General features: G+C 31.9%; 54 protein-coding genes (2 of these 54 running past the window's edge). 8 read left to right on the top strand and 46 right to left on the bottom strand.

Annotated features, from left to right (window positions below; genetic code table 11):
* The 4 genes from JM80_RS03365 to JM80_RS03380 all read left to right on the top strand — a co-directional run.
* Nucleotides 1–276: the end of a RimK family alpha-L-glutamate ligase gene (locus tag JM80_RS03365; protein WP_013620977.1), read on the top strand. Its footprint begins 615 nt before the window's first position; 276 of the gene's 891 nt are visible here — the last part of the coding sequence; the start codon falls outside the window, past its left edge; it ends in the stop codon at nt 274–276.
* Nucleotides 254–1228, top strand: a complete 975-nt coding sequence (locus JM80_RS03370) for a succinylglutamate desuccinylase/aspartoacylase family protein (protein ID WP_144709219.1) — start codon at nt 254–256, stop codon at nt 1226–1228. Before JM80_RS03365 ends, JM80_RS03370 begins: the two co-directional genes overlap by 23 nt.
* A 361-nt stretch (nt 1229–1589) precedes the next feature.
* Entirely contained in the window at nt 1590–3164 is a 1575-nt protein-coding gene (locus tag JM80_RS03375) for a hypothetical protein (RefSeq protein ID WP_144709220.1), read from the top strand.
* A 77-nt stretch (nt 3165–3241) separates the two neighbouring features.
* Entirely contained in the window at nt 3242–5068 is a 1827-nt protein-coding gene (locus JM80_RS03380; protein WP_144709221.1) for a cytochrome-c peroxidase, read from the top strand.
* A gap of 16 nt (nt 5069–5084) precedes the next feature.
* Here JM80_RS03380 and JM80_RS03385 read toward each other — a convergent pair whose 3' ends face one another.
* Nucleotides 5085–5939 (bottom strand): hypothetical protein, encoded by an 855-nt coding sequence (locus JM80_RS03385; protein ID WP_144709222.1) that lies wholly within the window; start codon nt 5937–5939, stop codon nt 5085–5087.
* Between the two features lie 142 nt (nt 5940–6081).
* Nucleotides 6082–8934, bottom strand: coding sequence for a sialidase family protein (locus JM80_RS03390; RefSeq protein WP_186439750.1), 2853 nt, complete (start codon nt 8932–8934; stop codon nt 6082–6084).
* 278 nt (nt 8935–9212) lie between these two features.
* Between JM80_RS03390 and JM80_RS03395 the strand changes: the two genes are divergently transcribed.
* On the top strand, nt 9213–10508 hold the full coding sequence (locus JM80_RS03395) for an aminopeptidase P family protein (protein WP_144709223.1): 1296 nt from the start codon (nt 9213–9215) through the stop codon (nt 10506–10508).
* Nucleotides 10509–10582: 74 nt separating this feature from the next.
* On the opposite strand, the gene JM80_RS03400 is transcribed toward JM80_RS03395, so the two are convergent.
* The 22 genes from JM80_RS03400 to JM80_RS03505 form a co-directional block, all read right to left on the bottom strand.
* On the bottom strand, nt 10583–11701 hold the full coding sequence (locus tag JM80_RS03400; RefSeq protein WP_013620970.1) for an OmpA family protein: 1119 nt from the start codon (nt 11699–11701) through the stop codon (nt 10583–10585).
* 195 nt (nt 11702–11896) lie between these two features.
* Nucleotides 11897–12913 carry a sugar phosphate nucleotidyltransferase gene (locus JM80_RS03405; RefSeq protein ID WP_144709224.1) on the bottom strand — a complete coding sequence of 339 codons (1017 nt, stop codon included), beginning with the start codon at nt 12911–12913 and terminating at the stop codon, nt 11897–11899.
* Nucleotides 12914–12985: 72 nt separating this feature from the next.
* Complete coding sequence (gene dut, locus JM80_RS03410; protein WP_013620968.1) at nt 12986–13420, bottom strand: dUTP diphosphatase; 435 nt, start codon at nt 13418–13420, stop codon at nt 12986–12988.
* On the bottom strand, nt 13417–14877 hold the full coding sequence (locus tag JM80_RS03415; protein ID WP_089119162.1) for an oligosaccharide flippase family protein: 1461 nt from the start codon (nt 14875–14877) through the stop codon (nt 13417–13419). The genes dut and JM80_RS03415 overlap by 4 nt, the downstream gene beginning before the upstream one ends.
* A 53-nt stretch (nt 14878–14930) precedes the next feature.
* Nucleotides 14931–15434 carry a hypothetical protein gene (locus JM80_RS03420; RefSeq protein ID WP_013620966.1) on the bottom strand — a complete coding sequence of 168 codons (504 nt, stop codon included), beginning with the start codon at nt 15432–15434 and terminating at the stop codon, nt 14931–14933.
* Between the two features lie 190 nt (nt 15435–15624).
* On the bottom strand, nt 15625–16497 hold the full coding sequence (gene atpG, locus JM80_RS03425; RefSeq protein WP_144711143.1) for an ATP synthase F1 subunit gamma: 873 nt from the start codon (nt 16495–16497) through the stop codon (nt 15625–15627).
* Between the two features lie 97 nt (nt 16498–16594).
* Nucleotides 16595–18175, bottom strand: coding sequence for a F0F1 ATP synthase subunit alpha (atpA, locus tag JM80_RS03430; RefSeq protein ID WP_034644161.1), 1581 nt, complete (start codon nt 18173–18175; stop codon nt 16595–16597).
* 45 nt (nt 18176–18220) lie between these two features.
* Nucleotides 18221–18760 (bottom strand): ATP synthase F1 subunit delta, encoded by a 540-nt coding sequence (atpH, locus tag JM80_RS03435; RefSeq protein ID WP_013620963.1) that lies wholly within the window; start codon nt 18758–18760, stop codon nt 18221–18223.
* 9 nt (nt 18761–18769) lie between these two features.
* Nucleotides 18770–19270 (bottom strand): F0F1 ATP synthase subunit B, encoded by a 501-nt coding sequence (locus JM80_RS03440; RefSeq protein WP_013620962.1) that lies wholly within the window; start codon nt 19268–19270, stop codon nt 18770–18772.
* Nucleotides 19271–19364: 94 nt separating this feature from the next.
* Nucleotides 19365–19556: an ATP synthase F0 subunit C gene (gene atpE / locus JM80_RS03445; protein ID WP_013620961.1), complete on the bottom strand. Its 192-nt coding sequence runs from the start codon at nt 19554–19556 to the stop codon at nt 19365–19367.
* Nucleotides 19557–19604: 48 nt separating this feature from the next.
* Nucleotides 19605–20720 carry a F0F1 ATP synthase subunit A gene (gene atpB, locus JM80_RS03450; protein ID WP_075694840.1) on the bottom strand — a complete coding sequence of 372 codons (1116 nt, stop codon included), beginning with the start codon at nt 20718–20720 and terminating at the stop codon, nt 19605–19607.
* Between the two features lie 119 nt (nt 20721–20839).
* Nucleotides 20840–21232, bottom strand: coding sequence for a DUF6168 family protein (locus tag JM80_RS03455; protein WP_013620959.1), 393 nt, complete (start codon nt 21230–21232; stop codon nt 20840–20842).
* Nucleotides 21232–21468 carry an AtpZ/AtpI family protein gene (locus JM80_RS03460; RefSeq protein WP_246864786.1) on the bottom strand — a complete coding sequence of 79 codons (237 nt, stop codon included), beginning with the start codon at nt 21466–21468 and terminating at the stop codon, nt 21232–21234. Before JM80_RS03460 ends, JM80_RS03455 begins: the two co-directional genes overlap by 1 nt.
* Complete coding sequence (locus tag JM80_RS03465) at nt 21446–21865, bottom strand: polymer-forming cytoskeletal protein (RefSeq protein WP_013620957.1); 420 nt, start codon at nt 21863–21865, stop codon at nt 21446–21448. The genes JM80_RS03460 and JM80_RS03465 overlap by 23 nt, the downstream gene beginning before the upstream one ends.
* Before the next feature lie 7 nt (nt 21866–21872).
* Nucleotides 21873–24422, bottom strand: coding sequence for a hypothetical protein (locus JM80_RS03470; protein ID WP_144709225.1), 2550 nt, complete (start codon nt 24420–24422; stop codon nt 21873–21875).
* Between the two features lie 189 nt (nt 24423–24611).
* Nucleotides 24612–25352, bottom strand: coding sequence for an ABC transporter ATP-binding protein (locus JM80_RS03475; protein ID WP_013620955.1), 741 nt, complete (start codon nt 25350–25352; stop codon nt 24612–24614).
* A 44-nt stretch (nt 25353–25396) separates the two neighbouring features.
* Nucleotides 25397–26869, bottom strand: a complete 1473-nt coding sequence (locus JM80_RS03480; RefSeq protein ID WP_144709226.1) for a DUF5687 family protein — start codon at nt 26867–26869, stop codon at nt 25397–25399.
* A gap of 61 nt (nt 26870–26930) precedes the next feature.
* A complete protein-coding gene (locus JM80_RS03485) occupies nt 26931–27629 on the bottom strand; it encodes a hypothetical protein (protein ID WP_144709227.1) in 699 nt (232 codons plus the stop codon).
* Nucleotides 27626–28357 (bottom strand): hypothetical protein, encoded by a 732-nt coding sequence (locus JM80_RS03490; protein ID WP_144709228.1) that lies wholly within the window; start codon nt 28355–28357, stop codon nt 27626–27628. Before JM80_RS03490 ends, JM80_RS03485 begins: the two co-directional genes overlap by 4 nt.
* Before the next feature lie 2 nt (nt 28358–28359).
* The gene (locus tag JM80_RS03495; protein WP_144709229.1) at nt 28360–28992 is read right to left on the bottom strand and encodes a hypothetical protein; all 633 of its coding nucleotides are present in this window, start codon (nt 28990–28992) and stop codon (nt 28360–28362) included.
* Nucleotides 28989–29636, bottom strand: a complete 648-nt coding sequence (locus JM80_RS03500; protein WP_144709230.1) for a hypothetical protein — start codon at nt 29634–29636, stop codon at nt 28989–28991. The genes JM80_RS03495 and JM80_RS03500 overlap by 4 nt, the downstream gene beginning before the upstream one ends.
* Nucleotides 29637–29640: 4 nt before the next feature.
* Nucleotides 29641–29979: a PadR family transcriptional regulator gene (locus tag JM80_RS03505; RefSeq protein ID WP_013620949.1), complete on the bottom strand. Its 339-nt coding sequence runs from the start codon at nt 29977–29979 to the stop codon at nt 29641–29643.
* Between the two features lie 188 nt (nt 29980–30167).
* On the opposite strand from JM80_RS03505, the gene JM80_RS03510 reads away from it, so the two are divergent.
* Nucleotides 30168–31217 (top strand): ferredoxin--NADP reductase, encoded by a 1050-nt coding sequence (locus JM80_RS03510; RefSeq protein ID WP_013620948.1) that lies wholly within the window; start codon nt 30168–30170, stop codon nt 31215–31217.
* Nucleotides 31218–31267: 50 nt separating this feature from the next.
* Here JM80_RS03510 and JM80_RS03515 read toward each other — a convergent pair whose 3' ends face one another.
* The 6 genes from JM80_RS03515 to JM80_RS03540 all read right to left on the bottom strand — a co-directional run bounded on the left by JM80_RS03515 (nt 31268) and on the right by JM80_RS03540 (nt 39828).
* Nucleotides 31268–32050 carry a patatin-like phospholipase family protein gene (locus JM80_RS03515; protein WP_034644185.1) on the bottom strand — a complete coding sequence of 261 codons (783 nt, stop codon included), beginning with the start codon at nt 32048–32050 and terminating at the stop codon, nt 31268–31270.
* A gap of 232 nt (nt 32051–32282) precedes the next feature.
* A complete protein-coding gene (locus JM80_RS03520; protein ID WP_089119153.1) occupies nt 32283–33269 on the bottom strand; it encodes a phosphotransferase in 987 nt (328 codons plus the stop codon).
* Between the two features lie 4 nt (nt 33270–33273).
* Nucleotides 33274–34341, bottom strand: a complete 1068-nt coding sequence (locus tag JM80_RS03525; RefSeq protein ID WP_255436613.1) for a nucleoside hydrolase — start codon at nt 34339–34341, stop codon at nt 33274–33276.
* Nucleotides 34342–34351: 10 nt separating this feature from the next.
* Nucleotides 34352–35800: a SusD/RagB family nutrient-binding outer membrane lipoprotein gene (locus JM80_RS03530; protein WP_144709231.1), complete on the bottom strand. Its 1449-nt coding sequence runs from the start codon at nt 35798–35800 to the stop codon at nt 34352–34354.
* Between the two features lie 12 nt (nt 35801–35812).
* Nucleotides 35813–39031 carry a SusC/RagA family TonB-linked outer membrane protein gene (locus JM80_RS03535; protein ID WP_144709232.1) on the bottom strand — a complete coding sequence of 1073 codons (3219 nt, stop codon included), beginning with the start codon at nt 39029–39031 and terminating at the stop codon, nt 35813–35815.
* A 98-nt stretch (nt 39032–39129) separates the two neighbouring features.
* Nucleotides 39130–39828 carry a DUF2064 domain-containing protein gene (locus tag JM80_RS03540; protein WP_144709233.1) on the bottom strand — a complete coding sequence of 233 codons (699 nt, stop codon included), beginning with the start codon at nt 39826–39828 and terminating at the stop codon, nt 39130–39132.
* Nucleotides 39829–40150: 322 nt separating this feature from the next.
* Between JM80_RS03540 and JM80_RS03545 the strand changes: the two genes are divergently transcribed.
* Complete coding sequence (locus JM80_RS03545) at nt 40151–40759, top strand: TetR/AcrR family transcriptional regulator (RefSeq protein WP_144709234.1); 609 nt, start codon at nt 40151–40153, stop codon at nt 40757–40759.
* 73 nt (nt 40760–40832) lie between these two features.
* On the opposite strand, the gene JM80_RS03550 is transcribed toward JM80_RS03545, so the two are convergent.
* The 3 genes from JM80_RS03550 to JM80_RS03560 are packed head-to-tail and all read right to left on the bottom strand — an operon-like array spanning nt 40833 to nt 43434.
* Nucleotides 40833–41828, bottom strand: a complete 996-nt coding sequence (locus JM80_RS03550; protein WP_144711147.1) for a glycosyltransferase family 9 protein — start codon at nt 41826–41828, stop codon at nt 40833–40835.
* Between the two features lie 37 nt (nt 41829–41865).
* Nucleotides 41866–42465: a DUF4254 domain-containing protein gene (locus JM80_RS03555; protein WP_144709235.1), complete on the bottom strand. Its 600-nt coding sequence runs from the start codon at nt 42463–42465 to the stop codon at nt 41866–41868.
* Between the two features lie 30 nt (nt 42466–42495).
* A complete protein-coding gene (locus JM80_RS03560) occupies nt 42496–43434 on the bottom strand; it encodes a DUF6427 family protein (protein ID WP_144709236.1) in 939 nt (312 codons plus the stop codon).
* Nucleotides 43435–43475: 41 nt separating this feature from the next.
* Between JM80_RS03560 and JM80_RS03565 the strand changes: the two genes are divergently transcribed.
* Nucleotides 43476–43709, top strand: a complete 234-nt coding sequence (locus JM80_RS03565) for a hypothetical protein (protein ID WP_013620937.1) — start codon at nt 43476–43478, stop codon at nt 43707–43709.
* A gap of 114 nt (nt 43710–43823) precedes the next feature.
* On the opposite strand, the gene purD is transcribed toward JM80_RS03565, so the two are convergent.
* The 13 genes from purD to JM80_RS03630 form a co-directional block, all read right to left on the bottom strand.
* On the bottom strand, nt 43824–45095 hold the full coding sequence (gene purD / locus JM80_RS03570; protein WP_144709237.1) for a phosphoribosylamine--glycine ligase: 1272 nt from the start codon (nt 45093–45095) through the stop codon (nt 43824–43826).
* 222 nt (nt 45096–45317) lie between these two features.
* The gene (locus JM80_RS03575; RefSeq protein ID WP_144709238.1) at nt 45318–46292 is read right to left on the bottom strand and encodes a UDP-glucuronic acid decarboxylase family protein; all 975 of its coding nucleotides are present in this window, start codon (nt 46290–46292) and stop codon (nt 45318–45320) included.
* 8 nt (nt 46293–46300) lie between these two features.
* Nucleotides 46301–47653 carry an undecaprenyl-phosphate glucose phosphotransferase gene (locus JM80_RS03580; protein ID WP_144709239.1) on the bottom strand — a complete coding sequence of 451 codons (1353 nt, stop codon included), beginning with the start codon at nt 47651–47653 and terminating at the stop codon, nt 46301–46303.
* Nucleotides 47654–47665: 12 nt separating this feature from the next.
* Nucleotides 47666–48361, bottom strand: coding sequence for a WecB/TagA/CpsF family glycosyltransferase (locus tag JM80_RS03585; RefSeq protein WP_186439751.1), 696 nt, complete (start codon nt 48359–48361; stop codon nt 47666–47668).
* Nucleotides 48351–49535, bottom strand: coding sequence for an O-antigen ligase (locus JM80_RS03590; RefSeq protein ID WP_144709241.1), 1185 nt, complete (start codon nt 49533–49535; stop codon nt 48351–48353). The genes JM80_RS03585 and JM80_RS03590 overlap by 11 nt, the downstream gene beginning before the upstream one ends.
* Nucleotides 49522–50652: a hypothetical protein gene (locus JM80_RS03595; protein WP_144709242.1), complete on the bottom strand. Its 1131-nt coding sequence runs from the start codon at nt 50650–50652 to the stop codon at nt 49522–49524. Before JM80_RS03595 ends, JM80_RS03590 begins: the two co-directional genes overlap by 14 nt.
* A 10-nt stretch (nt 50653–50662) precedes the next feature.
* Nucleotides 50663–51796 carry a glycosyltransferase gene (locus JM80_RS03600; RefSeq protein WP_144709243.1) on the bottom strand — a complete coding sequence of 378 codons (1134 nt, stop codon included), beginning with the start codon at nt 51794–51796 and terminating at the stop codon, nt 50663–50665.
* Nucleotides 51797–51836: 40 nt separating this feature from the next.
* On the bottom strand, nt 51837–53222 hold the full coding sequence (locus JM80_RS03605; RefSeq protein WP_144709244.1) for a polysaccharide deacetylase family protein: 1386 nt from the start codon (nt 53220–53222) through the stop codon (nt 51837–51839).
* Complete coding sequence (locus JM80_RS16645) at nt 53219–53593, bottom strand: DapH/DapD/GlmU-related protein (RefSeq protein WP_304487040.1); 375 nt, start codon at nt 53591–53593, stop codon at nt 53219–53221. Before JM80_RS16645 ends, JM80_RS03605 begins: the two co-directional genes overlap by 4 nt.
* Nucleotides 53594–53715: 122 nt before the next feature.
* Nucleotides 53716–54894 carry a hypothetical protein gene (locus JM80_RS03615; RefSeq protein ID WP_144709246.1) on the bottom strand — a complete coding sequence of 393 codons (1179 nt, stop codon included), beginning with the start codon at nt 54892–54894 and terminating at the stop codon, nt 53716–53718.
* Nucleotides 54884–56005, bottom strand: coding sequence for a CapA family protein (locus tag JM80_RS03620; RefSeq protein WP_144709247.1), 1122 nt, complete (start codon nt 56003–56005; stop codon nt 54884–54886). Before JM80_RS03620 ends, JM80_RS03615 begins: the two co-directional genes overlap by 11 nt.
* Nucleotides 56005–56526 carry an acyltransferase gene (locus JM80_RS03625; RefSeq protein WP_144709248.1) on the bottom strand — a complete coding sequence of 174 codons (522 nt, stop codon included), beginning with the start codon at nt 56524–56526 and terminating at the stop codon, nt 56005–56007. Before JM80_RS03625 ends, JM80_RS03620 begins: the two co-directional genes overlap by 1 nt.
* A protein-coding gene (locus JM80_RS03630; RefSeq protein ID WP_144709249.1) for a lipopolysaccharide biosynthesis protein crosses the window boundary here: on the bottom strand, nt 56526–57671 show its 3' portion. The gene runs 144 nt beyond the window's last position; only the last 1146 of its 1290 coding nucleotides appear in the window; its start codon lies off the right edge, out of view; it ends in the stop codon at nt 56526–56528. Before JM80_RS03630 ends, JM80_RS03625 begins: the two co-directional genes overlap by 1 nt.

The following is a 57671-nucleotide window of genomic DNA, read 5'->3' on the forward strand; positions in this document are numbered from 1 at the left end:
AGTGAAGCGGGCGAATTTAGGTCTAATGTTCACAGAGGTGCCACTGTACAAGCAATAGAACCAACCGCATATGAATGTAAAATAGCACTTAGAGCAGTAAAACAACTAGACCTTGGTGTTGCTGGTGTAGATTTAATACGATCTAAAAACGGCCCTTTACTTATTGAGGTTAATGCATCTCCAGGGTTAGAAGGCATAGAAAGTGCAACAGGCGTTAATGTTGCCAAAAAAATTATTGAATACGTAGAAAAAAATGCTTTTAAAAGACGAAAATAAAACCATAACCATTGGTACTGAAAGTGTAAAACCAGGACAAGAAAAACTGGTAAGCATAAAAATAGACAGGTTACCAACAGGTACTATTATAGATATTCCTATTTATGTATTTAACGCCAAAAAACCTGGCCCTACCTTACTAGTGCAAGCAGGGCTACATGGCGATGAAATAAATGGCATAGAAATAGTGCGCAGAATGTTAGATAAAAAATATTTTAATGTTAATAAAGGATGCATAATAGCAGTTCCTATTTTAAATATTTTTGGATTTATTCATTTTTCTAGAGAATTACCAGATGGTAAAGATGTTAATAGAAGTTTTCCTGGATCAAAATCTGGCTCATTAGCAAGTAGAATAGCATATCACTTTACAAAAGAAATATTTCCTCAAATAGATTTTGGAGTTGATTTACACACTGGTGGCGGCAGCAGATCTAATTATCCTCAAACACGTTATACGGCAGCAGATAAAAATAGTGAAGAGCTTGCGGCTATTTTTAATGCTCCATTTACTTTTTCATCAGACCTTATACCTAAATCTTTTAGAAAAACAGCTTTTACAAAAGGAATACCCACTATTGTTTATGAAGCTGGCGAAAGCATGCGTTTTGATGAATATTCTATTGAACAAGGTGTACAAGGCATTTTAAACATTCTACATCATTTTAAAATGATTAATAAAACTGAAGCCTTACTTCTTGAAAAAGAAGAAACAGTATATTTAACCAACAGAAAATGGTTACGCGCTCCTACTGCTGGTATGTTTTTACCTAAAATTAAAAATGGAAGCGATATTAAAAAAGGCGCTGTTATTGGTATTGTAACTGATGCCTTTTCTAAACGAAATAAAGAAATTAAAGCTCCTTTTAATGGCTGTGTTTTTTGTATCAATCATCAGGCTGTAGTTAATCAGGGAGAAGCACTTTTTCACATTGGAGAATTGGCCAAATAAGAGTTAATTTTTCAAATTAAAATACAAAACACTAAAAATTTAAACTTCAATTTACAAACTAACCAGTTTGTAGGTACTCATTATTCTTTGCTACAAATAAACAAGTATGCATTTTATCGGTAATTATTAGTGTACACCTTAGTTTAAGCTAAACATACACTTTTTTTTAACAACTAAAACAAACCGCTTAGTATGTTATTTGCATTTGCTATTAAGAACAATTACAATTAATAACCTTAAATTAAACTAGTAACATAAACACAAAGCTTACTTAATACAAACACCATAATGAGTTAACAATATTGGCGATGTTGAAAATTATTTTTGCTGTGCGAGAAATAATAACCAACAACACTAAAAAATGAATAAAAAATTATTAGCCAAGGCTTTAGTATTCTCCTTATTAGGAGCAAGTATTATAGGTTGTAATCCTGAAGACGGAATGGATGGCACAGACGGAAAAGACGGTATTGACGGAATTAATGGTCAAGACGGAGAAGACGGTGAAGACTACACACCACCAGCTTCTATTTTTGAAAATAAATCTAATATGAAACCTTTAGTTGCTATAGATGGGCAGTTTAACTTTGTAGAGGCTTACTCTTTAGTTAGCTCTAGCGATGTACTAAACTTTGGCGGTAGCGACTTTAGAATTGGTGGTGGTGCAGATGGTGCCGGACTAATTAAAAACGGAGAAGGTTATGAATATGTAGTAAATTTTGAAGATCATTTTGCTGTAGCAAGGTTATCATTAGACAATGAATTTAATATAACAGATGCAACATATTTATTAAACTCTAGTGTTGCAGACTATGCACGCCAATGTTCTGGAACTATGTGGGAAAAGGAAATTCACGGTGGTGATAAAGATTTATTTTTATCTGCATCTGAAGCATTTAATTTTGATGTAAAAGGAATAGATCCCTTAGTAGAAACACCAACACCAACGGCAGATTTTGGTTTAGATGCATTGGGTGAGTTTGCTTGGGAAAACGCTACTCCGTTACCACAAGGAACTTATGCAGGACAAACAGTAATACTTGGTGGTGATGATGATTCTTCTGGTTCTGAAGGACAAGTTATTATGTACCACTCTACAGCTGGCAATGCTGATTTAACTGGCGGAAAAATTTACGTATTACGCCTAAAGCAAGTATCTGACGGTGCTGGTGCAGTAATGGCAGTAGCTGCAGACACACAATACAACGAAGGAAACTTAGATTTTCAGACAACTTACGATGTAGAATTTGTTGAAATTGTAAATGGATCTAGCTTAACCGTAGATGAAATGGAAACAGCTTGTAATGACGTTTTTGCATCTCAATTTATGAGAGTAGAAGACGTAGATTACCAAAAAGGTGGAGATGCAAACGCTAGAAATGTTTACTTTGCAGTTACAGGTCGTGGCCCAGGAAGAGGTACTTATAACGACTGGGGAACAGTTTATAAATTAGAACTAGACGCTACAAACCCTTTAGAAGGAAAGCTAACACAGGTTATTAGTGGAAATACAGATACAAATAATATGGATGGTAACCTTGCAATGTTACAGAGTCCAGATAACATTTGTGTAACCGAAAACTACATATACACACAAGAAGATCCTAACTCTTTTAATAGAGGTCATGCAGCATACATTTATCAGTCTGACCTAGAAGGTAACAACTCTAGAAAAGTTTTAGAACTTGTTGTTAGAAACGATTTAGCCTTAGACAAAACTACTGGCTTAAGCGGAGAGTTTGGTTCATTAATAGATATATCTGACAAAATTGGAGAGCCAGATACTTTTATGTTGGCTTTACAACCACACTACTGGAAAAGTAATGAGTTTGCCGGTGTAGATGGTGGTACACAATCTTTACAACACCCTTGGTTAGGAGACTCTCCTTACCTAGAAGGATCTCAAATTGTAATAATCAAAGGTTTACCTAGATAAAAACAACACATATTTTATTAAAAAGATCCCTGTATCATATGGTGCAGGGACTTTTTACTATATAAAAACTACAACAAATGCTTAAACACAGTTTTAAAATTTTATTTTTTTTGGTATTACTTGCTTCTGCCTGCAAAGAAAAACAAGACTATACCAAAACCACCACTTCACAAGAAGTCAACTGGAAAGCTGCTCAAGATTATTACGCAAAACACATAACGCAAGCAGCAGAATTAATAGACACGCTAAACACAGTTAAGTATAATGACAGTTTAGCTAAAACTCTTTTTTTTAAATTACGTATTGCTTTTAAAAAAGCAGAACCTTTTGCAGGCGCTTTAAACCCTTCTGTAACCCATAAAGCAAACGGCCCCGCTTTACCCACATATAATGATGATAGCGGCAGAATAGTTTCGCCTGTTGGCTTACAAAAAATAGAAGAAACATTATTTACTGAAGACGGAAACCAAAAAGACTTTTTAAGAGAACTTTACTACCAAAAAGGATTTGTAAACAACTTAAAAGAAAATATAAAAAAAAGAGAATTAACACCTAAACGCTTTTTTATTGGAACACACCAACAATTAATACGTATTGCAAGTTTAGCAATGGCTGGTTTTGACACTCCTGTAACAGGCAAAAGTATAGAAGAAACAGCGATATCACTAAGCAGTTTACACCAAGTTTATAAATTAACTTTACAACCATTAATTGTAGAAAAAAACAAGAAGCTAGACACTGATTTTAGTAAAAATATAAGTGAAGCAATTAGCTACATTAAAAAGAATACCGACTTTATTTTATTTGATAGATATACTTTTATAAGAGATTACCTAAACCCAATTACAAAAAACTGGGTAGAAATAAGACAAACATCTCAACTTTGGGATGGAAAAACCAATGCATATCCTTTTAATTTTAATGCTCCTACTTTTTTTGAAGAAGATAGTTTTAATGCAAATTACTTTTTAGATGTAAACGATAGAAACCCTTCTGAAGAGAAAATTGCTTTAGGGAAAAAGTTATTTTTTGATAAAAAACTATCTAGTGATGGCGCAATGTCATGTGCTACCTGCCATTTACCAAATAAAGGATATACAGATGGACTAAGACTTGGCAAAGACAATAACAAAGCTCTACTACAAAGAAACACACCCACACTACTAAATAGCATTTACCAAAAAGCATTTTTTTGGGACGGAAGAGCAAATACTATAGACGACCAAATAAGTGCTGTTTTTAAAAACGATAAAGAGTTTAATACAGATGTACATCGTTTTTCAGGAAATATTTTAAAAGACACCACCTATATAACATTATTTAAAAATGCTTTTGGCGTTGTACCTAATAGCAATAGAGAAACCGTTAGAGCTATATCTGTTTATGTATCTACATTAATTGGATTTAATTCTAAATTTGATAAGGACTTGCGAGGTGAAACCAGCAATTTTACCGCTGAAGAAAAAAACGGTTTTAATTTATTTATGGGCAAAGCACTTTGTGCAACCTGCCATTTTATACCCTTAACAAACGGCACAGTACCGCCTTTTTATAAAGAAACAGAGAAAGAGGTTATTGGCGTACCAAAAACAAGTAAAAACAAAGTTTTAGACAACGACAGAGGTTTTTATTGGGTTTTTGAAGAAGATATACATAATAAAATGTTTAAAACACCCACAGTTAGAAATAGCACACTAACAGCTCCTTATATGCACAATGGCATTTACAACACTTTAGAAGAAGTTGTTAATTTTTACAACCTAGGAGGTGGAGCTGGTTTAGGCTTTAATTTAGACCACCAAACACTACCTTTTGATGAGCTTAAGCTAACAGATAAAGAACAAAAAAACCTAGTAGCTTTTATGCATACGCTTACAGATAATACTGTTGCTGGTGAAAAATAAGCAATAAAGCCAAAAACTATCTTTTGTTTTTGGCTTTATGTTTTTTATTAAGGTTTATGTAACCCCCAAAGACTACATTCCATTGAGAGAACAGAAAATCTTGTTTTCCTCTATCTGTATCTACAAGTGTTGTAATAATACTTGGCAAATTTATATAACCACTTTTCAATTCGGTCTGAATAAAAAAGACCTTAAATAGCGTTAAGTTTAAGCCTCCTGTAGCACCTACACCATAACCTGCTAAATGAAACTCATCATTTTTACCTTTATTAAGTAAATCTGAGTTTGTTTTAGGAATTAACACGCCTGCATTTACACCAACCAACAAATTAAGTTCTGCAAAACTAGTTAAGCTAGCTAGTTTATCATTTCTTCTAAGACCTACATTTACATAGTTTAATCCATCTGTATGTTCAAACTCTAAAAAGCTTTCTTGATCAATTACAATATCATCATTATCATAAACACCATCATAAACAGTACCTGTACCCTCTATATAACCAGAAATTTTTACCGTTTGCAAATCATTTACTACATATTTCATATGGTCTGTACCAATAGAAATATCCCAGTGATCATTTAAAAAATAACCCACTCTAAAATTAAATTGAGGTATAGTTAAACGGCCAGGATTTAAATGCTCACTAACCTTCCATCTTAAATCATGGTCATGAGATTTTACATTCTTTAATACAAAATTATGGTCCTCCCCTTTAAATTCAATATCAGATGAAGAGTACTGAGCGGTATTCCAACCCCAATAAAAGTATAATTTGCCTTTTTTAGAATCTGTACTTAAAGTTAAATTCTCTTGTCCGTAAGCAGATGCTGCTGCGCTTAAAATAAAGAGCAGTATATAAAATATACGCATTTAGTATTATAAAAAATTAATAAAAATAAAGAGAATGCAAAACTAAGGCTTTAAAAAATTAGACTTTAGTATTTATAGGTTTTTTAACATAAAAAAGCCAAGAAACTAATCTTGGCTTTTAAAAATATAACAATAGGTATATTTATTTTATTTCAAATTTTGTAGCTGTTTTAGCCCCATTACCAAACAATTCTATTTTATACACTCCCTTAGGCAAATATGTTTTGCCATCTTTAGCTTGCTGTAACTTTACTTTATTCTTTTTTAGAAAGTTAGATTTTCCTGTTTTAGAAAAAGCAACATCATAAGACAACACATTAAACCCTTTTTCACCATCTACAACAACAGAGCTAACCTCTGTATTATTCATAGTTAAAATACGAGCAGTAAAACTCCCTTTTTTATCTGCATAAAAATTGATGTCTACTCCTGGTGTATTTGGTCTAAACCTTGTTGATTGAGCATTACCCCACCTGCTAGAATGTTTAATGTTTTCTGGTTTAAACAAGTGTAATTTTTTAGCCAACATTTTAGGTGTCATTTCCTGAAGCTTGGCAATATTAGTTTTATAAATGCTTCTACCATGCGTACCAACCAATAAATCTTTTGCCGTAGGTTGTATTACCAAGTCATGTACAGCTACAGCAGGTATACCGTTAGTAAATAAATTCCAGGTATTTCCCATATTAAAAGACACATACAAACCATTATCTGTACCAACAAATAATAAATTTTCATTTTCAGGATCTTCAATAATAACATTTACTGGAGAAGCAGGTATGTTACCACCAATATTTTTCCAGCTTTTACCATAATCATCACTTACATATACGTATGGCGTATAATCATCCCATCTGTAACCATTTAAAGTTACATAAACACGTTCTTTTTTATGCGCAGACGCAACAACTCTAGACACCCAAAGCTCATCGTTTTTAAGGTTATCACTTATTTTTTCCCATGAAGCACCACCATTTTTAGTAAGTTGTATGGCTCCGTCATCACTACCTGTGTACAGCAATCCAAATGCAAAAGGAGATTCTGATATTGTAGTTAATGTACCGTAAGCCACATTTCCTTTTTTACCTCCATTTGTTAAATCGCCAGAAATAGTTTCCCAATTATCTCCTTTATTAAAAGAACGGTGCAATTTATTACCTCCTAAGTATAAAATATCTTGGTTATGAGGAGACAATAAAATTGGTGTTTGCCAATTAAAGCGATAAGGACTCTCCCCTAAATTATGTTTAGGCTGAATGTATTTTTGAGAATCGTTTTCCCTGTCTATTCTAAAATAGTTTCCAAACTGAAAACCTGTATAAACAATGTTAGCATTTCTACTATCTATCTGCACTTGCATACCATCACCACCCATTAAGCTTTCCCAAGGATACTGTCCTGTTTGGTGCCACCTTACACTTTCTCTAGCATTATTGGCACCAACCCAAACTCCGTTATCTTGCAAACCACCATACACATTATATGGTTTTTCATCATCTACATTAATAGCATAAAACTGACCAACAGCTGGTGAATTATTTTTTATCCAATTTTTACCATCATCATATGATATATTAATTCCGCCATCATTACCATTAATTAAATGTCCTTTTAAATCCGGATTAATCCATAGTGCGTGATGGTCTGAGTGTACATTTGGACCATCTATATTATCAAAAGTTTTACCGCCATCATTAGATTTTATTAGCGGCACACCAGCTAAGTAAATTTCATCTTTATTTTTAGGGTGTACTCTTATTTGCGCAAAGTAATAGCCATAACTATAAAACAAATTATCTATATGTTCTTGGTTTGTTTTTTTCCAAGTCTTCCCTGCATCATCACTCCTATATACTTCTGCTCCAACAACAGGCGTATCAAACAACATAGAGTTGGCATCTTCTAAATACTTAGCAATATCTATTGGTTTAACAGTACCAACACGTACCATTTGCTTAACATTTGGCGCTCTATGCTTTTCATGAAAACCGTTTGTTTTTAAAAAATTATTAAGCTTAGAGTCAGACAAAGCCAAAAACTCTTTAGTAGACATTGTTTTAAAATCATCTTTAACCAAATCATTAGATGCTTTTTTCTTTTTAGCTTCTGCAGGTCTTCTAAACTGACTATCATGAACAGCGTAAACAGTGTTTTCATCAAAAACGGCTAAACCAATTCTACCAACACCTTCTCCAGTAGGAAAACCACTTTCCTTAGTTGTAATTTTTGTCCAGTTACTACCACCATCAATACTTTTATATATAGCAGAGTTAGATCCGTTACCAGAAAAATTCCAAGCTTTACGGTCTTTTTCCCAAGCAGCTGCATATTGTACATTAAAGTTAGTTGGCACCATAGCAACGTCTATAATACCAGTAACATCATTTACAAAAAGTGTTTTTTTCCAAGTTTTACCACCATCTGTAGTTTTATAAATACCACGCTCCTCATTAGCAGAGTATAAATGCCCTGTTGCACCTACAACAACCTCATTAGTATTTTCTGGATTAATTAAAATACGGCCAATATGGTGCGCATCTACCAAACCCATATTCTGCCAGGTTTCTCCTTTATCTGTAGATTTTAATAATCCCACACCAGCATAAGAAGATCTAGACGAATTATTTTCTCCTGTACCAACCCATATAGTTCCAGATTGCCAGTCTACAGCAATATCTCCTATATTTTGCGTGCTTGCATTGTCCATCACCGGAGTAAAAGTTGTGCCATTATTATTTGTATACCACAATCCTCCAGATGCATAAGCAGCATAAAACTCCGTAGGTTGCTTAGGGTTAACAGCAACATCTACAATACGGCCACTCATTACTGTTGGCCCAATATTAGTGAATACTATATTTTTTACAACAGAAGATTCTTCCATTTGTTTTTTTTGTACAAGTGCATTTTGCACAACGTTTTTGGGGGTTGCTGCTGGCTGAGCAAAGCTTAATGTACCAGAAAACATAAGGCACATGAATAAAAATTTTTTCATTTTTTAGGTTTTAGTTCGTTAGGTTTTGTTCTCTTAATTAGTCTGTTAATTTAACTTACGGAAGTTATAAATAAAGGGTGTTATGCCAAAATAATTTTTTACCACATATATAAACACATTTATTTGTTTGTTATTTGATGCCCCAAATACGTTAAAAAGAGACTAAAAGATATGTTTTCTTATGCATCAAAATAGATATTCATTACTTTTGGATACATCTTGAAATTTTATGCGATTTTGCCTCTGAAATTTCATTATAACAACTGAAAAATTAAGAAATGAAGTACAATCAAATCGATTCTAAATTATTCGTAAAAAACCGCAAAAAGTTTATGGCTCAAATGAAGCCTAAGAGTGTTGCTGTTTTTAATTCTAATGACATATACCCTATTGGCGCAGATAGCACAATGCCTTTTGAGCAAAATAGAAATATTTTTTACCTATCGGGTGCAGACCAAGAAGAAACTATTTTGATTCTTTTTCCTGATGCACTAGATCCTAAACACAAAGAAATTTTATTTGTACGCGAAACCAATGAACATATTGCTGTTTGGGAAGGGGAAAAACTTACCAAAGAGCGCGCCACAGAAGTTTCTGGAATAGAAACTGTATATTGGTTAACAGATTTTGACAAAGTTTTCTTTGATGTAATGACCGAGGCAGAAACTGTTTACTTTGACACTAACGAGCACTATAGACAAGCTGTAGAAACAGAAACAAGGGAAGACCGATTTATAAAAAAATGCAAAGCAGATTACCCTGCACACCAATGGGCAAAAAGCTTTACCATAATGCAAAATATTAGAGGCGTAAAAGAGCCTGAAGAATTGGCATTGATGCAAGAAGCTTGTAATATCACAGAAAAAGGCTTTAGACGTTTATTAAGCTTTGTTAAACCTGGTGTTTGGGAGTATGAAATTGAAGCAGAATTACTGCACGAGTTTATACGTAACCGCTCTAAAGGTTTTGCTTATACACCAATTATTGCTTCTGGCGCCAATGCAAACGTATTACACTACATAGAAAACAACCAACAATGTAAAGATGGTGATGTTATACTTATGGATGTTGCTGCAGAATACGCAAACTACTCTAGTGACTTAAGTAGAAGTATACCTGTAAGCGGTAAGTTTACAAAAAGACAAAAAGAGGTTTATAACGCGGTTTTACGTGTTAAAAATGAAGCTACAAAAATGCTTGTTCCTGGAACACTTTGGGCAGAATACCATAAGGAAGTTGGTAAATTAATGACCAGTGAGTTATTAGGCCTTGGTTTATTAGACAAAGCAGATGTACAAAATGAAGATAAAAACTGGCCTGCATACAAAAAATACTTTATGCACGGTACTAGCCACCACATTGGTTTAAATACACATGATTACGGAGAATTAAAAACTCCAATGAAAGCAAATATGGTATTTACAGTAGAGCCTGGTATTTACATACCTAATGAAAACTTAGGTATTAGGTTAGAGGATGATGTTGTAATACAAGAAAATGGAGAGCCGTTTAACTTAATGGCCAACATTCCTATAGAAGCAGATGAAATTGAAGAATTAATGCAAGAAAAATAGCATTACAATTTGTTTTAATAGCAAAAACCTCTTCTTGTTAAGAAGAGGTTTTTTTATAGTATAATTAGCATTTTTTACTCTTTATCTTCTTCAAAACCATTGTTTGCGTAAGTATTGTACTTACTTTCTGAAACCACAAACTCAACCCTTCTGTTTTTTAATCTTCCTGTTTCACTGTTATTAGTTGCCAAAGGAATTTCATCTCCATATCCTTGCCATTTAATACGGTCAAAAGTTAAACCATTATCCAATAAAAATTCACCTACAGATTTTGCTCTGTTTAAAGACAATAGTTTGTTGTATTTAGCATCTCCTTCGTTGTCAGAATGCCCATAAATGGTAACATTAAGTCTTGGATTTCTTTTTAAATGCCTTACCAACTCCCTTAATTGCCCTTTAGCTTCTTTATTAATCACATAACTATCAGATGTAAATAGCAAGTCTTTAATAACATATATTTCATCTAAATTAATACCCTCATCTTCTACAACAGATACCTGATCTATGTAGTAGTATGATGCTTTACGAAGCCTGTCATTAGTAACCTTAGTTCTGGTTCTTTTATCTCTTTTAAAATTACCAAGTGTAACAAAAGTTTCTGTACCGTTGGCTACAAAAGTTGTAGAGACGTTTGTCCAAGTTCTTTTGTTAGAAAAACCAGCAGCAGACCTAACTTTTAATAACCTAATTTCTTCTGAGTTATTTACATAGTCTATAGCAATACTTTTTTTAGTACTCCATTTAGGAGATTTTTCGGTAAATAAAATTTGAAATTCATCTACAGCTAAACCAGCTTTATCTGCCAAGCTTACCATAAAAGACACTTTATATCTTTTGCCTTTTACAAGTGTTTGCGTTAAAACACCAGTAATGTACTCTCTGTAATTATCTGGGCCTAGCATATAAAAACCAGCAAAAGCCTTACCATGATAAACTTGCTGTCTGCCTATAAAGTTATGATTTGTGCTCATTTCTGGGCTACAGTCACTATAATAGTCTGTACTACCATCAGATGGTGTACGCCATTCCAAGACATCTTTTTCAAAGTTTCCTGGTTTTTTACTACACTTTTTAGAAGACTCAAAACTTGGGTTTTTAACTAAGTTTTGCGCATTTAATTGTAATAATGAAAAACATAAAATTAAGTAGATAATATGTTTGTAAGTAGGTTTTATTTGGGGGTTAGTGTGCATAATTAAACATTTATGATTTGATGTTCATATGCAAATTAACACATAAATAGCTGGTATGTAACAATTTGAACGCTGTATTGTTGTGAAAAACAGGAGTTTTGTAGGTGAATTATAACATTTTAGAGGTGTAAAAAACATAAAAAAACCCCATAAAAGGTAATTTTACGGGGTTAAAATGCAGTTTTATAATTGTTTTTATTCTAAAACCGAGTAATCTCCAATGCTAATTGTCTCATAATTGCCATTGTATTTTACGTGGTTACCAACCATTGCATTATCTAAATTTGCATTTTCAATTGTGCTATTGGTTTGTATTAAGCTATTTTTTATTGTTGAGTTTTCTATAACTGTATTATCCCCTACAGATACATAAGGGCCAACAGTAGTATTTTTAAGCACTACATTTTCACCAATGTAACAAGGCTCTATAATATTAGCGTTTTCTAAACTAACAGTTTTAGACACTAATGCTTCACCATCTTTTTCTAAAAAGCCAAGCATACGCATATTGGTTTCTACGGTAACATTTTTATTTCCACAGTCCATCCATTCATCAACCTTACCAGAAACAAACTTTTTACCTTTCTGCATCATCTGCTTAATACCATCATTAATTTGGTATTCTCCACCATTAATAATGTTATTGTCTAAAACGTGCTGCAATTCATCTTTTAGAACGGCAACATCCTTAAAGTAATAAATACCAATTACAGCTAGGTCAGACACAAATTGCTCTGGTTTTTCAACTAGCTCTGTAATTTCGTTTTTATCATTTAGTTTAACAACACCAAAAGCTTCAGGCTTTTCTACCTGTTTTACCCAAATAACACTATCAGCAGTTTTATCTAAATCAAAATCTGCTCTAATTAGTGTATCTGCATAAGCAATTACAGCCGGCCCACTTAAAGAGTCTTTAGCACACATTATAGCGTGTCCTGTACCTAAAGGTTGGTCTTGCCTGTAAATAGATGCTTTTGCTCCTAAACTCTCTGCTAATTCTTTTAAACTAGCAATAACATCATCACCAAAAAAAGCCGGGTCTCCTAAAATGAAGGCTACCTCTTCAATTGGTTCATCTAAAACTTTAGCAATATCACTAACCAGGCGATGCACAATTGGTTTACCTGCTATTGGTATTAATGGCTTAGGAACTGTTAATGTATGTGGTCTAAGACGAGAACCTCTGCCCGCCATTGGAACTATAATTTTCATTTTTTTCTTTTTTTAAATCTAAGCACAAATTAATGTGCTCATATTAATAATGGTTTATGTTTATATTATTTTTTACTTAGTGCCGGTACTACCAAAGCCGCCTTCGCCTCTTTCTGTTTCAGACAACTCATTTACCTCTATCCACTCTGCTCTCTCATGCTTTGCAATAACTAATTGCGCAATACGTTCACCGTTTTCAACTTTAAAATCTTCATTAGACAGGTTTACTAAAATTACACCTATTTCTCCTCTGTAATCTGCGTCTATTGTACCTGGCGCATTTAAAACAGTAACACCTTTTTTAGCTGCCAGACCACTTCTTGGGCGAACTTGAGCCTCATAACCAACAGGCAACTCTATAAAAAGTCCGGTTTTTATAATAGCTCTTTCTAGAGGTTTTAACGTAATAGACTCTAAAATATTGGCTCTTAAGTCCATTCCTGCTGAAGCCAAAGTTTCATAACTAGGAGTTTCGTGTGCCGATTTATTAATTATTTTAATTGTCATTTTTTCTTTATTATTTTTCTTAATACTTCATTTTCCATTTTATACACTAAGCCTACAAATAAGAGTAGTAATGCACAACCCACCCATAGGTTTCTGTCAAAAACGTAAAAAGACAAAATTGACAATACCACAGATAAGCTAAAGTAAAAAACTATTTTACGCATATTGTAGGGTATAGGATAATTTTTTTTACCATACCAATAAGAAAGCCCCATCATAGTACCATAAGCTAAAACTGTTGCAATAGCAGAAGCCATGTAACTTAATGTAGGTATAAGTGCAACATTAACAACTATAGTTACAACGGCTCCAATTACAGATATAAAAGCACCATAACGTGTTTTATCTGTAACCTTATACCAAACAGATAGATTATGGTAAATTCCTAAAAAGAAGTTTGCTAATACAATTAAGGGCACTATTTTCATAGCCTCCCAATACTCGGAGTTATCTACAAATAATAATTTTAGCACATCAGCAAAAACTACTACACCCAATAAAATTACACTACCTAATATTACAAAATAATTGGTAATTTGGGCATATGCTTTTTGAGGGTTTTTAGCATTTGAGTGACTAAAAAAGAAGGGTTCTATTCCCATTCTAAATGCTGTAGCAAAGAGAGTCATAAACAAAGCCAATTTGTAACAAGCAGCATATTTACCAACCTCAGATTCGGCTATGTTTTCTGGCAAAAGCCATTCTAATAAAATCTTATCAAAAACCTCATTAATTGTGAACGCTATACCAGCTAATAAAACAGGTCCAGCATATTTTATCATAGAGCGCCATAATACTTTATCAAAAACATATTTGCTTTTAAGGTATAAACCCAACATTAAAACTAATGTGACTCCGCTAGCAATTAAGTTTGATATAAATATATATGAAATTTGAAAGTCTTCTTTATAGATTGATGCAAAAACAGAATCTGCATTACCAACTACTAGCTTTGGTAACAACAATAAGAAAAAGAGATTTAAACCAAGATTGATACAAATATTTACAATTTTAATAACTGCATATTTCATTGGCTTTTCTGTGGCTCTAAGCCATGCAAAAGGAATAATTACTAAAGCATCTAAAACTAGTATAAAAATTGCATAAGAAATAAACTCTTCCCGTATACCTGCAAAACTAGCTAAAGGATTTTTTAATATTAATGCAACTACAAAAAAAGCTAAGGTAGAAACAGCTATGGAAATAAGTGATGTAGAAATTACCTTTTCTTTATCCTCAGATTTATGGTAGAACCTAAAAAAGGCTGTCTCCATACCATAAGCCAAAAACACGTTAAAAATTGCAAACCAAGCAAAAATAACAGAAACCTGACCATAAAGATCTGGATCCATTACGTCTGTATACACACGCACCAAAAGAAAAGACAGCATTCTTGGCAACACCGTTGCCAAGCCATACACAAAGGTTTGCTTAAAAAGTTTTTTAAAAGGATTCAATAGCGTTTAATTAGAGTTTAAAAGTAGTTATTTATACCCTAGTAAACAAAGTCTTACTCTTTAGACCTAGAAGGATAAATTATAGCCTGCTTATGCTTTATACCAGTTATTTTAACATAGTTTATTACATCGCCTCTATAATAGCTTAAAACAGCTTCGTCATAAGCCAACTCAAACGGAAAGTCTTTTTGCAATTGTTTTGTTACTGGTTTATTACCTACTTCCTTTTTTGGGTCTGCATGCACAACCATATCTTTAGGCGGCATAGCTTTTTTAGCTACCATTGTTGCTACAACAAATTTTTGCCCATCTTCATCTTTTATTTTCACATAAGATTGTTGTTCCCTAAAATATATAGAGTTAACTCTGTAACCATCTAAGTTAGCTACAGGAATTTTTAATTCTACACCAGCACCAGATTGTTCTTTACCGCCATACCAATCTTGGCAATATGCGGTTCCTATTTCAAAAGGAGCAGAATCAACTAAATTCTTTTGAGAAGAACAGCTCGTTAACATTCCTAAAACTACAAGTATACTAAAGATTGAATTTTTCATAATGGGGGTGTTTTGATATTTATAAAGATACAATGACAAATTTAATGCCAAGTATTTCTTTTAAAAGATTTCAAAAAAACAAAAACCTCACCAGAAGTGAGGTTTTAATTTATATTATTCGTCTAGTTACGTAATAAATCAGACTTACATCATAAATTTATTTAATATATAGACTACAGTAAACTAATTTTTAGTTATTTAACGCTTCTGCACCACCAACAATTTCTAATATTTCATTAGTAATAGCTGCTTGTCTTGCTTTGTTATACGTTAATTTTAACTGATCTCTAAGCTCTGTTGCATTATCTGTTGCTTTGTGCATAGCCGTCATACGTGCACCGTGCTCACTAGCAAAAGAATCTCTAACACCTTTGTATAATTGTGTTTTTAAAGACTTAGGAATTAGTTGCTCAACAATTTCTTTTTCAGAAGGATCATAAATATAATCTGTATTGTTGTTGTTACTAGTTTCGTTTTCTGATACAGCTGCTACAATTGGTAAAAACTGCTCTGTCATTACAATTTGCGTTGCTGCATTTTTAAACTTGTTGTAAACAACATCAATCTTATCATAAGTACCGTTAACAAATAACTCCATTAAATCTTCTGCAATTGCAGCTATATTATCAAAAGTTAAATCGTCATAAACCGCACTATGGTTAGCAATTACATTATAGCTTTTAGAAAGAAAATCGTTAGATTTTTTCCCTATTGCAAGAAATTCTACTTCTTTACCTGCATATGTGTTTTCTGCTAAAGAAACACTTTGCTTAAGAATGTTAGAGTTAAAAGCACCACATAAACCACGATTAGAAGTTATGGAAACTATTAAAACTTTATTAATTTCTCTTTCTTCAGAAAACTTACTACCAGAATCCGCATCTAAATTAGCACTTAAACTTTGTAAAAGCTCAGTTAATTTATCAGAATAAGGCCTCATTGCAGTAATTGCATCTTGTGCCTTCTTTAACTTTGCTGCAGATACCATTTTCATTGCGCTGGTAATCTGCATAGTTGAAGATACTGATGCTATTCTATTACGTATTTCTTTTAAGTTTGCCATTTTTTCCTCTCCTAACCTCTCCAAAAGGAGAGGGATTGATTAGTCTAATTAAAATTCCCTTTTTTTATTGTCTCTTGACAAGAAATTAAGAAGGGGATTATGCTTTATATTTTGCCGAAAGGTCTTTACATACAGCTACTAAAGTATCTGTAACCTCGTCAGTTAATTTACCTGCTTTTAAGGTATCTAAAACGTCTCTGTGTTTAGCATTTAAAAACTCTACATATTCCGCTTCAAATTCTTTAACCTTTTCTACTGGTACGTCTTTTAATAAGTTTTTAGAACCTGCATAAATAACAGCTACTTGATCTTCTACAGTGTAAGGATCGTTTTGAGCTTGCTTTAAGATCTCAACGTTACGCTTACCTTTTTCAATAACGTTTAATGTAGATGCATCTAAATCTGAACCAAACTTAGCAAACGCTTCTAACTCACGATACTGAGCCTGATCTAGCTTTAAAGTACCAGATACTTTTTTCATAGATTTAATTTGTGCAGAACCACCAACACGAGATACAGAGATACCTACGTTAATTGCCGGACGTACACCAGAGTTAAATAAATCTCCATCTAAGAAAATTTGTCCGTCTGTAATAGAAATTACGTTTGTTGGGATATATGCAGAAACGTCACCAGCCTGAGTTTCAATAATTGGTAATGCAGTTAAAGAACCACCACCTTTTACCATTGGCTTTAAAGACTCTGGTAAATCATTCATATCCTTAGCAATGCTATCATCATTAATAACTCTTGCAGAACGCTCTAACAATCTAGAGTGTAGGTAGAATACATCACCAGGGTACGCCTCACGTCCTGGAGGACGACGTAATAATAAAGACACCTCACGGTAAGCAACTGCTTGTTTAGATAAATCATCAAAAACAATTAAAGCTGGTCTACCAGTATCTCTAAAGTACTCACCAATAGAAGCACCTGTAAAAGGAGCATAAACTTGCATTGCAGCAGGATCTGATGCATTTGCAGCTACTATTGTTGTGTAAGCTAAAGCACCTTTTTCTTCTAATGTTTTAGCAATTAAAGCTACTGTAGAAGCCTTTTGACCTACAGCAACATATATACAATATACAGGATTACCTGCATCGTAAAATTCTTTTTGATTTAATATAGCATCAATACAAACAGTAGTTTTACCAGTTTGTCTATCTCCAATTACCAACTCACGCTGACCTCTACCAACTGGAATCATAGCATCAATTGCTTTAATACCTGTTTGTAATGGCTCTGTAACTGGCTCACGATATACAACACCTGGAGCTTTACGCTCTAATGGCATTTCATAAGTTTCTCCAGCAATTGGTCCTTTACCATCTATTGGGTTACCTAAAGTATCTACAACACGACCAACAATACCTTCACCTACTTTTACAGATGCAATACGGTTTGTACGTTTTACAGTAGAGCCTTCTTTAACTCCTTTAGAACCACCTAATAATACAATACCAACGTTATCTTCTTCTAAGTTAAGTACTATACCTTCTAAACCACCTTCAAATTCTACTAACTCTCCGTATTGAGCGTTAGCTAATCCGTAAGCGCGTACAATACCATCACCTACTTGTAATACTGACCCTACTTCATCTAAAGATGCGCTAGCGTCAAATCCTGATAACTGTTGCTTTAAAATTGCTGATACTTCAGCGGCTTTTACTCCTGCCATGTTGTTTTAATTAATATTTACAAAGTCCGTAGTGTAAACCAAAGACTATAGACTGTTTGAAAATTCTCTTTTTAAACTATTTAATTTATTAGCTACACTTGCATTGTATTGCAAATCGCCAATTCTTAATACAAAACCACCAATAATGCTTTCATCTATAACATTTGTTATTGACACTTTTTTACCGGTTAATTTTGTTAACTGTTCTAAAACTTTTGCTTCTAAATCTTTAGTTAAGGCAACTGCAGTTGTTACTACCGCTGTTTCTTCTCCTTTAAGCTTTTCGTTTAAAACAATATAGTGCTGAGCAACATCTTTTAAAAGTGATACTCTTTTATTATCTACAAGCAAAGAAATAAGTCCTTCTGAAATACTATGACTTCCTGTAAAAACAGCTAGCAAAGCATTCTTTTTTACATCTCCTTTAATTATTGGACTAGCCAACACATCTTGAAGTTCCTTGCTGTCAGAAATTGTTTGTACAACAGAATGCATATCTTTTTCAACTGCATCTGTAGCCTTACTTTCAACCGCTTGGTTTAAAATGGCTTTTGCGTATCTAATAGCTGCTCTAGACTCGTTCATTTTCTCTTATTAGTTTAGCTTAATATCGCCTACCATATCTTCAACCAATTTAAGTTGCTTGTCATTGTTAGACAATTGCTCCTTAATAACTTTCTCTGCTATTTGCACAGATAAGTTAGCTACTTGGTTTTTAATATCTGCTACTGCTGCGTTCTTTTCACTTTCTATAGTAGCTTGTGCCTGTGCAATTATTTTATCGCCTTCTATAATAGACTGCTCTTTTGCATCTGCAACAATTTTTTCTTTTATTTCGCGAGCTTCTTTTAACATAGCATCACGTTCTGCACGTGCTTCTTGCAATAACCTTTCGTTATCTGCTTGCAAATTTTGCATTTCTTTACGTGCATTTTCTGCCTCTTCTAAAGCGCTTTTAATACCGTCTTCTCTTTCATTTAAAGCGTTCATTATTGGTTTCCATGCAAACTTAACCATTAAGAAGATAAGTACTAATAAAATTATTAGTAACATGAAAAACAACCCAGGCGAAAAATCGTTTAATAACTGATCCATTATAAAATATAAATTATATTCTTTTTGTTTTTTGTTTAATTACAAACACATCCTGTAACCAACCGTTACAGGAATGCGATTGTTGTTTTTGTCCTTAAGCTTTTCCTAAGATCAAAGCACCGAAAGCTAAACCTTCTAATAATGCTCCGATAATAATCATTGCTGTTTGGATTTTTCCAGCTGCCTCAGGTTGACGAGCAATACCTTCCATTGCTTTACCACCGATTTGACCTAAACCGATACCACCTCCGATAACGATTAATCCTGCTCCAATTAAATTGTACATAGTAATTGATTTATATTAAATTAAACAAACTCTTATTTCAAACTAAAATTAATGGTGATCATGCTCTTCTACAGCCATACCAATAAACAATGAAGACAACATTGTAAAAATAAAGGCCTGTAAAAACGCTACTAAAATTTCTATTAAAGAAATGAATAACGTTAAAAAGAATGATACACCTAAACTACCACCAACACCTAAAGCTTCTCTTGCTGTAAATGTTACAGCTACTAAGCCCATAACTACGGCGTGACCAGCAGTAATGTTAGCAAATAAACGAATTAATAAAGAAAATGGCTTTGTTAACATACCCAACACCTCTATTGGAATTAAAGCTATTTTCATTAAAACTGGAACACCAGGCATCCAGAAAATATGTTTCCAGTAATCTTTATTACCGTTAAATTGTACAATAAAAAATGTAAATAAAGCCAAACAAACTGTTACCGCTATTTGTCCTGTAACATTAAAACCTATTGGAGTTAAACCTAACAAGTTTAATATCCAGATAAAAAAGAATACCGTTAATAAAAAGCCCATAAACTTACGGTAGTGCTTTTCACCAATATTTGGTCTTGCAATTTCATCTCTTACATATAATACTAGTGGCTCTAAAACACGACCAAAACCTGTTGGAATTGGGCTCTTTTTATACCCTCTAGCTAATGAGCTAAAGCCCCAAAGCATTAATAAACCTGCCAACAAAATACCCACAACTGTTTTGGTAATTGAAAAATCCCAAACTTTATGTGCATTTGTAGCATGGTGCTCCTCGTCAAAAGAAACTGCTGTAGCACCTTCTTCTAACTCATATATTTTACTGTGAATTTTGGTTAACTTAACACCATCCTTATCAACAATAACATGACCGTCATCATTATGGTGAAATTCTGAAGACATAAACGTCTTAAGACCCTCACTTGTCCAAACAATAACTGGCAACGGAAAACCAAAGTGCTCACGCTCCCCTTCATCATTTGTATAAGAATACAAAGTGAAGTCGTGTGAATCTGCTAAGTGATGGCTAATGTAAGCCTGAATCTCTTCGCTACTATTTACTTGTGAATCATTTTCTTGTGGCTCATTGTTGTCGTTCGCAAAAGAACCCAAACTAAACACAAGTGCCGTGACTAAAATAATTTTACTAAAAAATGTATTTCGCATATTGCTCAAAAAATATCGGTCTCTAAAAATCGGTGCAAATGTACGCTTTTCTGTCAAAAAGAAAAAAACCTTTTTTTGATTATTTTAACACCAACCAAAAACCGCATCATTTTAAAACGTTAATCTAAGTTTTTGAGCACTTTAGCAATAAAAAACGTCTCTATCAGCAAACATATACTGTACGGGACAAAAAATGAAGCAAATTCTGTTAAGTTAATATTGTCATCTGCATTAAAAGATGGGTAAAAAAGCATAAAAAAGAAAAGAAATTTTATAGCACTACCTACTATAAAAAATATACCTAATTGTGTTTTAAACTGATTTCTTAACAGGTAAATAATTGTGAATATAGCAGTTACCAGCACAAAATTAATAACATAAGAAAGCACAATTTTATTATCAAATAAAGGTTTTTGCATATCATCTAGCACCAACAGATGAACACCAAAAGCTACCGCTAAAGAAATAAGAATTGTGATAAAAAAATAGATAAGCAACTTATGGTTTGCCATTAGAATTTAATTTTTTTTAATTGTGTAACTACCGCAAAAATAGAAATTGCTACACCAGAAAGTGTAGCAATTATAGTAAAAATTTCGTTTTTGATGTTATAATAGCCATCCAACCACACACCTCCTTTGTGAGCTAAGTATATTATAGCTCCCATTTGAAAAGCAATACCAGATAGCATTGCGGCATTTTTTAAGTGGTTTGGCTTATTGTTATTAGGAAGCTTTGGAAGTTCCACCAGCTGAAGCTTGTTTAGCGCCAGATAAGGCTCCATTTTTACCTCCCATAACACATGATGCATTAAAAGTAGCACCTGGCTCTACAGCAAGCTTAGAAACAGAAACTGTACCTTCTATTACTGCTGAAGATTTTAATGATAACAAATCAGATACTAATAACTCACCGTTAAAACCGCCTTCTATGTCTGCATTTACACACTCTACCTTTCCGTGAATGTAGCCATCTTTGCCAATAACTACCTTACCAGATGTTTTTACGTTACCATCTAACTTACCGTCAATTCTAAAATCGGCTTCTGAAACTATATCACCTTTAATTTTGGTGTTTTTTCCAATTCTGTTAGGCTGGCCGCCCATATCTACAACATCTCTAGGTTTATTCTTGTCTGAAAACATACTCTTATTACGGTTTTGGGATTAATAGTGTTTTTTTATACTCGTTTAATTTTTTGTGTACTTGCACAACTTTGTAGTTGTTGGATAAAATTACAAAATTCTGATGACCAACCTTGTAATCTTTATTATTTTTTAATAATTCTGCATATCCTAAAGCAAATTCTTCTGATGCAAACCCGTGTACCACCACAAATTGCTGCTCTAAATTGTATATATCTTTAGATACTTTATTTTTATATTTTAAATCTTCCACAGATTTATTTAGTAGTTTATACAACTCATTTGCCGCTGTATCATTGTTTCTACTAAAAGGGAAAACCACTTTCCAAGTACCTTTTGCATTAGTTGACTGATCTACAAAATCTGATTTCTCTAATTGTGGAATCTGATATTTAATCATTTCCTGAGCTCTTTTACCCTCTGGGTTGTTTGGGTAATTTAACGCTACATAATTTAAGGCTTCTTTAAAAGCTTCAAAACCTTCTATTCTTCCGGTTGCCATTGCCTTTAACATCTCAAACTTTGGCGCAATTTCGTCTCCTGTATATCTGTTAATATTTTCTTCTGCACCAGTAATAACCTCTAAATATTGCTGATTTTGAAACATTTTATACAACTTTGTATATCTGGCGTTTGGCGTATCTGCACCACCTTCTAAAATTGCCTGAGGGTTTAACAACACCTCTGCGTACCTAGAACCTTGGTGGTTTGCAATAATATCTTGTTTCATTGCTGCTGCTAAATTACTACCAGACTCTTCATATATTTTATATAAATTATACTTAGATGGTAATACTAAACGCTCCTCTGGGTTAGACTTTAAAACCGATTCTAATTTGCCGGCTGCCAAAAGGTTTTCTTTAAATTTTTCTTTATAAATTAACCCTAATTGATAATTGGCAAAATTGCGCTCTTTTTTTAAACTATCTATTACAGCAATATTTGTTGGCAACTTATCCATATAATAACTTACCTTATACTCTTGCCCCTCTTCGGTAATAGTATTAGTTGCTGCACCAGCAATACCACTATCTGTATCATTTGTTTGTAACACTACATTTTTATTAGACCAACGCCAGTTGTCCTCTAACTTACGAGTTCCCCAAGCAGTTTTAAAATCGGTTTTACCGTAACCTAGACTTGTAATGTTATAAAAATAGAATTTACCTTTATTTTGCTTTCCTGCTTTGGTATTAGCAAAAGCTGCTATACCTGCGTTTTGACGCTCTTTTTCTTTTTTGGCTGCAGCTTCTTCTTTTGCTTTCTTTTGTTCAATAAATTTTTCAAAATAAGCCACTTGCTTTTCTTTTGGTAAATTGTAAAGCGTTACAACGCTATCTGTATATTGTACAATATCTTCATACTTTACAACATCTTCTAAATTGTCTAATTTCTTTTTTATTAAACGGTGTTTTTTACTTGTTTCTACCAAATTTGTAAGTGTACTATCAAAATAGGCACCTGCTTGCTTGTACTTGTTTTTATCAAAATAATACTCACCTAAATTCTCATAATTAAGTGCGTTTAATTTATTATCGTTTGTGGTAGCACGTAAAGACTTATCAAAATAAACTAAGGCCAAACTATCTTGTTCTTGATTTAAAAAAAACTGTGCTTTTTGTCTGTATATTTTATCTAAAAACGGCCTGTTTTCTCTATTTTCTTCTAAGTCTGTTAAATACTCAAACATTTCTTCTTTGTTGTCTGCAGTAACAGTTGTGTTCATTATTTTTTGCAAGTGTGCATTAATAAAATAAACACGAGGAGATTTTCTGTTTAAATCTATAATTTTATCAAAGGCATAATTGGCACTATCTTTTTTGTTAAGCTGATTGTACAACTGCCCAATTATAAAATAATACCTTCCTTTTTCTTCTTGTTTTTTTGTGTAGACTGATGCTCTTTTTAATTGCTGAATTGCAGTATCTGGAGCATTTAAATTAATATATGCTTGTGCCATTACCGCTCTTGCATCTGCGTATTCCTGGTCCGACAAATCGTCGTACTTAAAAAGTTTTTTTAAGTTTTTAATGGCAAGTTCTTCATTTTCTAAACGCACATTGGTTTTTTCTCTCCAAATACGCGCCTCGTTAAACTTATCACTCTGTATGTAATTTTTAAGCACATAGTTAAAAGCCTCTTGAGCAGGAATAAAACGCTGATCAAAATAACGCGCTTTTCCTAAAAGTAAAAAAGCCTCGTCTGTTTGCGGGTTACGCTCCCTATCTTTAATAACCATACTGTGTTTTTGTATGGCTTTAGTTGCTTTTTCCTCTGCAATAATAAAGTTTGGGTTGTTATTTTCTGAATCTAATTTTACTTCATCTGTAACTTCTAAACGCTCTATTGGTAATAAATCCCAATAATTATCTTTGTAGTTGGCATTTAATTCTTCTCTGCCTTTTTCAAAAGCAATATTACCGTTGTAGAGTACATTAAATTTAGTATTTAATGCGTGCCACTCTCTGTTAACAAAGGCGTTCTTTTTAGTAGAACAGGCATTAAAGACTAATGCTGCTAGTGCTACTGTTCCTATAATTTTAGTTTGAAGCTTCAAAATTGTATCTATTCTTACCTAAACAAAACAGAAAAACCGCGGTATTATTATGTTTAGGGTGCATAAATTTACTATTTATTTTTATTTATTTGGTTTGATAAGCTAGTGAACCAAAAAGACCCATCAATTTTTATACAAATTTATGGGTCTTTTATTTTTATGAAGCCGCCTTTTAATTACGGCAACTATTTATTCTTCGTCTTCAAAAACAGCAACTGCAGCATCTGGCGCCTCTGCTCCAGAAAAGAAAGCCTCTAATTCTTTTAATGTAGCTGCAGATGTTTTAATATCTTTTATAAGCTCACCTTTATCTAACACAACTATACGCTCACAAACTTCTGTAACGTGACTTAGATCATGACTAGAAACCAGCACCGTTGTATTTTGGTTTGCAGCTAAATTTTTAATTATACCTTTTAGTCTTATTTGTGTTGTTGGGTCTAAATTTGCAAAAGGTTCATCTAAAATTACCAACTCTGGACTACCAATAAAAGAGGCTACAATACCTGCTTTTTTCTGGTTTCCTTTAGATAAATCTCTTAAATATTTTTTTTGATTTAGTATTTCTCCATGGAAAAAGTCTTCAAAACTGTTTACTAGTTTATCTACATCTGCTTTATTTTGTCCACGTAACTCACCAATAAAATAAAAATATTCTTCTGGTGTTAGGTAGCCAATTAAAAAAGATTCATCTATAAATGCAGAAGTAAAAGGTTTCCAATCTTCACTAGTATTTACTTGTACATTGTTATTTATTATTTGCCCTGTAGAAGGCTGAATAAGGTCTAACAACAAACTAAAAAATGTTGTTTTACCTGCTCCGTTATTACCTACAAGACCAAAACATTGTCCTTTAGGAATTTCTAAATTTTCTATATTTAAAACCGTAGCTGTGCCGTATGTTTTTGTTAGGTTCTGTGCTTTTATCATGGTTTTTTATTTTTTATGGTTATACTCTTAACAGAGCTACTTATTTATGCTTTTTGTTTGTATGCGTGTATAGTTTTGTACTTCTCTTTTTTGTAGATTTTCTCAATCTTATCAAAAACTATATTCCTAAATGCCATTCCTAAAACACCTGCTGCTGCAACAAGTATGTAACCTGTTGTTGCATTTACAAAGTAATATCCGGCAGCAAAAATTACCATTGGCAATATTAATTTAGGAAGCGACAATAACATTGTTTTCATATTAAAAGCCTGCTTGTCTCCAAATGCTTTTTTATTAGACGTTAAGTCTATTGGCATTTTTATAAAAGCACCGCCTAAGAGCACTAAGTGCGAGTTTACACCTATATTGTAAATAGCACCTACCAATACCGCTAAGTATGCATTAACACCAAAAAACAAGTAAAATGATGCCAATACAGCACTAATTACTGTAGCAATTACTATTAAATACCATTTAGAGGTTATGTAGTCTCTGTACTTTATATTCTGACTCATCATTAACTGATAGTACGCACTATCCCAACTTGGCACAAACTGTCCAAATGTGAATAAAAATCCGCCTGAAACAAATATTCCACCGAATATTTGCCAAACTGGTCCGTCATAAACTTCTACTGCACCAGAACCAAATAATAGTCCGTAAAACAAGAACAAAAAGCTCATTAAACCAGCTGTTTTAGGTCGTTTATTTCTTTTTATTAACTTAATATCATTCTTTAAAAATGTTCCCGTATTTCCAAATCTGTTTAAGAAAGATAAATCTTCAGTTTTAGCAACGGTTTGTTTGCCTTTTAAGCCGGCATCTAAATACATATTCTTTTTAAAATAGCTAAATGCTGCAAAGTATAAACCTATTAAGGCTAACCAAGACAAAATAGCCATCCAAGGCGCATTATATAGCCCGTTAAAAAATGTTGCTGTGTAATTTGTAATATCAAAAACACCAAAGTATTGACAAGCTCCTAGAGCAATAAAAACAGCTATTACAGGGTAAAAAACACTGTCTTTATTATTAACTAAAATATTAATAAAGTTACTACAATAAATAAGTGCAAAAATACCAAAGTGCCAAGCTACAACGCCAAGCGGATTATAGCCCTCTTTTAGCAGAACTATAGAAAATGGCAAAAAGAAAAATGCATAACCCCAATTAAAAAAAGAAGCAACTGTTTTTCCTAAAGAGTAATTTACAACTTGTGCTTTTTTTAAGGGTAAATACAATAAAGGCTTAATGTTGGTAACAGGCATTTTCTGTATCATATACCTTATTAGTAAATCTAATACAAAAAGGTATATTATGTATTTATTTACTACCTCTAAAGGATCACCTATTTCTGCTTTTTCAATAAGATAATAAGAGCCAACGCCCATAAATAGAAATGCAACTATAAAATAAAGTGCAAAAAAGCCCATAAATATTTTAAGTGCCAAGTTGGTTTTAAAAGAGGCTGACCTAAAAAAGGACTTCAATTGAAGGCTTAAAAAGTGTTTTAACATAATTTATGGTTGATTAATTATATTTTGTTAGTGGCAACAAATGCTAATTTGTTACACTATTTTAAATTAAATTGTATTCAGGGTACGTTTCTTCTAACAATTCTTGTGCTTTGCTAGGCATTACATAAGCCGTAATGTAAAAAGTTAAACATAGTAATGTAGCAGCAATGGCAATAAGTGCTAACCAATAACTATGCAACTCACTAAAGTTAAAGCGCATAGCATTTACAATATTAAAAACATTGGTAAATGTTAACACAGAAAAACCATTTCTGGTATCCCCAATCATAGCTTCTAACATAAACACCTTTTGTTTTTTCTGCTTTTGTGTTTTCTCTTTTTTTCTTCTTTTAAATTGATGGTAAAGATCTACCGCTATCAAAATTAATATTGACCCCATTAATACATATGATGCTTGCTTTAAATGAAGCACTAGAAAAAACATTATAAAAATTGCAATAGTGGTTAACAGCTTTGGCAACTGAAACCACTCTTTAACAAACCTAAAAAGTATTTTTCTGTAACGTTTGTTCATAGCTTTTTGGCGTTTTTCTACAACATCCATAAAACCAAAAACACCAAACTTTTTAAATTCAACTTGCAAAGCATCGTCAAAAGATAACTTTGGGTTTTGTTGCCATTGCTCTTCTATACCATTACTTAAATGGTCTACCAGTTCTGTTTGCAAATCATAATGTTCCACATAATGCTTACGGGTAAAGGTATAAAGCTCATCTATCTGTTCTTTACTTAGTTTCATGCTAATTTTTTATGAATTGAATTATATTTTTTAAGTTGATTAACAAACAATTGAATAGCTGTGTAGAAAAAAGGAAATAACAATGCAAAAACTATAAATATATAAGTAAATGACAATTGCTCACCTTCATCTAAAAAAATTTTGGGTGCTAATAAAAACAGATTGACAAAACTTATACCAGAAATACTAGATAATAAAGCAGTATTAATAGTTAATGACTTCAGCGTATTTTTTATATTAAATAATGCAATTAAACACGGAGTTAATGACATAATCATTAATAACAACAACATAGTTTTATGCATAGTCTTTAATGTAAAAAACTCTTTGGTATATAAAAATGTAATAAGCACACAAGCGTATAGCATTAGTGACTTGACTCTTGTAAAAAACAGCTTTAACGCTTTTCGTTGAAGTTTCGCAAAGCCCTTAGCTAACCCTTGTTTTTTTTCTTCAATTAACTTATTATACCCAGACGAATCTGCGTACAAACTAGGAAAAGTATCCCAACCGGTATTTTCCTTGTTAAGCCTTTTTATAGTTAAGTCATTACCAAATTTAATGTGAACTGCTTGCATTGCATTGGTAAAACTAGATCCTACTTTCATTAGAGCTTCTACCTCATTACTAATATGGTCTATAAGCTCCATACGAACATCCCAATATTTCACCTTATTTTTAATAAGATAATCATCTATAAATTCTATTTGTTCTTTACTCAATTTCATTTTTAAACAATAGTATAATGGTTGGTATATTTTTTATAAAGCTCTAGAATCACCGCAATAAAAGTAGTAGATAGCCCCAGCAATAAAACAAAAACTAAGGTAAAATAGTAATCGTTTGTAATTACAGAATTTTCATTAAAAAAAGGATTTTGAAAAGCGTTATATAACTGAAAACTTAAAGTGAGTATAAGTCCAGCCCTCTCTATGCCAGAGAAACGTTGCTTGCGCTTTTTAAGCGCTACAATGTAATATATTAGTATAGCAATTATTAAAAAACCAAATGGTACAAATTTTATAAACTTCTTATCTCCTAAAGGAAAAAACTGTATTAAAAGGAAAAAGCTGGACACCATAACACCTATATTTAGTGGTGCTATAAACTTTTTAAAAAGCGATTTAAGTACTATTTTATCTGTTGTTTTTTTAAACTGTTTATTGTATTGTTGTAAGTCTTTTTTATGCACAACCATATACGCCTTAAAAGCGTCATAAAACGTAAGGTTCTTGCTATCCATTTCTTCTGATACGGCTGTAGCAACATGGTCTACCATTTCTGTTCTGACATCTGTAAACATAATATCAGAATTTTTAAGATAGGTATCTATAAATTTTATGTTTTCTTTGGTTAGACTCATGCTAAAACATCATTTAAAAATTTATATTCTTTTTTAATTTTCTTTTGCTTGCTTGTTACCTCAACTAAAGCCGCAATATTAAGCAGCAAAGCAAATCCGGTATATCCTATAAACAATTGTGGATACTCTAAAAAAAATTCTTTAAATGGAGTAAACATATAAAGTAGTAAATGAGGCAAACTGAAAATATTAAAAAGGTAATTAGCACTTAATAATTTTATTTTAAGTCTATACTTATAGTGATTGTAAAAAAAGAAAATAAACTGAAAAACAATAACACTAAAAAAAGGAAACAGTACAGCCTTTTCAAACAATTCTAAACTAAGAATTGTATACAATTGAGAATATAAAAAAGCTAAAACAAATGTTATTAAATAGAAATAAGGTGATTTTATAAAAACCAAAACTCGCTTCCAAAGATCTTTTTGATATCCCCAATGCATAGTTTTTGCTTTTGCTTCACTTACTTGTTTGCACCAAGTAATTCTTTTACGTAAAAAACTATCTAAATCTGGACAGTTATCAAGAGACTCATACTCAGATACCAAATGGTCTATTAGCTCAAGCCTTACATCTGCAAACTTTATATCTTTCTTTTTTAGATAAGTATTTATATTTAATATGTCTTCTTTGGTTAATTTCATACCGCTATTCTATACTCCATTTAGGGTTTACTAAATTTTGCATACTACGTATAAACTCTTCTAGCTCTGCTAATCTGTTTATTGTTTCTTTTTCTCCGGCTTCTGTTAATTTATAATATTTACGCAAGCGGTTATCTACTTTTGCAACCTCAACATCTAATAGTCCTTCTGCTTCTAGTTTATGTAAAGCAGGGTATAAAGCACCTTCCGTAATTTTAAGTTCTCCTTTGGTTAACTCTTTTACTTTTTGCGTAATCTCATACCCATACATCTTGCCTTTTTCTTCAAGCAACTTTAAAATAATAGTATTTAAACTACCCTTGTATAATTTAGAATTTCCCATTTTTTCTATTCTCTTATTTTGCTCTTAAAACAAACATCACCCATTTATATAGTAATATTTAGTACTAAAATTACTATTACGAATATATACATAATTTTCTTATGCATAAGAATTCTATGTATTAAATTTTAGTGAACTAGGTTTTTTATCAAAAGGGCAATGTGTATTTTTGTAGAAAATATTTTTTTATGAATCATTTTCATCCGTTAACGGTACAACATATAAAGGCTTTAACACCTAGTTCTGTAGCAATTACTTTTGCTATTCCTAAAGACTTAATTCAGACTTTTAAGTTTATATCTGGTCAATACATCACTATTAAAAAAGAAATTAAAGGTAAAGAATTGCGTAGAGCGTATTCTATTAGTTCTTCTCCTAAAAAAGATTGTATTACCATTGGTGTTAAAAAAGTAGATAATGGCGGTTTCTCTGACTTTGCACATTCTAAACTTAAAGAAGGTGATGTTTTAGATGTTATGGCTCCAGAAGGTAGATTTGTTTTTAAACCTACAGATGCCGTTAAAAATGTTGCTGCTTTTGCGGCTGGTAGTGGTATTACACCTATTATTAGCATTGCAAGATCTGTTTTAGACAGCAACCCAGAAAACAAATTTGTTTTAGCATACGGTAACAAATCTTTTGAAGAAACAATGTTTCATACAGATTTAGCCAAGCTTCAGCTAGAATACAACAATAGGTTTTTTGTATACTTTATTTATAGCCAAGAACAAGATGAAAACTCTATTTTTGGAAGGATAGAAAGATCTACAGTAAACTACATTACCAAAAACAAGCACAAAGATATTGCCTTTGACGATTTTTATCTTTGCGGTCCAGAGGCTATGATTAATACGGTTTCTGACACTTTAAAAGAGAATGAAGTTAGTGAAGACAAAATACATTTTGAACTTTTTACAACTACAGAAATTAAAGATGAAATGCCTGTAAAAGAGGGCGGAAAAACAGCTGTTACAGTTACTGTAGATGATGAAGATTTTACGTTTGAGATGGATAAAAGTACTATTGTATTAGATGCTGTTTTAAAAGAAAATATAGATGCACCATACTCTTGCCAAGGTGGTGTTTGCAGTAGTTGTATTGCTCGTGTAACAGAAGGCAAAGCAGAAATGGTTAAAAATCAGATTTTAACTGATGGCGAAATTGAAGACGGATTAATTTTAACGTGCCAAGCGCACGCAACAACACCTACATTAAAAGTAGATTTTGATGATGTTTAAAAACAGCGTCTAAAAAAATACCAAGTCGTTCTTTATAGAACGACTTTTTTTTATTCCTTTAATTGTGCCTCTAAAGCTCTACAGGCTGCATCATAACCAATAGCAAATGCTTTTTCTATGCCTTTACGGTCTAGCAAACCTATTTTATCTACTTCTTTAGACTCTAATAACATATTACAAGCACTAAGTTTTTTCTTTGCAGAGGCATAAATCATTAAACCGGTTACTCTACCCGTAAGTTGCAAGGAATTTTTTAGATCTTTTTTATCTAACCTTGCTACAATAGATACATTGCTCCCAACAATATAATCGCACGTATTTAGCAATGGTTCTAACGGAAAATTATTCATTATACCACCATCTGCATATAAATTACCATTAATTTCTATGGGCGAAAAAACAGGAGGTAAAGCAGCAGAAGCTAACATTGGTCTAATTAACTCTCCATCAGAAAAAAACTCTTCATTACCATCTTGAAGGTTTGTAGCTACAATATGTAATTCTTTTTTTAAGGCCGAAAAAGCATTCTCTGGAAAATACTTTGCAAACAAAGCCACATACTTTTCTGTATCTAAAAAACCAGCCTTAGCAATAGTTAAGTAGTGGTAATTAAAAAGAGGGGTTTCTTTAAAAAACTTAAGCATATCGTCTATAGAATTGCCATTGGCATACAACGCACCAACTAAAGCCCCAACACTACTCCCAGACACCGCTTTGGCCTGTATACCAAACTCGTTCATTGCCTTTATTAACCCAATGTGTGCCATACCACGCACACCTCCTCCAGAAAGCACAAGACCAATAGATTTTGATGTAGTAATTTTAGCGTTCATTTTGCCTATTTTTCTTCAAATTTACTATAAAATGCTATTACAAAGTACTTCTTTTTTTAAACTGATTGGTTTGTTCCAGAATATTTACAGTCTTATTTCTTTTACATTAGTTCAATCAACCCAAAAAAACCAACAGTTATAGACATTTTTTCTTGTTTGATGATTTTATAAAAAAAATAAACCAACTAAATAGTTGGTTTATGTAATTTTGAGCAAGAAAAATAAAACAGCCTTAATTCACTATTAATTCTCGTGCCTCGTTTAATAAGCTTACTCTTTTTTCTAAACTAATTTCTAATGGCAATTGCGCTAAACCAATAATTCTACGTATCAATTCAATTCCCATAAACTTGTAACATAGACTGGTGTCTAATTCTGCCAAAGATTTGTATCTATCTATAGCTTTTTCAATAATATTAGCAGATTGATTTGCCATTTTTAAATGCGCTAGCATAACACCAATTTCAAACTCAGCCTTACCAAAAAAACAAAACTCAGGATCTATAATTTTTAAGCCACCAACGGTTGCCAACCAACTACCCGGAAAATAATCGCCATGTAATAGAATATCACCATCCTCTAAATACAAATCTCCTAGTTTTTTTACCTCAGCTATTAGTACATTATCTGCCTTTAAACGGTTCGCTTCCTTTTGTAAACCAGGTAATATATCATCTAAATTAATGCCGTTATCAACCGCATAAGGGTAATTAAAAATATGCTCATGATTAAGCGCTCTCATTTTAGTATTTGAAATTCTACTGTCTTGCGTATCTGTAGTTATGCTAGTATGCAATGTAGCTGCAAAATCTACCACAGAAAAAAGATCTTCCTCTAAAATTTTTTTTCCTAATTGGTATAAATATGTAAAATCGGACCCATTACCTAGGTCGTTCATCACCATTACATTGTTTTCTTTATCTAAACCAACCAAAGTTGGCATCATAGCTTTTAAACTAGGCACAGTTTCAGTAACCTCATAAAACTTAGCTTCTGTGAGCACACGTTCTGCTGGTGCTGCTACTTGCGGGTATTTCTCTACGTACTCACGACTCTGTTTTACAATAAACGATCTGGTTTCTGTTGTAATACGGAGTGTAAAGTTCATATTACCTTCACCTGGCTTTTCTACTGTAGCAATAGACTCATTATCACCTAACCAGCCTTTACTTTTTAAATAAGTGGTTAAGTCTTCTATGTTGTTATTTAATTTAATCACGACACTATTTTTTAAATGTTTCCATTAATTTTTGATGATATCCCGGTACTACATCATAACAATAAGTTACTGGTGCTCCGTTCTCTTCTGTACACAATAAATAAGATTTATAAACCTCATTATTGTTATCTTTTACAGTATCGTCTAAATTAATCTCTAAACGCGCTTGTAAAGGCTCTGATATTATGTCTTGCGGAGCAATAATGTAATGACTCGCCATAACATCAAACGGATTAAAACCGTCTGCTCCTTGATTTTTCCACTGTTCTATCCAAGGTTGTGATGCTGTTGCCAACCATTTCATACCTGGAGTAGTATTTTTTAGTGCCTCTAGATCTTCTTGTTTTATCCAAACCTTACTAGATATTTCATACGGACAAAAAACCAAGGATACTTTGTGCTCTAATAATACACGAAAAGCCGTATTATCTAAATCAAAATTTAAATCTTTAGCCAAAACACCTTTGTTCCCTATTTTAAAATAGTCTTTAGAAGTTCTGCGGCCAGCAACTAAAACAACCTCAACAATTTGAGACTGCAACTCTGGGTACTTTAATAACAATAAACCAACATTAGTTGCGGGTCCTATTGCTAAAATGGTAAGTGGTTGCTTTTTTAATGCAGCAGCCATTGCCTCTACAGCATCATTAGTTACCACACTATCTAAATTAATTGGGGTAACAGCCCCTTTATAAACCTCAATTTTTTGCGCTGCAAATTCCTTACTTATATAGTTACCAATAGCAAAAGCATTGTCAACACTATTATTACCAAAAACAGTACTAAGTCCGTTAATTTTAACATTATCGGCTTGTAACAATTGTAAAACTGCATAGCCATCATCTACATCAGAATAGCCAGGTTTTCCTATGTTTTTTTTGCCAACAGCTAAGTCTGCATCTATCCAAACTTGTTTTACTCCGTTTACAATTCCGTTTGGCTTTGCTTTTTCAGCAGCTTCTTTTTTTGGTTCTTGTTTTACTTCTGTTATAATATCTTTAACTTGCTCCTTACAAGCCAAAAATACTACAAACACTAATAAAATACCAATTAGTTTAATTTTTTGTTTCATATTCATCATTCTATTTTTCCCACCAGCCTTTGCTGTTTATATTATCTCCTCCAATACGGTCTACAGCTTCTTTATAGTTTGCACTATTAGTTGCCTGTTCTGACTCTGGATACAAATACCGAACGGGATATTTATTGTTATTAAAATTATCTGGACCAGGAACCAAATTAGGTATTCCAGTTCTACGCACATTAAACCAAGCCTCATGACCAACATTAATTAAACTTAACCACTTTTGAGTTAATATTTTTTCTAAATCATTTGCAGAGCCATCTAAAGAAATTGCTGGCCTAGTAAAATAATCATCAGGGATTGGTGTATTGTAATACTCAAAACTAGCTGTAACAGCATTTTGGTAATACGTATTTGCATCTCCTGTAATATAACCTCTGGTAACAGCTTCTGCCAATGCAAATTGTACTTCTGAATACTGCATATATTGCGCATCTATACCATCTGCTACATCTCTAAATATACTACCAAATAAAGATATGTTGTTTAAGTCTATACCATTAGCATTTATGGTGCTACTAGACTGTCCGTTTTGCAATCCGTTATATTCTGGTGTGGCAGAGTTTTTACTTGCTTCGGTTGGTTTGTAAAGCACTGCAACACGAGGGTCATCCCAAGCAGTTAAAACAGTTTCTACCGTTTTTGTCATTGTATGCTCTTGATACAAACCTAAAGCTGCGTTAAACATAGGAAACTGGTTAGGTGCCGATGCCAAGTAAGGTACTACAGCATTGTCTGCATTAGACTGCATTAACTTACCAGAATCTGCCAAACTTTGCAGCCCAGTAAAGTCTGTAGTTCTTTTACTAATACGTAACAAGTAACGCACTTGTAGCGAGTTTGCAAAACGCACCCACTTGTTTAAATCTCCCTGAAACATAATATCACCCTGAATTACGTTGTTTGTATTTTCTAGTGTAGTAACTGCTTTGCTAAGCACAGCTAATAGTCCAGTTTCTGGGTCTGTATAAATACTTTCTTGAGTATCATATTTAGGAGCAAAATTACCGTCTAAAGCTGCAACTGCTTCTGTATAAGGCACATCACTCCAAAGATCTGTTAACTGAGAAAACAGGTAACTCTGCATAATATCACCTACTGCTACGTAAGCATCGTTTGCCGCTGGCGAAGCTTTCATCGATTTAATATCTGATAATAATCTAAAAATAGCACTCCAGTACTCACTGTTAGACCCCATTTCATAACGGTCTATACGCTCAAACTCTATACTAGCAGCAAATTGCGCCAAATAATTGGCCTGCCTAAACCCTTGTTGATATGCGCTAAGGTCTGATGACACAGAAACCACATTAGTTAATAAAAACTGTGGATCTACACTTTCTGGCGCATTAGGGTTTGTGTTTTTTTCTTCAAAATCGTTAGTACAAGCAGTAAAAATAATGCTTGCCACGGTTGTTGCTACAAATAGCTGTATGTATTTTTTCATCTTTTTTACTTCTTAAAATTCGGTTTTTAAACTCACTCCAAAGCTTCTGGTAGATGGGTATGAAAAATCTTCTACACCATAAGTTATGCTTTGCTCCTGTAGTGCATTTAGCTCTGGGTCAAAATGCGGATTCTCTGTAAACAACAACAAATTGCTACCTACCAAACCTATTTTTATTTTATTAAAACCTATGGCATCTACAATTTTAGCAGGAAAATTATAGTACACACTTACCTGCCTTAGCTTTACATAAGAAGCACTGTAAAGCGCACTAGCCTCGTTACCACGATCAAAAAATGCATTATTATATGCCTGTGCAGCAACAACTGTTGTATTTGGCGTGTATTGCGGATTATCTGCTGTACCTGTATTTACAACACCAGCACCAATAATACCAGATTCTCTACCCTCTAATGTCTCTTTTAAAACTCCAGATGTACTACCCAAAGCCTTTGTTCTAGAAACAATTGTTCCGCCTTTACGCCAATCGAACAAAAAGGTAAAATCTAATCCTTTGTATGAAAACTTGTTGTTAAAACCCATTGTAAAATCTGGATTGTAATTGCCTAGTAAACGCAGGTTAGGATCTTGAACAGGAAACCCATTAGAGTCGTGCAAAATTTGCCCATCTACCTCAATAAAACCTGTACCATACATATCTCCAACACGACCATCTTTTTTTGCAATGTAAAAAACAGAATTAGATCCGCCACCGCCAGAAAATATATTTGCCGTACCAGTTACAAACTGGTCTACACCTTCTGGCAACTCCTTAACCTTACTCCTAAACGTAGAAAAGTTTACCGAACTCTGCCATTGAAAATCGGCATTTTTAATTACTGTACCACTAAGTAAAAACTCTAAACCCGTGGTTTGTACTTTACCACCATTTACGTTAAAACTACCAAAACCACTAGATTCGGATATTGGTCTAGATATAATTTGATCTACACTTGTATTTTGGTACGCTGCAGCATCTAATTGTAACCTACCATTAAAAAACCAGGCTTCTACACCTGCTTCAAACGCATTAAGACGTTCTGGTTTAAGATTTGCATTTTTTAGAACCGCCTCGTTAGTTACTCTAAAATTAGATCCGTAATTCTGATTAAATAAAAAGTTTTGCGTGTTTTGATACGGATTGGTATCATTACCAACACTTGCCGCACTAAATCTAAAATTTAAGTAAGATATTGGCTCTGGTAATTGAAAAAGGCTACTAGCCACAAAACTTAATCCGGCAGAATAATACCCAAATGAATTGTTATTTGTTGGCAAAGTACTACTCCAGTCGTTACGGTAGGTTAGATCTAAATACAACGCATCTTTATAAGACAAATTACCTGTACCATAAACACTGTTAATTCGTTTTTCAAAAAGTCTACTATCTCCTAAAAGCGGAGTTCTAGAATTTGCTAAAGTATAAATGCCTGGCAAAGCTAGTTGCGAAGCTTCAGCGTAGCTGTACTCTATTTCTTGGTCAAAACGGTTTGCACCTACAGAAACAGTGTATTTTAAATCGTCATTTATAGCATCTTTATAAGACAGCAAGACATCTGTATTTAGTTCTCTATAGCCAATATTATCTTCCCTAAAAGAACCTTGCGGATTTGCATTTGTACTAACCGCTCTTCTAAACTCGCGCTTATCTGCATACGTATCTATACCTGCACGCACCACAACATTTAATTTATCTGTAATATCATAAACAGCAGAAACGTTACCTAAAACTCTATTTTTATTAAAACTGTTGGTGTTTTCATTAACCGTTAAGTATGGGTTTGTAAGCCATAAGTAATTAATATCATAATGCTGTACACCATCTTGACCAGCTTGCCAGTAATTTTTTAAAGCAGCAACATCTGTCTGTCTGCCTGTCCAGTTAAAACCATACAACGGATTCTCATAACCGTAACCAAGGTTTGGCCTGTTACCACTACGTGTATTTATATAATTTACAAAAGCGTTTACATTTAATTGTTCTGTTAATTTTTGATGTAAACTAAGCGAAATACCATCACGATCTAAATCTGTGTTTGGCACAATGCCCTCGTTTCTTAAATTACTGTAAGACAATCTACTGCTACCGTTTTCACCTGATGAGTTAATGGCGATGTTGTTTTGCTTTGTAACACCAGTTTCAAAAAAATTACGCACATTATTAGGGTTAGACACCCAAGGAGTAGCAGTTATAGGTGTAAAACTACCATCTGCATTTGTACGCGCAATAACATCGCCAGCACGCACCGGGTTTCCGTTAATATCTACAGAAGGACTATTAAACTGATTTACCAATAAACCTTGATCTAATCTTGGTCCGTAGCTACTTAAGCCACCATCATTAATACCTGCGCCTTTCCCGTTCTGGAAAGAGTATTGACCGTTAGAACCACCACCGTACACATTTTGGTAATCTGGTAACGTTAATAATGTTTCTACCGTAAGCGAATTGCTTGTTGTAACACCAAACCCTTTTTTATTTTTACCACGTTTTGTAGTTATAACCACAACGCCATTTGCAGCTCTTGCCCCATAAAGTGCTGCAGAACCAGCTCCTTTTAATATAGAGATAGATGCAATATCATCTGGAGAAATTTCAGAACCACCGTTACCAAAATCTACTTCTTGCAAAGCACCGTTGTTTACTAAGTCGCTCGTAATTTGCTCATTACTAATTGGCACACCGTCTACCACAAATAATGGCTGATTGCTTTCGCTTAACGAATTTTCTCCACGTATAACAATTCTAGATGAAGAACCTACGCCAGAAGAACCATTTGTAATTTGTACACCGGCAACTTGGCCTGCTAAACTATTAACCACATTGGTTAATGTAACTTCTGTTAGTTTATCTGATGACACTCTGGTTACTGCAGAAACCAAAGATTGTTTTTCTCTTTCTATGCCCAAAGCGGTTACCACAATTTCATTTAATTGTTCGTCAGATGTCATTAAAGTAATACTCGCAGGAAAATTACCATTAGTAATAGTTACTTTTTTTGATGTGTACCCAATAGATGAAATCTCTATTATAAAATTTACGGTACTTGTTTGTAGTGTAAAGTCGCCATCTATGGTTGTGGTTGTGTAATTTTCTTTGCCTATTTCTTTTACCGTAGCAAAAGGTATAGGTTGGTTATCTTGGTCTACTATTTTAGACGAATATGTATTTGATTGCGCAAATACAGTAAAGGCAAACAGCTGCAGCACAGCTATTATAGCTATTTTCATAATTAAGTGTAATAAGGTTGATAAATTATTTTATAAGCAAGTACCACCAACTGTAGTTTAATTGGTCTGTTACTCATAAAAATGCCGATTTAAATAATTTATAACCTTGGAGGTCCTCTACGAGAAACCGAAGAAGTATAAAACAACGCAACTAAATTGTTACTTGTTTTTAAAGTGCTTTTAGATTTTATATTTGTATGAAAAAGAATAAAACTACCTAAAACCGAATTGGGGTTTTCATATGCATAACAAATTACTGAAGCAGTAGTATCTAAATCTTTAAGTGTTTCTAAAACCGTAAAAGGCACATTTTTGGCAATAGCCAAAGTATGTATTTTTTTAGATAATTTAGAAGTTAACCAAGGTAAGTTTTTAAAAGCATCTTCATTAAAAATACTTTTATGAACCCCAAACAAATATATACCACCATCTTTAGACGGGCCAAAAACTACCTTTTTAGTAGCCATTGCATCTACAGCTTGTTGTATATGATTAGCTGTTAAATTTGGTGTGTCATTACCAATAGAAATTACATTGGTATACCCTTGCGCATAAAGACTTTTATAGGCATTAGCATAACGCTCTGCAAAAGTGTTTCCTTTTTGCTGAGTTTCATCTAACCAAACAACGTCTACATTACTTTTATTTGCAACCTCTAATGTGTTCTTAATTAATATGTCAAAAAACTGTGTAGAAACCTTTTGCTTTTTAGCACCAAACAAAGGTTTCCTTTCTGCTTCTATTTTAGCGGAAAGGGAAAAAACTAATAAAACAGTTTTGTTCCTCTGTAATCTCATTGTGGTTGCTTGGTCGTTAAAAAACAGAAACCTTAATTTCTTTTATAAAAATAACACAGAATTTTCTAATTAAATATTTTTTGTAAGATAAATACTATAATTACAGCACAAAATCATCAAATTTTGAGATTTATTGCCACTTTTACACAATAATAAAACAAACTAGGTAGTTTATATAGTTGTGTAAACTATATTTTATTTAATTGAATTAAGTAGTTTATCGTTTCCCTTGCCATTTACAACCTATAAAATGTGTTTTGCTATAATTAAACACAATCTTGTAACAAACTAACCAGTCTTTTTACTAGAAAAAGAAGCTATAATGGAAAAGAACTTAAAACGTATGGCTACAATGCAAAGAATGCAGTCTGTTGGCCTAGAAATATTTTATAAAAACGGATATTATGACACTAGTGTGGATGATATTTTAAAAGAGTTGTCCTTATCAAAAGGTGCCTTTTATTATCATTTTAAATCTAAAGAGGAATTTTTTATTAGTATTCTACAGAATATTATTTTCCCTAAGGTGTATAGTGAGTTAATTGCTCCTTTTGAGGGACAAGAAAATCCTGCTGTAATACTAGATAAATGTTTTGATAACGCATTAGAAACTGCAGAACATAATGTATTAGACAATGGTTTTGTACTAAGTAAGTTTATGACGGAGTTTAGTGGCAAAAGCGAAACTATTGTAAAGCTCCTTAAAGAGATGTTTAAGGTATGGGAAGTAAATCTTATTACCAATTTACAAAAAGGCAAAACAGATGGCTTTATAGACCGCCACGTAGATAGTGAAGCTGTTGCTAGCTTTTTGATGTCTTCCTATATGGGTGTACGTGTTTTAATGATAAATGGTAATGCAAAATTACTTCGTTACAAATACATTCAGCAATTGCGCAGTTATTTTAAAACTATTGCTGTTAAGCGATAGAGATTAAATTATCGTTTTTTAAGATGTTTAAGTTTTTAAAATAGAAATTTAGAAACATTTATGCTATTTCGAATTACCCAACAACCTCTAAAACCTTTTTAACAACATCATCTGGCAGTATGGTTTCCATTGCTTTTTCATAACCCGGTGGAAATTTATTACCGTAAACAGATGTTGGTATAAGTGGGTAATTTTCTCTGTTTGCTAACAATGCATTTGTGCTTTGTTGCGCAAATGGGTAAAAACCAGCAAATGGGTGTGTAACTCCCCAAAGTGTTATGGTTGGGACGGCAAACATTGCGCTTAAGTGTGCGTTACCACTATCCATAGCTAACATAACATCTAAGTTTGAGATTAAAGAGAGTTCTTCTGTAAAGCTTAGCTTTTTAACCACAGAAACACAATTGCTATAGGTTTGTTCCCATTTACCTAAAACTTCTTTTTCTTTATCTCCTCCTCCAAAAAGGATAACTGTATAAGTATTGGTGGTATTTAAACTACTTATTACTTGTTGCATAAGCTCTAAAGGGTACGTTTTACCCTCAAAAGCTGCAAATGGCGCAATTCCTATCCATTTTTTTGGTTCTTTTGGCAGTAACGCAATGGCAGTATCAGATAATTTTTCTTTTGCCAAAGCACAAGAATCATCAAGCTTAATTGTATATCCTAATTTGCTAAAAACGGAAACGTAACGTTCCTGCGTAGTTTTCAGCTGCTTAAAAACTTTATTTTTATTTGCTGTTAACGCCTTTTTATCGGCTCTGCCTTTATCAATTTGTATAAAAGGAATACCAGATAATTTAAAAAACTGTTTTAGAATGTTAGATCGTAAAACGTTATGAATATCTGCCACAGCAGTAACATTCATTGCCTTTAACTCTTTAAATAATTTATAAAGTCCGTTTACACCTTTGTGCTTACCTTTTACGTCTGCCTGGTACACTTGTACGTTTGGCAACTGTGCAAACATTGGCGAAAAAAAGGCCCTAGTTAAGACTGTAATTTTTAAAGTAGGATTTTGTTGCAATAGTCCTTTTACAACAGGAACCGTCATTGCAACGTCTCCCATAGCAGATAAACGAATTATTAATATGTGTTCTTGATGCTTATTTTGCACGAAGCACAGGGTTTAGCTCGTCATCATTATACATTTTCATTTGCTTATACACTTTCATATACTTATTACCAGCTTCAATATCTGCAAGCAATTGGTCTATTGCAGTAGACAAATCTTTTTTCTGTTCTAATAAAACAGCAAGTTTATCGCTACATTTTTGTTTATGATCCTCAGATGCATCTGTTCTAGTTACTTCTTCTTGCATATGGTAAACTTTTAGCGCAAGGATAGATAATCTGTCTATAGCCCAAGCTGGACTTTCTGTATTTATAGTTGCATTGTCTTTTACTTGTACCGACTGGTATTTATTTAAAAAATAACTATCTATATACTCAACCAAATCTGTCCTATCTTGATTACTAGCATCTATTTTACGTTTTAAATCTAACGCATCTACAGGGTCTATGTTAGGATCTCTAATTATATCCTCATAATGCCACTGAACGGTATCTATCCAGTTTTTACGGTACAATAAATGTGCAATTTCATCCTTTGGATATGGATTATTAAAAGCTTGGTACACGTTATCTAGAACGTGGTATTTATCTATACTTTCGTTAAATATTTTAAAGGCAAAATCACTAAACATACTGGAAAATTTTAAGCAAATATACCAATTTTACTTCAGTAAAACCTTAAATACAAATACCGTTATTGGAACCAAAATAGCAACAAAAAGGTTTAACTCTTTAAAACGAGGTTTACGTAAAATTTCTATATAATTGGTAAGAAACACTGCTGCAGGAAAAAAGGTAATCATTATTGGAAAGTATCCTAAATTGGTTTCAAACAAAGTTATAAAAATACCTATGGTAAATGATATAGCTACAAGGCGCATACTTGCCAAACGACCAACGCCACTTTTACCAAGCTTTATACTGCTAATAACACCAACTATAATTACTACTATTAAGTACACTATGGTTGCAGAACTCTTGCTCCACTCTTTAAACATATCTGCATCTAATTTTAGTGTAAAAACATAATGGTCTAATATAAAATTTAGCCTTCCAAAAATTGCTAAAACCGCAGAAGTTGTTAGTGCTACAGTAACAAAAGCTGATAAAGGTAAAAACCAGTTTCTTATGTTTTTTGGCTCGTAAATATAAATAGCTATAAATACCCAGATTAGGTACAGCAAAGCCCAGTCATAAAACAAACTGGCAATGATAATCCACATTGAAGCATCAAAAATTTTATATTTAATTTCCTTTAAAGACTTAAGACTTAAAATTTTTCTGGTAGCCAAAACAATAAAAAAACTGCAAAAAATACCATTAGTATCTATTAATGAAGCAGGAAAAAAAAGACACAATAAAACATAAAAAAGTACCGTAAAAGAGTTTGTTTGGGTAATTTTATTACGTTTTACAATAAAATTTACAAGAAATATGGTAAAAAAAAGTAATGCAACTATGCCAATGTTAGTACCTACTAAACCCAGTGTAAACAAGACGTTTTGTCCAAAAAAACGAGCTACACAATAAAACACCAACAATAAAGTAAGTACAATTATGTAATTTATAGGTTTTGTTTTGCTAAAAAAGCTTGAAATCATCTAGAGTTTTTATATTTTTGCACGGTAAATATACATATAAGATGAAAACATTTTTTAAAGCAATAGAGGATTTATTTGTTGATGTACTTTTTGCTCCTTTAGATTTTTTAAGAGCATTAGAATTAGAAAACTGGTGGGCTGCAAATACGCTTAACTGGATTTTTATGATTATTGGTGCAATAGCAATGGTATATTGGATGTTACAACTTAAAGAGCACGCTGCTAACGGCGAGGAAGACAAAAGTACTAACGCACACTCATTTATTAAGATCTAAAAATATCTTATTTTAGCTGTACCGGCTAAATTTAGATTTACTCATATACAAAAAACCCAACTAGCTACTTATGTAGTTACTAGTTGGGTTTTTATTTGTGTTAGGTTTTAACTCTTACAAATCAAAACCTAGATCTTTTCTGTAGTTTATTTTATCAAAATGAAGCTTTTCTACGTTTTTATACGATTGTGCTAAAGCCTCTTTAAAATTAGCACCAAACGATGTTAATGCCATTACACGACCACCATTAGTAACCACTTTATTACCATCTAACTTAGTACCTGCATGAAATACAATAGAACCATCTACGGCATCTAAGCCGGTAATTTCTTTTCCTTTTTCATACGCCTCAGGGTAACCACCAGAAACTGTCATCACTGTAGTTGCCGTACGCTCATCAATTTTAATATCAATAGCATCTAATGTTTGGTTACCAACAGCTTCAAAAACCTCAACTAAATCGTTTTGCAAACGCGGTAAAACAACTTCCGTTTCTGGATCTCCCAAACGTACATTGTATTCAATTACCTTTGGCTCATTATCAACCTTAATTAATCCAATAAAAATAAAACCTTTGTATGGTAAATTATCTTTAGCAAGTCCTTCTATCGTTGGTTTTACAATTTGGTTGTGTATTTTACTCATAAACTCCTCACTAGCAAAAGGAACAGGAGAAATAGCACCCATACCACCTGTATTTAAACCAGTATCTCCTTCGCCAATACGTTTGTAGTCTTTTGCTGTTGGCAATACTTTAAAGTTTTTACCATCTGTAAGTACAAAAACACTTAGCTCTATACCGTCTAAAAACTCTTCTATCACAACAGTTGTACTAGCATCACCAAATTTAGAATCTACCAACATAGAAGCAAGTTCTTTTTTAGCTTCCTCTAAATCTTGTAAAATTAAAACACCTTTACCTGCTGCTAAACCATCTGCTTTTAAAACATAAGGAGCTTTTAAGGTTTCTAAAAACGCTTGTCCTTCTGCCAACGTATCTGCTGTAAAACTTTTATATGCTGCAGTAGGAATATTATGACGCATCATAAATTCCTTGGCAAAATCTTTACTACCTTCTAAAGTTGCAGCTGCTTTTTGAGGACCAATTACAGGAATATTTTTTAGGTCGATGTCGTTTAAGAAAAAGTCATGTACACCATTTACCAAAGGATCTTCTGGACCAACTACAACCATATGTATTTGCTCCGTAATAACAACTTCTTTTATAGCTTGAAAATCATTAACACCAATTGGTATATTTTTTGCTATTGCCGCAGTACCAGCATTACCAGGCGCTACAAATAGTTTGCTTAGCTTTTTACTTTGATTTAGTTTCCAGGCAATAGTATGTTCTCTACCACCAGATCCAAGGATAAGAATATTCATAATGTAAAAGTTTGCCCAAAAATACAGTAAGGCAAATTAATATCCTTTAAAAAAAAGAAAAAAAGAAATGAGAGTATAGATTGCTACGCTATTAGAACAAAGAATACAGACTTACTGTTACGAGAAATTAGATTCAAGATCGTTGCACTAGAAGATTCAGTATGCAAGACAAAAATCTCTTTTATCTATTTTCTCTACTCTATTTTCTGTTTTCTTGACTCTCTATTTAGAAAAGTCCCTGTGTTCTTTATCTTGTAATTCTTCAGGGGATAACGACTTAAAGTAGTCAAAAACAATTTTTAGTCCTTCTTCTCTAGAGACCTTAGGCTCCCAGTCTAATAATTCTTTTGCTTTTGTAATATCTGGTTGTCTTTGCATTGGGTCATCTGTTGGTAAAGGCTTGTAAATTACCTTTTGCTCTGTACCGGTAAGTTTAATAATTTCTTCTGCAAATTCGCCTATAGTGGTTTCATTCGGATTACCAATGTTAACAGGATAGCTATAATTGCTCATTAGAAGCCTATAAATGCCTTCTACTTGATCTTCTATATAGCAGAAAGACCTTGTTTGCTTTCCATCGCCAAAGACCGTTAAATCTTCTCCTCGTAAAGCCTGACCCATAAATGCTGGCACAACACGACCATCGTTTAGTCGCATTCTTGGTCCGTAAGTATTAAAAATTCTAACAATACGCGTGTCTAGTCCATGAAAACGGTGGTACGCCATTGTAATAGACTCCATAAAACGCTTTGCCTCATCATATACGCCACGTGGCCCAACCGGACTCACATTACCGTAATATTCTTCGTTTTGCGGGTGTACTAACGGATCTCCGTATACCTCAGAAGTAGAAGCAACCAAAATAGTAGCGTTTTTTTCTTTTGCTACTCCAAGCAAATTATGTGTGCCTAAAGCACCAACTTTTAATGTCTCAATAGGAATTTTTAAATAATCTATAGGACTTGCAGGTGATGCAAAATGAAGTATGTAATCTAATTTACCAGGAATATGAATAAACTTAGACACATCATGATGTTGAAACTCAAAATTTTCTAAAGGAAAAAGGTGCTCAATATTTTTTAAGTCGCCCGTAATTAAGTTATCCATTGCAATTACGTAGAAACCCTCTTTAATAAACCTGTCGCATAAATGAGATCCTAAAAACCCCGCTGCTCCAGTAATAAGTACTTTTTTCATTCTATATATTAATATGCCTTTTCTTCTCCAGAAACAGCGTTAAGTACGGTTTGTACTATTATTTTTAAATCTAAAAATAAAGACCAGTTTTCAATATAAAAAATATCAAACTTTGTTCTATTTAAAATGTCTTCATCTTTTTCTATTTCTCCTCTATAGCCTCTTACCTGTGCTAAACCAGTAATACCAGGCTTAACAAAATGTCTTACCATATATTTATTTACTTTATTAGCATACTCACTGGTATGCTTAACCATATGTGGTCTTGGACCAACAACAGACATAGAACCAAATAATACATTGTAAAACTGCGGCAACTCATCTATACTGGTTTTACGTATAAACTTTCCTACTTTGGTAATACGCATATCGTTTTTAGTTGCCATATAATTATCTGCATCCTTGTTAGGAGCCATAGATCTAAATTTATAACAATAAAACTCTTCATTATCTATACCGTTTCTTTTTTGTCTAAAGAAGACAGGTCCTTTAGACTCTAAAGTTATTATAATAGCCATTAAAGGTATAAGCCATGATAATAGAAAAACAATAACCACTAAGGAAAAAACAATATCAAACAAACGTTTAACAAATGCGTTTATACCTTCATGTAACGGAATTTCACGTAAAGAAAGCACAGGTATATAATCATAATATTCAAACTTTAGCTTCTTTGAAAAAATGTTTTTATTGTCAGGTATAAATTTTAGTGTCTTTAAATTGTTATCTGCAAAATTGATAAGATTAATAATTTGCTTGTTTGAAAGTTCTGTAACAGAACAATATATTTCATCAATATTATTCTTTGATATGTAATCGAAACTATTTTCCAATTTAAAATTATCATCCTTTGTTGAAAACTGCTTTAAAAACTGATATCCATACTCTACTCGCTCTTGAAAAACATTTACAAGTTGATCTGCTTTTTTATTTTTACCAATAACAACAACATTTCTTAGGTTACCTTTTATTCGCTTTCTATAGCTCATTAAAATATAGTAATTAGCAAACTTGACAATAGATATTACAAGACCTACATACAAAAAGTACTTACCTAACTCTAGCCTACTTATATTGGGCTGCTTAAAAAACCCAATAAAAGCATAGAGAATTAAAAAGAAAAATACAAACTGCGTAAAAAGTAATATTAGTATTCTGGTTGCTTTACTATACCTGTAAACTTCATAAAAATTACTTTTTAGTGATAGTATAACCCAAGCACAAGATAGGTAACAATGAAATACTAATGCATTCTCAAAATTAATAGGCATATAATAGGCAAATAGATTTATAATAAGTAAATCTAGCCCGTATGAAAACGGCACAAGTAAAGAAGAAAATCTGTGTTGGTTAGATAGCATTTAGTGAATAACCTATTTCTTAAATTTATATTTTAACACGTCAAAAATAAACAAAGAAACAGATAAAGGATAATATAATAAATATCTTTTAATTAATTTAGGTTCATCAATCATTCTATAAAGCCATCTTAAATTAAATTTATCATAAAACTTAGGGTAATAATTAATCCCTTTTGCTGTTTGATGAATAAACCCTCCACAAGTATACCCCTGACCTTTCCAACCTCTATTTTTTAAGTTTACTAAAAATTCTTCTTGGTAAGGTGTTCCCATACCTACGACAATAACATCAGGATTAAGATTAACTAAATTATTTATAACCTTAGTTTTATCTTTTTGTGAATTAAAATATCCGTTTCTGTAACCTAAAATGTTTAACTTATCAAACTTTAGTGTTAGGGTTTTTATAAATCGCTGAATTGATGATTCAGTTGAACCTATAAAATAAATAGACTCGCCATTTTTTATACAATCACCAAATACTACCGGAGCCAACGAAGTCATATCAAAACTCTGTCTATCTACCCTTATTCCAATAAGCCTAACCATCAAAACTAAAACGATGCCATCTATACAAATTTTATCAAATTCTAAAAACAGTTTTTTATTTTTCCTGTATAATAGATAGCTAAATGGATTAAGAAAGGTTATTAAGTTCCCCTTCTCATTTAGACATTTAATTTTTAAAATAGATATGTTAGATTTCATTTTTTGCTTTTTGTTTTTCATTAATACTAAAAATGAAGATAAGATTAATAAAGAATGAAAATAGCATTATACCGTGGTGTCTAACTAAAAGTGACTCAATTAAAAAAACATATAAGAATAAAATTAAAAGATTAGTAAAGAAAAAAGAAAAAGGGCCATCAATAGTTATCAACCTGTAATAAGCTAAAAATAAAATAGAAACAAAGAGTGTTAAGTACAAAATCCCACCACCAATTAAAAATTCAAAATACTGGTTATGAGCATTGTAATTATTTATAAACTCCCATGATTTAATATTTCTAACAGACTGCATCGTGTTTTCTTCATTACCTACACCATAGCCAAAAATTGGACTTTCTTTAAACAAGTTTACATTAACATTGTAATTTCTAATTCGAGATCTTTCCCCATCTAGTGTTTGGAAAACATCCTGAACTTCACTAAAAGACAACAAAAACATAATTAATAATGGGCCCAACATAAAAAAAGTAGTGATGGCTTTCAGATAATGAATAAAAAAGAGTTTAAAAAGAGCCAATACCGAAAGTAAAAAGAAAATAACTATACCACTCATTGCTCCTGTAAAAAACAGCAATAATACAGTTAAAAGTATAAAAACAAATAATTTTAAAAATGCTATCTCTTTTTTAAAATAGTAAAATAGTACTATAGCATAGGCTACATTAATATTAATAGAAAAATAAATTTTATGAATATCAATAAACAAAAAATTATTCCATTGATTAAATAATTTAAAACTCTTGAGAAAATCTGCTTGAACTAAAAAATACATTAAATTGATAACGCCAACTAATAATACCCCTATCACGAAAGAATATAAAATAGGTTTAATCTTTACTTTAGAAAAATTAACAAGATTAAAAAGTAAATAAAACAAGGCAAAAATTCCAATAATTTCATATCCTTCAAATTGAATTTTACTAAGTAAAAAAAGCATATTTAACGTTAAATAAATAACTGTTAATATAATCACATTAATTATCGAATTTCTTTTAATAGAGAAATTAACTTTTCTAATATTAAAAATAACTGAAATAACAAGGAGAATAAGTGCCTTACTATTCCAATTAGGACTAAAGGTTAAAGAAAAAGAAAAAAGAGAAAGTGAAATCTGAAGAAAAGATTGATTAGAAATGGAACTAATTAACCGCATAATGTTCTCTTTTTAAAATATTAGCCTGCTTATTATTAATGGTTAGGTAAAAAACAACACCTAAAACAAAGTAAATACTATTAAAAGAAGATACAGATAAGCCATTTAGCAAAGCTATACCTAAAACAGTGTAGCATTGTTTTTTAGTAAAACCTGAAACTTTCAATATTTTATAAACAAAATAACACATAAATAATAATCCAAATATACCATGATCATATATGACCCTTAAGATAAATGAATGAAAAATAACAGAATAACAACTTCCGTCACCACTATAACTAAATAAACTTTGGTAATACCCTAGTTTACCGCAAGCAAAACTACTTAAAGAAGTAATTCTGTCTGCACCAATTAAAAAATCTAAAATTGACCAATCCTCTACTTCTGATAAAAAGACCATTAAAAACTTAAATCTATCAATTTTCTCTATATCAAAAGTACCACCCATTCTTTGTTTAAAAATAAAGATAGCTGTTATAGTTAAAACAAACACAAAAGGAACAATAATATGTGCTTTTTTTGCTAAATACTTATAATTTATAATACTTAACATAAACAATAAAATCAAAATTCCAGATTTTGAACCTGATAAAATAAAAATAGTAGACAAAAATACTTGGTCTTTTACAGAAACCCCCTCTTGGACTACTATATTTTTAAGATAAAATAATAAGGAAAGAAGCATTAGTTCATAGTTATTTTCATAGAATACTATAGGCCTATTATTTCCAAAAAAAACAATACTGGTTATATATTTTATTAAAAACACCCATAATAAAAAATTATAAAAACTTACAAAATCAACCTGATTTAAATTTTTTTTATTTACCAATAAAGAAAGTAAAATAGCATAGACAAAAAATTTATAAATCAGTAAAAAATCTAAGATATTTGCTTGATTATAAGCAACAGAATAAACTAGGCTTGTAACGAGATAAACAGTGCTTGATAACAACAGTAAAATTACTGACTTATTGATAGTCCTTAGGTTGATTAATACCAAAACAATTAAAAAAAACTCAAAAAAATTACTATAAAAACTAGAGTAACTTAATGTAAAAAATGCCAATATTGCAATAACATATAAAGACAAAAATAGTTTTCTACTTAACATAAAGCGTTATTTATTTTTTATCCATTATCTCCTTGAAAAATTGCAATCTATTTTTTTCAATTTCAGATACATCTACGTATTTTTTTACATCATTTTTATTTATTACTAATTGGTCGCACTTGTTTATAAAACTCGTTATTTCCTCTACAGAATTTAAAATACCTTCTCTACTATTTGGCAATTTTAAAACCCATTCAGGATAACCATTTAATTCAAAAGCAGTGTCTTTATAAGGCAAAATTACTGGTTTACAACAAGCAAGGTATTCCCTGACTTTTAAAGGGCAAGCCTCCTGCATATTTTTCCTATATAAAGCCATAGTGCCAATAGAAGCGTCTGCATATTCCAAAATTTCTAAATATTTTTTTTTATTCATAAAGCCATGGAAATTGACATTAGGCAACATTTCAAAATCTTTACCCTCATAACCAATTACATCAAAATCAATGTTTATCATTTTTTTTGAAAGCAATAATAGTATATCAATCCCCTGCCAAGGCATATTCGGCGACCCTAAAAAGACTACTTTTTTCTTTTTATTGTTTTTACTACTAAATTTCGGATAATTATCAACAATAATAGAGTTAGGAAAAACTCTTGTGTTTTTCTTTTTAAATAAAGCTGCTATCTCATTAGTAACAGCTGCGATCGCTGTAACTCTTTTTAAAAAAAAATAATTTGTTAGTTTAAAATAAATATACCTTAAAAAATATTTAATAGTTTGAAATTTTTGAAGATTATATTCTGAATTCGTATCAGTATTTGCTTCAATAATTAAATTATTGTTTTTTCCAAGCTTTTTATAAAATGGCTGATATAGAGAAGTCCTTGCATAAATAACATCTGGCTTAAAGGTTACTAATTTATTTAAAACACTTCTATAAGCAGAATCTAAATTTAACCAGTCTTTAATTAAGTCTACGGGCAGGCCTCCATATTGTTTTAATTTAATTATTTCTATCTTACCTTTTTTATATAATCCATATAAAGAAGTAGATTCTAGGTGTGATATATTATTATTTGTGATTAGATAAATAACAACTTCATTTTTATTATTTATCCATTCCAATACTTGAGAGTCAACTTTATTCAAAACTCCTTCATATTTTTCTATATCTATAGGAAGAATATAAGCTATTTTCATCTATAATTATTTTACAATAAAGCTTAACATATACATTTATTTATTCTGGTTTGAGACCTACTAGTTTTTTAAAACATTTTTTTTCTTCAAAACTATTGAGTGATGAATTATGCCAAAGTAACGTAAAATTTCCTTTATACATTTGAATAGAAGAATATATCTTTTCTACTATAGCTATTGATTCTTCGTATTTAAGTGCCATATATTTATCATCTAGTAATGATACATCCATTACCAATAACGGCCTAATTTTAAGGTTTAGTGGAACTCTATTAAGACTATCATAAAAGTTATATTCTCTAGAAGTTCCGCACCTGTAACCTATATGCTCCGCATATCCTAAAGTAGTATCGTAAACAAGGTTAATATTCTCCCAATTTTTTTCTGTATAACCTGTTTCCCACCTTAAATAATGCTGCCTACCTCCTTTTAAATCACATATATTACCTCCTGATTTTTTATAAACACTACACAGTAACTCTAACTCTTGTCTTGTCTTGTCTTTATCTTTATAACTATAGTAACTCGCATGAAACCCTACTTCATGTCCCCTTTTAATAATGTTCTTCATTATTTTAATAACTTCAAGGCTATCAATATCGTAATCACCGTCAATAGCATTTTTATTATTTCTAGGAATAAAGTAAAATGCCATTTTAAGTTTATTTTCTTCACAAACATCCATCATAAAATCAAAACAATTATATGGATCTAGTTTCTTTTTATTTAACACTGATACTTGAAAAAATATCCAAATTGAATTAAAAAGACTTTTTATAGATTTTCTTTTAATAAGGTCTCCTGCTACTCTTTTAAATATTCCGGGAAATCTGACACCCTCATCCTCAATAAAATCTACATCACAACTAATGAATGTATTTATTTTGTGTTGTTTTCTTTCTATCGTAGGGCATAGATGCCTAATACAACTCCATAATAACATAATATATTCATCTACAATGGGCCTCATAATAAAGTCCTCTTTAAAAGAAATCGACTCTTTATAAGGGAATCTACTATGGTTATCTTTTTCTTTTACAACAAGTTCTTCATATCTAGATAACATAAAAAAAATAGACCCAAATACATCTATACCAATTGTTATTTTATCCTTACCTAACTCTAGACTATTCTTACCGTAAAGTATTGGTAGATTTTGAATATTCTTATCTAAAAATTCATACCTATTCTCTAGTCGTTTTAAAGGAAGTAAAGGCATAGTCTTCTTTGATAGCCATTCTAAATTCTTGAATTGGTTAAAAAAATCTGAGTTTAATATAATTTTAAATCCACTAATCTCGATGTTTATAGTAGATAAGCTATCATCAATAGATACCCTATAACCAACACTCAAAAAATTAGAAAAAACTTGGTCAAAAACATATTTTTTTTCATTTAGCGCCGTTGAATTTGTGTAAATAATCATTCCGCCTCTCTATATTTTACAATTTTAGCAGGATTACCTACTACAATTGCATTTTCTGGAACACTTTTACTTACCAAACTACCTGCACCAACAACAGCTCCATTACCAATGTTGACTCCTTTTAAAATAATTACTCCTGCCCCTATCCATACATCATCACCTATTTCGACTGGTAAATTAGTATGATCTTGCAAATTCATTTTTATCCCTTTTTTCATTCCATGATCTCTGCCCCAAATTATAGTCTTAGGACCAATCATTACATCATCACCAATTTTAATTTCTCCTAAAAAATGACAACCTGAATTTGCATAAAAATTATTTCCGATTACTATTTTTGGCTCCCCTATCAATCTACAATACGGCTCCACTTTTGCCTTCCCTAAAAAAACTACATTAGAAAAAACTACATTATTATAAATAATAACCCCCTTGCTATTGAGCTTTATTTTTTTAAAGAACAGCTTAATCTTGTTTCTGAACGATTTTGCCATTATTTTTTATTTATAATTTTTTTTATGACAGTTTTAAACATATCTAGAAATGTTGCAAGTTGATCTACAATAAAAGGTTTCAAATCTTCTCTATCAAACAAAGCTATATTTCTTTTTTCACTTAAGAGATTCGATTTGAAATATTTCAAATATTTTCTTTTAAATATCAAGTTAAGAATTTCATGCTTAAGATATGAAAAATAAACCTCTTCTTCACTCTGCGTTGTATGCTCTATTTTTATACCAATAGCATCACACCATTGAGTGTATTGTAAGTAAACCCCTGATAAATTTCCAGTTCTGTGCCACATCATAGATCTGAGATTAATCTCCATTAATTTATATTTATTATCTCTATAATCAAACTTAAATTCTGGCTCGCAAATTCCATATAAATTCATACCATCCAATAGCAATCTACCTTGTTTTTTTATGATATCGGGAGCCTTATTTGATGAACTAGAAAATACACCATAATCATTTGGAAACTGAGTTAATTTTTTACCGATCCATTCATTTTCTATTTTTGCACTTTTGGGACTCCTATAAGCCGTATAAGCATATATACTACCATTGGTATCTCCCGGTATTATTTCAGACGCTATAAATGTTAATCCCTTATCAATATAGCCTGTTATACTCTGTTTATAAGATTCTATTTCTTTATTAGAATTAATAGTGATAGACCTAAAAACTTTTACCTTGAGGTCTTCTCTTTTATTTGGTTTAACAATAATTGGAAATGAAATTTTTTCTAAACCCAATAAATCATCGACTTTACTAATTTCAACTGTTTTTGGATATGGAATACCAAGTTCCTCACAAAACTTATATTGAACGGCTTTATTAGAAGTACTTAATAGGTTTTTATCATTAAAAGGTAAAAAACAAAAAGAGCTTATTTCCTTTTTTAATAAGAGTAAGTTTTCCAATTGCAAATCATCAGTAGGGAAAAGAACCAAGTATTCATATTCTCTATTCAACTTATGTAAAGCAATTAATAAAGATTCTTTTGTTTTATTTATTTTTATTTTTTTATTTAATTTATTACTGTAGCTAGCTAGTTGTTTCCCATAATGTATAAGAGCAATGTTTTCAACTTTAAAACTGCTTAGTTCTTGTATTATAGAGTAGCCATTTACATAACCTCCCAAAATTACTGCACACCTATTTTCCATATAGCTTTAATTTAAGTTTAGTTATCAACCATTTGATTCCTCTCTCTCTAATTTTAAACATCAAAATTTGCAAAAACCACACTTTAAAACGAATGTAAGATGTTATTCTCTCTAAGAAAACATATAAGCATTTAGGTAGTTTATATAAGTAACTAATATAATTGGTAATAAGCTCAAAATATAGCTTTTCAACTCCCTTAACTTTAATTACTTCAGGATAATCATCCATTTGTTTTACCAAAATATGATCTAATTTGTCCGAATGAGTATCATAAGTTATGAGTTGAGAAACACGATTTACATTTCTCCATTTTTTATATGTTATTCTATTAACCTCATGATATTGCCTAGTTATTTTTACTTTTGCTTTTACTCGATAGTTAATTATATCAATTGGTTTCTTAAAATAGAAATTAGGGAACAAAAAGTTACCTAGGCTTATATAAGCTTTCTTGTTCTTTTCCTCTATAAATCCTTGAATTCGATGGGGGTGAGCTCCTATAATACTTTTGACTTTAGTATGTTTTAAAAGTGTTCTGGTTAAGTTTATATTCTTATATTGAGTTAACCAAACATGCTCCCTTCCCCAATGAAAATATAAAATTGCTTTTGTGTTATTAGGAAGTGCATCTAAATCCATTAAAATTGATTCTAGAGTTAATGGATTTACACCTGGAGAATCTTTTGTCGCTAACTTTATATCATTTAAAGTGGGTGAGTTAAATTGACAATAACCTAAAAAGCATAAATCTTTAGTTACCCAATATGGTTTTTTTGCCTCTTCTAAGTTTGCTCCTCCTCCAAAATGGCCTATGCCTGATTTATTTAATTCCTTGAGCGTATCTAAAATCCCTTTATTTCCCTTATCGTGAATATGATTATTAGCTAAATTAACTGCTGTTATATTTGATTTAACCAAATTCTCTATAACAGAAGTATCTGTATACAAAAGAGCTTTATCAGCCTTATCCTCTGTATTTGTAATAGGATGTTCTAGATTTAAAATTCGTATATCAGATGAATGAAACTCTCGGATATTTATATTACTTTTTAAGTCTTCACCTATTAAATCCCCTCCTAAAAATACATCTCCTGCTATAATAATTTTCATTAATTATTTTTTAACTCTTTAATAACTTTTGCAGGTACACCTCCCAAAATACAATTACCTTCTTTAAACGACTTAGTTACCACAGCTCCAGCAGCAATGACTGTATAGTCGGCAACTTCTACTTCAGGCAAAATCACAACATTTGCTCCTATCCAACAATTTCTCCCGATTTTTATTGGAGAGGATTTTATATGATTGTCAATATCATATATATCGTGGTTTTCACTGATAATTTTAACTCCTGGCCCTATCCTTGTATTTTTACCTATGTAAATTTTACTTTTTGCCTGAATATATCCTCCTGGCATGTAACCAGGATATGATGCCCCATCTTCTCTAATAATATTATTTGAAAAAGACACAGAAGAGGTAAAATGAACCGGCCAAGGAATTTTTCTATTTATTCCGAATATCCTCTGAGTAATTCCCATTCTTATTATACTACCAACTGATATTGGATTTTTTTCTACATTTATTTTCGGATAAAAAATATATGCAACAATTTTTTTTATAGTCTCCATTAAGTTTTTCCTTTAGTTATTATAAACATTCTGTAGATGAACAAGAAATAGTACATAAATAGTAATATTGTATAGGCATATAAAAAAGTATTTACATCAAACTCATTAAATATAAAAATCACCATCAAAAAACAGCTTAATAAAAATAAGCAAAAATGCCAAAATAATGATTCTTTCTGTATTTCGTAAACTATGAATGTAACACTTAATGAAGATGCTACAAACCTTATGGAAAATAATGGAATAAGTATTTTTGCATATTTTCCAGCAATTATCCAATTATTACCAAAAACTAATACAAAAATTTCTTCAATAAAAAGAATTCCACCTATTAAAATAAAAAAAGCAATTATTGATAATTTTTTAACAGTTGAAAGAAATAACTCTTTTGAATTTCCAAAAGTTTTATAGTCTGAAATTGATTTTTCTAAATATACCTGAGAAAATGCATTTCCTAATAAAGAAGAAGGTAACCCAAGATATCTATACGCGTGCGAAAAATAACCTAATATAGACAAACTATAAATTGATGAAATAAATACATTTATAATATTTATAGACATTAAATTCAAGAAAATTCCCCAAACAGAAAATTTAGGGAAATTTACATAGCGCATTGCTAATCCTTTTAAATCCTCTTTTGTAGTCTTGTTTAAGATTTTTTTATTTTTTACAAATGTTTTTAACATTTTTATGTTCCCGAAAAAATGTGAAAAAACTTGACCAATTATTAAGCCCCCTGACGTGTATTTAATAATTCCAAAAAAGAATTGAATACCATTACCTCCGAAAGATTTATAGACGTTAGCTTTAGCAATATTTTGAAATGCTTTTTCTCTGGTGTTAAAGTAGTTCAAAGCATTAAATATACCTATCATTAATACGCTCAAGGGCACAAAATATAACCATTTATCTAGCTTAGGATCTCCTAAAAAATTTGCTATATCTGTTGAAAATAATAAAATGGAAACTAACGAAACTAATGAAACTACAATCGTTATAAATATTGATAATAAAGTTAACTGAACACCTTCCTTTTTTTTAGTAGGTAAAACTATTGCCAATTCATACCTACCACTAGAAACTCCTCCTAAAACTTGTGTAATAGATAAATACAGTGCCAATCGTCCAAACTCTTCGGGAGT

Source organism: Cellulophaga sp. RHA_52 (assembly GCF_007827205.1).
GTDB classification, from domain to species: domain Bacteria; phylum Bacteroidota; class Bacteroidia; order Flavobacteriales; family Flavobacteriaceae; genus Cellulophaga; species Cellulophaga lytica.

Bases quoted from the DNA above. Each gene is read 5' to 3' on its own strand.
- JM80_RS03490 (WP_144709228.1), bottom strand. From the start codon at position 28,357: ATGAAATTGAGTAAAGAACAAATAGAATTTATAGATGATTATCTTATT.
- JM80_RS03500 (WP_144709230.1), bottom strand. From the start codon at position 29,636: ATGAAATTAACCAAAGAAGACATATTAAATATAAATACTTATCTAAAA.
- JM80_RS03485 (WP_144709227.1), bottom strand. From the start codon at position 27,629: ATGAAACTAAGTAAAGAACAGATAGATGAGCTTTATACCTTTACCCGT.
- JM80_RS03555 (WP_144709235.1), bottom strand. From the start codon at position 42,465: ATGTTTAGTGATTTTGCCTTTAAAATATTTAACGAAAGTATAGATAAA.
- atpB (WP_075694840.1), bottom strand. From the start codon at position 20,720: ATGCGAAATACATTTTTTAGTAAAATTATTTTAGTCACGGCACTTGTG.
- JM80_RS03545 (WP_144709234.1), top strand. From the start codon at position 40,151: ATGGAAAAGAACTTAAAACGTATGGCTACAATGCAAAGAATGCAGTCT.
- JM80_RS03390 (WP_186439750.1), bottom strand. From the start codon at position 8,934: ATGAAAAAATTTTTATTCATGTGCCTTATGTTTTCTGGTACATTAAGC.
- purD (WP_144709237.1), bottom strand. From the start codon at position 45,095: ATGAATATTCTTATCCTTGGATCTGGTGGTAGAGAACATACTATTGCC.
- JM80_RS03480 (WP_144709226.1), bottom strand. From the start codon at position 26,869: ATGTTAAAACACTTTTTAAGCCTTCAATTGAAGTCCTTTTTTAGGTCA.
- JM80_RS03565 (WP_013620937.1), top strand. From the start codon at position 43,476: ATGAAAACATTTTTTAAAGCAATAGAGGATTTATTTGTTGATGTACTT.
- JM80_RS03595 (WP_144709242.1), bottom strand. From the start codon at position 50,652: ATGTTAAGTAGAAAACTATTTTTGTCTTTATATGTTATTGCAATATTG.
- dut (WP_013620968.1), bottom strand. From the start codon at position 13,420: ATGACAATTAAAATAATTAATAAATCGGCACACGAAACTCCTAGTTAT.
- JM80_RS03505 (WP_013620949.1), bottom strand. From the start codon at position 29,979: ATGGGAAATTCTAAATTATACAAGGGTAGTTTAAATACTATTATTTTA.
- JM80_RS03495 (WP_144709229.1), bottom strand. From the start codon at position 28,992: ATGAGTCTAACCAAAGAAAACATAAAATTTATAGATACCTATCTTAAA.
- JM80_RS03620 (WP_144709247.1), bottom strand. From the start codon at position 56,005: ATGAAAATTATTATAGCAGGAGATGTATTTTTAGGAGGGGATTTAATA.
- JM80_RS03535 (WP_144709232.1), bottom strand. From the start codon at position 39,031: ATGAAAATAGCTATAATAGCTGTGCTGCAGCTGTTTGCCTTTACTGTA.
- JM80_RS03585 (WP_186439751.1), bottom strand. From the start codon at position 48,361: ATGAAATCTAACATATCTATTTTAAAAATTAAATGTCTAAATGAGAAG.
- atpA (WP_034644161.1), bottom strand. From the start codon at position 18,175: ATGGCAGGAGTAAAAGCCGCTGAAGTATCAGCAATTTTAAAGCAACAG.
- JM80_RS03605 (WP_144709244.1), bottom strand. From the start codon at position 53,222: ATGATTATTTACACAAATTCAACGGCGCTAAATGAAAAAAAATATGTT.
- JM80_RS03530 (WP_144709231.1), bottom strand. From the start codon at position 35,800: ATGAAAAAATACATACAGCTATTTGTAGCAACAACCGTGGCAAGCATT.
- JM80_RS03575 (WP_144709238.1), bottom strand. From the start codon at position 46,292: ATGAAAAAAGTACTTATTACTGGAGCAGCGGGGTTTTTAGGATCTCAT.
- JM80_RS03510 (WP_013620948.1), top strand. From the start codon at position 30,168: ATGAATCATTTTCATCCGTTAACGGTACAACATATAAAGGCTTTAACA.
- JM80_RS03515 (WP_034644185.1), bottom strand. From the start codon at position 32,050: ATGAACGCTAAAATTACTACATCAAAATCTATTGGTCTTGTGCTTTCT.
- JM80_RS03370 (WP_144709219.1), top strand. From the start codon at position 254: ATGCTTTTAAAAGACGAAAATAAAACCATAACCATTGGTACTGAAAGT.
- JM80_RS03560 (WP_144709236.1), bottom strand. From the start codon at position 43,434: ATGATTTCAAGCTTTTTTAGCAAAACAAAACCTATAAATTACATAATT.
- JM80_RS03615 (WP_144709246.1), bottom strand. From the start codon at position 54,894: ATGGAAAATAGGTGTGCAGTAATTTTGGGAGGTTATGTAAATGGCTAC.
- JM80_RS03550 (WP_144711147.1), bottom strand. From the start codon at position 41,828: ATGGGAGACGTTGCAATGACGGTTCCTGTTGTAAAAGGACTATTGCAA.
- JM80_RS03375 (WP_144709220.1), top strand. From the start codon at position 1,590: ATGAATAAAAAATTATTAGCCAAGGCTTTAGTATTCTCCTTATTAGGA.
- JM80_RS03475 (WP_013620955.1), bottom strand. From the start codon at position 25,352: ATGATAAAAGCACAGAACCTAACAAAAACATACGGCACAGCTACGGTT.
- JM80_RS03590 (WP_144709241.1), bottom strand. From the start codon at position 49,535: ATGCGGTTAATTAGTTCCATTTCTAATCAATCTTTTCTTCAGATTTCA.
- JM80_RS03395 (WP_144709223.1), top strand. From the start codon at position 9,213: ATGAAGTACAATCAAATCGATTCTAAATTATTCGTAAAAAACCGCAAA.
- JM80_RS03525 (WP_255436613.1), bottom strand. From the start codon at position 34,341: ATGAAACAAAAAATTAAACTAATTGGTATTTTATTAGTGTTTGTAGTA.
- JM80_RS03400 (WP_013620970.1), bottom strand. From the start codon at position 11,701: ATGCACACTAACCCCCAAATAAAACCTACTTACAAACATATTATCTAC.
- JM80_RS03465 (WP_013620957.1), bottom strand. From the start codon at position 21,865: ATGTTTTCAGACAAGAATAAACCTAGAGATGTTGTAGATATGGGCGGC.
- JM80_RS03540 (WP_144709233.1), bottom strand. From the start codon at position 39,828: ATGAGATTACAGAGGAACAAAACTGTTTTATTAGTTTTTTCCCTTTCC.
- JM80_RS03625 (WP_144709248.1), bottom strand. From the start codon at position 56,526: ATGGAGACTATAAAAAAAATTGTTGCATATATTTTTTATCCGAAAATA.
- JM80_RS03405 (WP_144709224.1), bottom strand. From the start codon at position 12,913: ATGAAAATTATAGTTCCAATGGCGGGCAGAGGTTCTCGTCTTAGACCA.
- JM80_RS03385 (WP_144709222.1), bottom strand. From the start codon at position 5,939: ATGCGTATATTTTATATACTGCTCTTTATTTTAAGCGCAGCAGCATCT.
- atpG (WP_144711143.1), bottom strand. From the start codon at position 16,497: ATGGCAAACTTAAAAGAAATACGTAATAGAATAGCATCAGTATCTTCA.
- JM80_RS03380 (WP_144709221.1), top strand. From the start codon at position 3,242: ATGCTTAAACACAGTTTTAAAATTTTATTTTTTTTGGTATTACTTGCT.
- atpH (WP_013620963.1), bottom strand. From the start codon at position 18,760: ATGAACGAGTCTAGAGCAGCTATTAGATACGCAAAAGCCATTTTAAAC.
- JM80_RS03600 (WP_144709243.1), bottom strand. From the start codon at position 51,796: ATGAAAATAGCTTATATTCTTCCTATAGATATAGAAAAATATGAAGGA.
- JM80_RS03455 (WP_013620959.1), bottom strand. From the start codon at position 21,232: ATGGCAAACCATAAGTTGCTTATCTATTTTTTTATCACAATTCTTATT.
- JM80_RS03420 (WP_013620966.1), bottom strand. From the start codon at position 15,434: ATGAAAAATTCAATCTTTAGTATACTTGTAGTTTTAGGAATGTTAACG.
- JM80_RS03440 (WP_013620962.1), bottom strand. From the start codon at position 19,270: ATGGATCAGTTATTAAACGATTTTTCGCCTGGGTTGTTTTTCATGTTA.
- JM80_RS03580 (WP_144709239.1), bottom strand. From the start codon at position 47,653: ATGCTATCTAACCAACACAGATTTTCTTCTTTACTTGTGCCGTTTTCA.
- atpE (WP_013620961.1), bottom strand. From the start codon at position 19,556: ATGTACAATTTAATTGGAGCAGGATTAATCGTTATCGGAGGTGGTATC.